This is a genomic window from Sphingomonas sp. 2378, assembly GCF_038084995.1.
Classification (GTDB): domain Bacteria; phylum Pseudomonadota; class Alphaproteobacteria; order Sphingomonadales; family Sphingomonadaceae; genus Sphingomonas.
On sequence record NZ_JAXCMJ010000006.1, the window covers coordinates 54489 to 109955 of the forward strand.

Sequence of the window (55467 nt, forward strand, 5' to 3'; positions counted from 1 at the left end):
CGACTATGGGCTGGTCGACTCCGGCCATGGTCGCAAGCTGGAACGCTATGGCCGGTTCCGCTTCATCCGCCCCGAGCCGCAGGCGATGTGGGCCCCCGCGAGCCAAGACTGGCGCGCGGCGGCGGAGTTCGTGCCGGGCTCGGACGAGGACGGCGGCGGCCGCTGGAATTTCAACGAGCCGGTCCCGCGCGAGGGCTGGCCGCTCAAGTGGAACGAGGTGCGCTTCACCGCGCAGAACACGCCGTTCCGCCATCTGGGCTTCTTCCCGGACATGGCGCCGGTGTGGAGTTGGATGCGCGAGCAGGTCGACGGCCTGGCCGAGCCGGAATGCATGAACCTGTTCGGCTATACCGGCGTCGGCACGCTGGCGATGGCGAGCGCGGGGGCAAAGATGGTCCATGTCGACGCCTCCAAGAAATCGGTCGAGGCGGCGCGCGGCAATGCCATGCTGTCGGGTCTGGGCGATGCACCGGTGCGCTGGATCATCGACGACGCCGCCAAATTCGTCGCGCGCGAGGTGCGGCGCGGGCGGCGCTATGACGGCATATTGCTCGACCCGCCCAAATATGGACGCGGGCCGGAGGGCGAGGTGTGGCGGCTGGAGGAAGACCTGCCCGGCCTGATCGCGAACTGTCGCCAGTTGCTGGATACCGAATCGCGCTTCCTGTTCCTGACGGTGTACGCCGTGCGCATGTCGGCGCTGGCGATCGGCGAGATGATGCGACAGGCGATGGCCGACCTGCCCGGCCAGGTCGAATGCGGCGAACTCGGCGTGCGCGAGGAAGCGCGCGGGCTGGTCCTGCCGACGGCCATCTGGGCGCGGTGGAGCCGGTAAATCCAGACATCCGTTCGTGCTGAGCGAAGTCGAAGCACACGCCCCGCCGCCATCATCTGGCGTGGCCTTCGACTTCGGCGCACAGTGCCGAAGTTTATCCTGAGCGGCTGGCTTGCCAGCCAGCCGAAGGGCTCAGGCTGAACGGGGGTTGGGGATTTCGATCAACGCGACCTCATAGGTCGCCACCGCCCCGCCTGCCTCGAACCGCTTCGCAATCCGCCGCATCGCGCCCGGCGGGATCGGCCGGTGCCCCTCACGCGGCGTTCCCGCCCCGATCGCCCGCAGTGCGCGCATGAAGGCCCCCGCCGAGCCGTGCCGCTCCTCGAACGTCCGCGTCTCGATCCGCCACCCCGTCGCCATCAGCGAACCGACCGACGGATAGGCGGGACTCCCCGCGACATAGCCCTCCGCCCGGTGTGCGTCGTGCCAGGCCGCGAACGTGCCCTCGACCAGCGTCGTCACCAGCATCCGCCCGCCCGGCGCAAGGCAAGCGGCCAGCCGCCGCAAGCCCCCGCCCAGATCGGCGAACCACTGCACCGCCAGGCTGCTGACGATCAGGTCGAAGGGCGCTTCACCGGGCAGGTCGGGATGCTCCCCATCCATCACCCTCCCCCGGACGCCGGGATTCGCCGCCAGCCCGCGCGCCAGCATCGCGGGCGCGATATCGGTCATCAGCCAGTCGGGCAGCTCCAGCCGGGGCAAGACCGCCGCTGTCAGGAAACCCGTGCCGCACCCCACCTCCAGCACGCGCGGGGCGGGCGGCGCGGCGGCGATGACCCGATCGGCCAGCCAATCGGCGACCTGTCGCTGGACCACCGCATGGGCGTCATAGGCCGCCGCCGCGTCGAAGGCCCGCGCGATCCGCGCCGCGTCGGCCATCGTCTCAGTCCCGCACCGAACGAATCGCCGCCGCCGCGATCCAGGGCGCGCCCGCGACCAGCAACAGCGATACGGACGCCAGCAGCTTGAGCGCGCCCATGTCCCCGCTCCCCGCCCCGAAGATCAGCAGCGGCAGGGCCAGCGGCAACAGCAGCAAGCCCGCCAGCCCCCCGGCTCCCCGCAGTCCAGCGGTCAGCGCGCCGGTCGCCACCGCCAGCGCGGCTAGCCCCGGTGTGCCGAGCAGCAACCCCGCCTCGACCCGCCTGACCGCCGCGCCGTCCAACCCGAACAGCCCGCCCGCGACCAAGGCCGCCAGCATCAGCGGCGGCGCAAAGGCGATCCAGTGCGCGACGATCCGCAGGGCCATGACCAGCGGCAGCGACAGGCCGTGCACCCGAATCTGGTCGAACCAGCCCGACTCGACATCGGGCGCGACCAGCCGATCGACGGGCAACAGCGCAGCAAGCAAGGCCGCGACCCAGATCGCCCCCGCCCCAACCCGCGCCAGCACCGCCCGGTCCGGCCCGATGGCAAAGGGGAACAGCACCACCGCCAGCAGGAAAAAACCGCAGACCAGCCCTGCCCCGCCCCCGGCATAGCCGCGCCGTACATCGCGCGCGATCAGGGTCGCGATCAAGGTCGGGGCGACGCTCATGCCGGAACCAGCTCGCCCAGCGCGAGCCACTGCGCCTGGCCCACCTCCAGCGGCTGATGCGTGGTCAGCAGCACCGCTCCGCCATCGGCACGATGCGCGGCGACCATGCGCTCCAGCATCGCAATACCGTCGAGATCCAGCCCGGCGGCGGGCTCGTCCAACAACCAGAGCGGAGCACGCGACGCCACCACCCGCGCCAGTGCGGCGCGGCGACGCTGACCGGTCGACAAGAGGCGCACCGGCACCTCGGCCAGGGGAGCAAGGCCCACCGCCTCCAGCGCCGCCGCCACTCGCCCCCGCGCATCGGGCAGGGGATCGAGCCGCGCCCAGAAGAGCAGCGCCTCGCCCAGACGCCGCTCGGTGTCGAGGGCGATATCCTCGGTCATCAGCGCGATACGCGCGGTCCGCTCCACCCGCCCCTCGAACGGCGCGATCAGGCCGGCGGCCAGGCGAAGCAGGCTGGACTTGCCGATACCGTTGGGACCGGTGACGATCGCCGCCTCGCCCGCCACGAGGCCCAGCGACAACCGGGCGAAGAGCAGCCGCCCGCCCCGCGCGCAGGCGACATCGGACAGGCACAGGATCACGCGACCGCGTGTTCCAGCGCGTGCATGTCCTCATCCGACAGGCCGAAATGATGGCCGATCTCATGAATCGTCACATGCACGACCAAATCGTCCAGCCGCACCCCCGTCTCGATCCATTCGTCCAGGATCGCGCGGCGATAAAGGTGGATGCGGTCGGGCAAGCTCCCCGAATCCATCGAACTTTTCTCACCCAGCGGACGGCCATGATAGAGGCCGGTCAGATCGAGCGGATGTTCGATACCCAGCGCCGCCAGCGTCTCGTCATCGGCATGGTCCTCGACGATCAGCACCACATCACCCAGATGGGCGCGGAACTCCTCTGGCAGGCGCGCGATCGCGGCGCGGGCGATCGCCTCGATCACATCGGCTCCCGGTGCCGCGCCGATCCCGTCTTGCCCGCTCATGCGCGCCGTCTTACCCCTGGGGCAGGCGAAAGAACAAGAGAAGCAAGGGGACGCGCATGGTGGAGCGGCTGAGCGAACTGGACCGGGACGAAGCGCTGGACGGCCTGCCTGAATGGGATTGGGACGAGGCGCGCGACGCGATCAGCCGCCGCTTCGTCTTCACCGATTTCAACGAGGCGTTCGGCTTCATGACCCGCGTGGCGCTGCTCGCGGAAAAGGCGGACCATCATCCCGAATGGTCCAATGTCTGGAACCGGGTGGACATCGTGCTGACCACGCATGATGCGGGCGGCCTGTCGGCGCGCGACATCGACATGGCCGAAGCGATCGACGCGCTGGTGGATTGACCACCCCAATCCTCCCCATCCCCGATGGGGAGGGGGACCGCCGGGCGTCAGCCCGGTGGTGGTGGGGCGATGCCGGACGGCCGCCCCGTCACCGAACTTCGGGAAGCAGGCGAGCCGCCGGACCCCGCCCCTCCACCATCGCTTCGCGACGGTCCCCCTCCCCAAGCAAGCTTGGGGAGGAATGGGTCACTCGACCGTCTGCTCGATCGCGCCGAAGATGGGATGGTGGCGGTCGTCCTCCATCCATATGCGCACCGTGTCGCCCTTTTTCAGGAACGGCGTCTTCGCCTCGCCGCCGCGGATCGTCTCGATCATCCGCACTTCCGCGATGCAGCTATAGCCGACGCCGCCCTCGGCGACCGGCTTGCCGGGGCCGCCGTCCGAATCGCGGTTCGACACGGTGCCCGAACCGATGATCGTCCCCGCCCCCAGCGCGCGGGTCTTCGCCGCATGGGCGATCAGCGTCCCGAAGTCGAAGGTCATGTCCACGCCCGCCTCGGCCCGGCCGAAGGGCTGCCCGTTCAGGTCGACCTTCAGCACCCGGTGCAGCTTGCCGTCCCGCCACCAGTCGCCCAGCGACTCGGGCGTGACGAAGACGGGTGAGAAGGCCGAAGCCGGCTTGGACTGGAAGAAGCCGAACCCCTTGGCCAGTTCACCGGGAATCAGCCCCCGCAGCGACACGTCGTTGGTCAGTCCGACCAGCCGGATCGCCGCCAGCGCTTCCTCGCGGCCCGCGCCCATCGGCACATCGCCGGTAACGACGACGACCTCGCCCTCCAGGTCGCAGCCCCAGCTTTCATCGGCCAGCGGGATCGGATCGCGCGGCCCCAGGAACCCGTCCGACCCGCCCTGATAGATCAACGGATCGTGCCAGAAACTCTCGGGCAGTTCCGCCCCGCGCGCCTGGCGGACCAGCGCGACGTGATTCACATAGGCCGACCCATCCGCCCACTGATAGGCGCGCGGCAGCGGCGAGGCGGCGTCATGCTCGTGGAAACGCGCACGCGGGATCGCGCCGTGATCCAGATCGGTCGCCAGATTGGCGAGTGCGGGCGCGATCACATCCCAATCGTCGAGCGCGGCTTGCAGCGTCGGTGCGATATGCCCCGCATCCGTATACCAGGCGAGGTCGCTCGACACGACGACCAGCTTGCCGTCGCGACCTTCCTTGAGACTGGCGAGTTTCATGCAGGACTCCTCTTGCCTATTTGGTATCAGATGTAACCATCCGTCCGCGATTGTCACGCCATCGCGCCCCGATCCTGCCCGAAACTTGACTTTTCGCAAAGGTGGGCGCACATGGCCATCCGTCGAGGCGTCCACTCGCAGCGTGAACGGACCATCTGGTCCCGGCTCCGCCCCGACCCTGTCTTCAGGCTTCCCTTGTCACGCGGGGTGTCATCAACCCCGGCGCCGCATCTCGCGGCCCTTCCGTGACTCGCGCGCCATGATCGAAAGCAATTCCATGCCATTTTCCGAACTCGGCCTTGCCGAGCCGCTCGTCCGCGCGCTCGAAGCGAAAGGCTATTCCGAACCCACCCCGATCCAGCGCGATTCGATCCCGACACTGCTGGAAGGCCGCGACCTGCTGGGCATCGCGCAGACCGGCACCGGCAAGACCGCGGCCTTCGTCCTCCCCTCGATCCAGCGTCTGGTCGAGGCGAACAAGCGCGTCCTGCCGACCCATTGCCGGATGCTCGTCCTCGCCCCCACGCGCGAACTGGCCAGCCAGATCGCCGAGAATGCGAAAGGCTATGCCAAATTCTCCAAGCTGGCGGTCGCGACCGTCTTCGGCGGGACCAGCCTGAACAAGAACCGGCAGGACCTGTCGCGCGGCGTCGACATCCTCGTCGCGACGCCGGGCCGCCTGATCGATCTGGTCGAGCAGGGCTTCCTGAACCTGTCGATGATCGAAATCCTGGTGCTGGACGAGGCCGACCAGATGCTCGACCTGGGCTTCATCCATGCGCTGCGCCGCATCGTGAAGATGATCCCGCGCAAGCGTCAGACCCTGTTCTTCTCGGCCACCATGCCCGCCGCGATCCGCGATCTGGCCGACAAGTTCCTCGACAACCCTGCGACGGTGTCGGTCACGCCGGTCTCGACCACGGCCGAGCGTGTCGAGCAGTCGGTGACCTTCGTAACGCAGGCCGAGAAGCAGGCGCTGCTGACCATCCTGCTCGCCGATCCCGCGATCGAGCTGGCGCTGGTCTTCACCCGCACCAAGCATGGCGCGGACCGCGTCGTGAAGCTGCTGGCGGGCAATGGCATCGCCGCCAACGCGATCCACGGCAACAAGAGCCAGGGCCAGCGCGAGCGGGCGCTGGGCGAGTTCCGCTCGGGCCAGACCCGCGTGCTGGTGGCGACCGACATCGCCGCGCGCGGCATCGACATTCCGGGCGTCAGCCATGTCTTCAACTTCGAATTGCCCAATGTCGCCGAGCAATATGTCCACCGCATCGGCCGCACGGCGCGCGCGGGCCGCTCGGGTCTGGCCATCGCCTTCTGCGCCGAGGATGAGCGGCCCTATCTGAAGGACATCGAGAAGCTGACGCGGCAGAAGATCAATGTCGTGCCGCTTCCCGCCGACTTCGTGAAGCGTGCCGAGGCGATCAAGTCGCAGCGGGTGAAGGCCATCGGCGCCGACCCCGCGCCGCGCGTCGACCGTCCGCGCGATCCGGCGCGTCCGCGTGCGACCCATCATCCGCGCGCGACCGACGCGCGGGGCCCGCAGGGTCGCCAGCCGCGCCGTCGTAGCGGCGGTGGTGGAGCTGGCGGCGGTCGTGGTCGCGGCGGCCAGGGTCGCCCCGGCGGCGGTGCCGGTCGCGGCGCGCAGGGCTGAATCCTTCTTAGCTCTTCTTAAGCCCCTCCCGCAGGCGGGAGGGGTTTGGGGAGGGCAAGGACTCTCACAGAGACCATCGCCTGTGGCGTACCCTCCCCCATCCCAGTTTCAGGTAAACGATGCCCCGCATCGTTTAGGTCGTGCCGGGGGCATGACCGACCTGAAACTCGCCTGCGGGAGGGGCGTGCTTGCGGCCATCGATTGCATCCCAACGCGATCCTGACGCGTTGAACGCGTAACGACACGCGCATCAGGAGAGGTTGCCATGGATATTGCCCACACCCCCGCCGCCGAACGCATCGCGCGCGTGCTGTGCGGCCAGCGCTTGAGCGCCAATGCCGGGGGCGATTCGGAGTCCGCCGCCAAGCTGGTCGATGCCCATTGGCGCGACCATATGTCCGACGCGCTGGCGGTGCTGCGGACGCTGCGCGAACCCGATCAGGCGATGGCGGACGCGGGCGATCCCGCGATCTGGGAAAAGATGGTGCTGGTCGCGGTCGAGGCCGCCAAGCCGCCCAAGGTCACGCTGTAGCCCCTATCCCTCCCCCGAGCCAAACTTGGGGAGGGAAGGAATAACTCACACCGTCACCTGCTCCCCCAATTCCAGCACCTTGCCCGGCGGAATCCGCAGGAAGTCGGTCGGGTCGCTGGCGTTGCGCTGCAGGAACATGAACAGCCGGTCCTGCCAGGGCGGCATGCCCTTTTCCGCCTCGGGTTTCAGCGTGTTGCGGCCGATGAAATAGCTCGTCTTCATCGGGTCCAGCCCCGACATGCGTGTCTCCACGCCCAGATCGCGGGGCAGGTCGCGCGGGATGTCCGGCGTCTCCATGAAGCCATAGGTCAGCGTCACGGTCGCGAAATTGTCGTCCAGCCGCTCGACATGCGCGCGCTTCTCCGCCGACACGACGGGCCGGTCGGCGGTGCGGATCGTCACGACCAGATTCTGTTCGTGCAGGATCTTGTTGTGCTTCAGATTGTGGAGCAGCGCGCCGGGGGCGGACGCCGGATTGGCGGTCAGGAACACCGCCGTTCCGGGCACCCGCTCCGGGGGACGCTTGGCCAGCGCGGCGGCGAGGTCGGCGAGCGGAATCGCCTGGCGCTTTTCGAAGGCCGCGACGATCCCGCGCCCACGCACCCAGGTGTGGATGATCGTCCCCACCCCCGCGCCAACCAGCAACGGCACCCAGCCGCCCTCGATCACCCGCAGGATGTTCGCCCCGAAAAAGACGAGGTCGAGCGCCAGAAAGGGCAGGATCGCCGCCAGCGCCAGTGCCCGCGACCAGCCCCAGCGATGCCGAACGACCAGATAGGCGAGGCAGGTCGTCACCACCATCGTCCCCGTCACCGCGATGCCATAGGCGGCGGCCATCGCCGAAGAGGTCTTGAACTGGATGACCAGCACCAGCACCCCGAACAGCAGCAGCCAGTTGATCGCGGGCAGATAGATCTGCCCTTGGAAATCGGCCGAGGTCTGGCGGACGCGCAGGCGCGGCAACAGTCCCAGTTGAATCGCCTGCTGGGTCAGCGAGAAGGCGCCGGTGATCACCGCCTGCGCCGCGATGACGGTGGCGAGCCCCGCCAGCACGATCAGCGCGGGGCGGAGCGACTCGGGCGCCATTAGGAAGAACCAGTCCTGATTGGTGAAGGGCTGTCCGTTCGCGGTCGCCCGCTCCAGCGCCGACAGCGCGAACGCTCCCTGCCCCAGATAGTTGAGCGCCAGCGCCGGCAGGACCAGCGAGAACCAGCCGATCCGGATCGGCAGCCGCCCGAAATGCCCCATATCGGCGGTCAGCGCCTCCGCGCCCGTCACCGTCAGGAACACCGCACCCAGCACGAAGAGCCCGACCACCCCATGGCTCGCCAGGAAGCTGACGCCGTAACCCGGCCAGATCACCCGCGCGATCGAGGGTTCGTCGGCGATATGCCACAGGCCCAGCCCGCCGATGACGAGGAACCACAGGATGCAGATCGGCCCGAACAGCTTCGACACCGACGCCGTGCCGCGCGACTGGATGAAGAACAGCGCGACCAGGATGACGATGGTGCACATCCGGATCACGTCTTCGTTGAAGATCGTGGCGGCGGCGGGGATGGTGTGCAGCCCCTCCATCGCCGACAGGACCGACAGCGCGGGCGTGATGATCGCATCGCCATAGAAGAGCGACGCCCCCGCCGCGCCCAGCACCAGCGCCAGCCGCGAGCGGATGCCGACCGAGCGCCGGGCCAGTGCGGCCAGCGCCAGCACCCCGCCCTCGCCCTGATTGTCGGCGCGCATCAGGAAGACGACATATTTGATCGTGACGACCAGGATCAGCGACCAGAGCGCCAGACTGAGCACGCCCAGTACCTCGCTGGGGTCGATGCCATCGCCCGCCGATTGGGACAGCGCCTCGCGAAAGGCGTAGAGCGGGCTGGTGCCGATATCGCCGAACACCACGCCGATCGCCCCGATGGTCAGTGCTGCCAGCGCGGGGTGACGGTGCGCGGTTTCCGCCGCGCCGGTCGCCGCGGTCTGGTCGTCCATAATGTCGGTTGCCGTCCCCGTCATGTCCGCCGGAACCCCCTGAGCCAAAAGGACGGCGCGCTTTACGCTTCTCCGTCCGGGAAGCAAGGGCTTTCCCATGCCCTGTGCAAACGCTTGATATTGCCGAGCGTCAAGCGCATGGACGGCGAATGGTTCCCTTTTCGTTCGGCGGGCAGGCGTTTCAGGCGCTGGCCGATGGCGCGCTGTTCTGGCCCGCGCGGGCCGCGCTGCTGGTCGCGGACCTGCACCTGGAGAAGGCGAGCTGGTATGCGGGCGGCGGACAGATGCTGCCCCCTTACGATTCGCTCGCAACCTTGAGCGAGTTGACCGAAATCGTGGCGCGGACGGGCGCGCGGCAGGTCTGGTGCCTGGGCGACAGCTTTCACGATGCGGAGGGATGCGACCGCCTGCTGCCGGAGGCGCGGGCGATGTTGCTGGCGCTGACCGGCTCGACCGAATGGACCTGGATCACCGGCAATCACGACCCCGTGCTGCGCGACCGATGCGGCGGCGCGGTGGTGGACGAAGCGCTGGTCGATGGGCTGGTCCTGCGGCACGAGGCCGATCCGGCGGAGCCGCGGCCCGAACTGTCGGGGCATTTCCACCCCAAGCTTCGCCTCCGGGTGCGCGGCAAGCTGGTCGAGCGGCGTTGCTTCGTGGGGACGACGAACAAGCTGATCCTGCCCGCCTTCGGGGCGCTGACCGGCGGGCTGGACGTGGATCATCCCGCGCTGATCCAGGCGGTCGGGCGGTCGGCGGAGGCTCTGGTCCCGGTGCGCGACCGCATGCTGCGCTTCCCGGTCGCCGCCTGAGAGGAGGTCCCCATTTCCCTGGCTTCCATCCCTCTCCCCTGTCCAGGGGAGAGGGTTAGCGAAGCTTGCCAGCTTGCTGGTTAGCGTAGCTTGGGTGAGGGGTTGAGCGAGCCAGGGGCTCGCGCTCGCTACCGCGAGCATTCACCCCTCACCCAGCTCCGACTAGGCCTTTGCTTCGCAAAGACCAAGTCTGCGCAACCCTCTCCCCTCGCAGAGGGGCGAGGGAAGAAGTGCTACGCCCTATCCCGCCCGCGCCAGATCCGGGAAACCGGCGCGGAAGCCCGCCACCTTGGGCTGGTCCCAGCGCATGATGTAGGGATGCATCGGGTTGCGGTCGTAGAAATTCTGATGATCCGCCTCGGCGGGGAAGAAGCCGCCCTGCTCGATCCGGGTGGTGATCGGTTTGCCAAAGGCATGGGCCCTGGTCAGCTGCGCGATATAGGCGCGGGCGACCCGTGCCTGTTCGGGCGACTGGGCGAAGATGGCGGAGCGATAGCTCGGTCCGCGATCCGGGCCCTGGCCGCCGACCTGGGTCGGATCATGCGCGATCGCGAAATAGACGCGGAGCAGCGTGGCGTAGGAAACCTGCGCGGGGTCGTAGGTGATCCGAATCGCCTCGGCATGGCCGGTCCGCTCGGTCGAGACGGCGCCGTAATTGGCATCCTCGCGACGACCCCCGGCATAGCCCGCCGTTACGGCGCGGACGCCCTTCACCCGCTCGAACACCGCTTCCATGCCCCAGAAGCAACCGCCCGCCAGCACCGCCGTCTGGCTGCGACCGGCGGCAGGGATGTCCAGTGCGGCCCTGGGCAACGGCACGGCGCGTTCCGCCCGGGCGGGGAGCGAGGACAGGGCGACCGCTCCGAATGCGGTCGCGACCAGAGCGATGCAGAGGGTATAGCGCATCGCCATGATATGGGGTGGGATTTCAGGTTCGGCTAGAGGCGGGCGTTGAAGCGCGGGCTTCGACTTCGCTCAGCCTGAACGGCTGTTTTAGAGGAGTATTCCAAACCTCCGTTCCGCCTGAGCGAAGTCGAAGGCCACGGGAATCACCCCGCCGGGGCCCCTTAGCGAACCGCCTCGACCGGAGCGGACGCATAGCGGCTGGGCGCGTCGGCCGGGTGAAGCATCACGAGACCCAGGGCGCCAAGCGCAAATCCGCCGGCGAACTGCCATACGAAGCTGGACTTGAGGAGGGCACGCATTCGTCTTCACCTGTCTAAACGGTTCGCCTCCGAAATGGGCGGCGATCTTCCGGGTGCCATCTGGTCGATCGGCACCGTTCCGACAATGGCGTTTATAGAAACACAGCATTAACGGCACGTGACCGTGTCGTTCACGCCACAGTTAAGCCATATTGCCGCAGCGCACCCAGCGATAGGAAAAAGCCAGCCAGTCGAGCCATTTGGCCGGACCGACTGGCTTTCGCAGCGCAGCGATGCGAAATTATTGCGCCGCTTATTTCAACGCGGCGCAGGCCGTCTGGATGCGGGTGCACGCTTCCCGAAGCAGCGCATCCGAGGTCGCATAGCTGATGCGCATCGCGGGCGAGAGGCCGAACGCCGCACCCTGCACCGCCGCCACCTTGGCATCGTCGAGCAGATAGCCGACGAACGCCTCGTCGCCATCGATCAACCGGCCCAAGGGCGTGGACTTGCCGATCAGCGGGGCGAAGGACGGATAGACGTAGAAGGCCCCCTCCGGCGTCGGGCAGGTCATGCCCTCGATTGCGTTCAGCATCGACACCACCATGTCGCGCCGCGCCTGGAACGCCTGGTTCCGCTCGGCGAGGAAGCCCTGGTCGCCGGTCAGCGCCGCGGTCGCCGCCGCCTGCGCGATCGAACAGGGGTTGGAGGTCGACTGAGACTGCAACTTGGCGATCGCCTTGATCAACCAGGGCGCGCCGCCCGCATAGCCGATCCGCCAGCCGGTCATGGCATATGCCTTCGAGCAGCCATTCACGGTCAGCGTGCGCTCGTACAGTTCGGGGCAGACCTGCGCGATGGTGGCGAAGCGGAAGCCGTCATAGACGATATGCTCGTACATATCGTCGGCGAAGACCCAGACATGCGGGTGGCGAAGGATCACCTCGCCCAGCGCCTTCAACTCGTCGGCGGTATAGCCCGCGCCGGTCGGATTGGACGGCGAGTTGAGGATCACCCACTTGGTCCGGGGCGTGATCGCGGCGTCGAGCGCCTCGGGGGTCAGCTTATACCCCTGTTCCGGTCCGGCCTTGACGATCACCGGCACGCCGCCCGCGAACTGGACAACGTCCGGATAGCTGACCCAGTAAGGCGCGGGGATCACCACCTCGTCGCCCGCATCGATCGTCGCGACCATCGCGTTGAACAGGGTGTGCTTGCCGCCGACATTCACGCTGATCTGATCGGCCTTGTAGGTCAGGCCGTTGTCGCGCGCGAACTTCTCGACGATCGCAGCCTTCAGCTCGGGCGTGCCGTCGACATTGGTGTATTTGGTCTTGCCGTCGCGGATCGCCCGGATCGCCGCCTCCTTGACGAAATCGGGCGTGTCGAAGTCGGGCTCACCCGCGCCCAGTCCGATCACATCGACACCGGCGCGCTTCAGTTCCAACACGCGGCTGGTGATGGCGAGCGTGGGGGACGGGCTGATACGGCCGAGCGCGGCGGAGGGCTGCATGAAACGGAACCTTTGCGACAGGGATTTGCGGGGGCGCTTTAGACGCCTCCACCCTCAATCCGCAACCATCCGTGCACGAAACAATCCGCGAAGTGCATTGCCAAGCAAGAATCCGTCCCGAAGGTCGGCGCGCGTCAGCCGCCCCTCGACCGCGCGGCCCGTCTGGATCAAATGCGCGCGCAGCACGCCGGGCAGCAGCCCTTGCGCCAGCGGCGGGGTGACCAGCACATCGCCGCGCGTGACGAACAGCGAGGTGTAGCTGCCCTCGGTCAGGCCGCCATCGGGGGCCTCGAACACCACCTCGGCCGTGCCCGCCGCGATCCGCGCCGCGTCGTAAAAGCCGCGCGCGCTGGTCTTGTGCCGCAAGCGCAGATCGTCGGGAGAGACGGGCAGCGGCACGATCCGCACCGGCACCACCCCATCGAAGGGTGCGGGCCGGGGGCCGACCTCCACCACCACCGCGCCACCGCGCGCCAGCAACAGCCGGATCCGCCGTGCCTCGCGCAGGCGGAAGGTCGCCGCCTGAAGTTCGTTGCGCGCGCCATGCCGGTCGAAGGCGAAACCCAGCGCGGCCGCGCTCGCCTTCATCCGGGCGAGATGCGCCTCCAGATGCTGGATACCCTCGACCGGATCGAAGGCCATGGTTTCGATCAGGTCGAAATCGGGCCGCCCCCCGACCAGGAACGCCGCCTTGGCGAGACACTCGTCCCACTCGTCCGCCGCCACCGAATCGGCGACCACCCCGGACCCGATGCCCAGCGTCACCCGTGAGCCGCCCGTCGGCCAGGTCAGGGTGCGGATGGCGACGTTGAACATCGCGTCCCCATCGGCATCCAGCCGCCCGATCGCCCCGGTATAGAGCCCGCGTGCCGAATCCTCGATCCCGGCAATCGCCTGCATCGCGCGGATCTTGGGCGCGCCGGTGATCGATCCGCAGGGAAACAGCGCTGCCAGCACGTCCAAGGCATCGCGCCCCTCGGCCAGGTCGGCCGTGACGGTCGAAACCATCTGGTGCACCGTCGGATAGGGTTCGACCGCGAAGAGTTCGGGCACCGCGACGCTGCCCGCCCGGGCGACGCGCGACAGGTCGTTGCGCATCAGATCGACGATCATCAGATTTTCGGCGCGCTGCTTCGGGTCGTCGCGCAGGGCCGCCGCCGCGCGCGCATCGGCGGCGGGATCGGCCTCGCGCCGCGCGGTGCCCTTCATCGGCCGGGCGGTCAGGCGACCGTCCTCCAGCGCGAAGAACAGCTCGGGCGACAGCGACAGGATCGTCGCCTCCCCCGTCGCCACCACCGCCCCCCAGCCCGCGCGCGACCGGGCGCGAAGCCCCGCATAGAGCGCCAGCGGGTCGCCGATCACCGACGCGGTCGCCCGAAAGGTCTGATTGACCTGATAGAGATCGCCCGCGCGGATCAGCGCCTGGACGGCGGCGAACTGCTCGGCATGGCGGCTGGGGCTGGTCTCGGGCACCAGTTCGCCGATCCAGGCCCCCGCCGGATCGGGCAGCAGCCCCTCGGGCTCGACGATCGCGAACCCCTCGAACAGGCCGAACCACAGAAGCGGGCCGTCGATCGACCGAGCGGGCACACCGGATTCGAACGCCGCCCCCGCCTCATAGGTCAGATAGCCCACCGCATCGAGCCCGCGCGCGCCGGCTCCGCGCAGCCGCTCCAGCGCCGCCGGAACCTCTTCGGGCCGATGCGCGGTGACGATCTCCACCGGGTACGTATAGAGCCGCGCCGCCGCTCCCCCGTCACGGGCGTCGTCGAGCAGGACAAAAGGGGGAATAGGACGCGACATGGGCCGACGATCCATGCACGGCCCTTCCCCGCACATGCAAGTATCGATTGGCCGCGACTGTCCCAGTCTCTATCCCGGACGCCATGACCGATGCTTCCCAGACCACGCCCCCGCTACGCGCCGCGATCGTCCCCGTCACCCCGCTTCAGCAGAATTGCTCGATCGTCTGGTGCACCGCGACGATGAAGGCGGCGGTGGTCGATCCCGGCGGCGACCTGCCCCGTATCCACGACGCCATCGCAAAGACCGGGGTGACGGTCGAGAAGATCCTGCTGACCCATGGCCATATCGACCATGCGGGCGGAGCCAGGGCGCTGTCCGAGTCGCTGGGCGTCCCCGTCGAGGGGCCGCAGGAGGAGGATCGCTTCTGGCTCGCGCGGCTGGACGAGGATGGGCAGGCCTATGGCATCCCCGCCCAGGTGCTGGAGCCGACCCGCTGGCTGTCCGAGGGCGACACGGTGACGATCGGCGACCTGACCCTGGATGTGTACGAGACGCCGGGGCATACGCGCGGGCATGTCATCTTCCACCACGCGCCATCGAAATTCGCGCTGGTCGGCGACGTGCTGTTCCAGGGATCGATCGGGCGGTCGGACATGGCCGGCGGGGATCATGACACGCTGATCCGCTCGATCGTCGAGAAGCTCTGGCCGCTGGGGAACGATACCGCGTTCATTCCGGGGCACGGTCAGCCCAGCACCTTTGGGCATGAGCGGCAGAGCAATGCCTTCGTGGCGGACCGGGTGTTGGGTTTGGGGTGACGTGTGGGGCGCGGGCTTCGACTGCGCTCAGCCTGAACGGCTGGTGGGATAGGGGTTCCCCAAACCCCGTTCAGCCTGAGCCCTTCGGCTGGCTGGCAAGCCAGCCGCTCAGGATAAACCTCGGCGCAAAGCGCCGAGGTCGAAGGCCAAGGGAATCAGCGCCGTTCCGCGGCACTCTCCCCTCGAATCGCCTTGAACTCCGACCCCTCACGCCATTCAGGCCAATCCCGCCCATCGGCCAGATCGCGCCCGATCCGGTAGAACAAACCGACATCCGCCGCCGCCCCGCGCAAGTCCCATTTCGCGTCCCAGGCATCGCAGGTCTGGTGATAGCAGCGCATATAGCCGTCGAGCCATTGCTGCCCCGCCGGACGCCCCCCTTCGACCAGATCGGGCGCGCCGCTGATCGCCATCAGCAGCAAGGTCGGCACGCCGCGCCGCGCGACCGAGAAATGGTCCGCGCGGTAGAACAGTCCGCGTTCGGGCAGCGCCTCGGGCGTCACCACCCGCCCTTGCGCGGCGGCGGCGGCCTTCAGCCGGTCCTCCAGGTCGTTCTGGCCATCACCGACCAGCATCACGTCCTTCGACGGCCCCGCCGTCTGGAGGATGTCGAGCGTCAGGTTGGCGACCGTCTTGGCCAGCGGATAGACCGGCTTTACCGCATAGGTCTCCGACCCCAGCAGCCCGCGCTCCTCGCCGGTCCACAGCGCGAAGACCAGGCTGCGATCTGTCGGCAGGGCCGCCTTGAACGCGCGCGCCAGTTCCAGCACGCCCGCCACGCCCAGTCCGTCGTCGTTCGCACCGGGACGGATCACCCGCCCCTGCGCATCCGCCGCGCCCTTGCCATAGGCGTCCCAATGCGCGCCGAACATGACGACTTCATCGGGGTGGGTCTTGCCGGGCAGCCTGGCCAGCACGTTACGACTCTCCGCACGCACCGTCGTCACGGGCAGGTCGGCGGAGAAGGACTGATCCTTCAGTTCCACCGGGCGAAAATCGGCCCGCCGGGCGGCCTTGCGCTGCTGCGCCAGGTCCAGCCCGGCGGCGGCGAACAGCTTCGTCGCCGAATCGCCGGACAACCAGCCCTGCAACAGCACCCGCGACGTCGGATCGCTGCGCACGATATCGTAATTCTCGCCCGCCGGGGCGGTGACCGTCGCCCAGCCATAGCCCGCGCCCGGCGTGTCATGGACGATCAGCGCCCCCAGCGCGCCCCGCCGCGCGGCTTCCTCATATTTATAGGTCCAGCGGCCATAATAGGTCATGCGGCGGTCGCCGAACTTGCCCTTGGCATCGTCGCCCGCGACCGCCTCGAAATCGGGATCGTTGACCAGGAAGACCGCGACCTTGCCCTTCAGGTCGACGCCCTTGAAATCGTCCCAGCCGCGCTCGGGCGCGTGAACGCCGTAGCCGACAAAGACCATCGGTGCGTTCTGAATGGCGACGCGATCGACGGGACGCACGGTCGAGACATAGATACCCTGGCCCTGCGCCAGCGGCATGGCCCCCGCGCGCATCGTCCCCTCGCCGATCTGGGTACGGATCAACGGCACGGCCTGGGTCCACTGCCCATCCGGGCCGCCTGGTTGCAGCCCCATTGCCTTGAACTGCGCGACCAGCCAGTCGACGGTCTTCGCCTCGCCGGGCGTGCCGGGCGCGCGTCCCTCGAAGCTGTCGGAGGCGAGCGTCTTCACATCGTTCGACAGGCGCGTGGGCGAGATGGGATCGGGGGCGGCGGCGGTCAGCGCGATGGCGGCCATGCCGATGAGGGGAAAACGAATCATCGCTGGTCGATCCTTATGACGGTGGTGGCGCTGACGGGCGCGACATGGCTGGTATAGACGATCCCGATCGCCCAGCCCGCCAACAGCGCCAGGACCGCCCAGGTTCCCATCGCGCCCCCGGCGCGCCCGATATTGGGCGCGGGCCGCATCATGCCCCAGCCATGGCCGATCCGCGCGATGATGAATGCGCCGCCCAGCACCCACAGCCAGAAGGACGATCCCCCCGCCAGCTCGATCAGCGCCATCAGGATCAGCACGAAGGGCGCATATTCGACGAAATTGGCCTGCGCGCGCATACCACTGGCCAGTCGCGAATCGCCGCCATCGCCCAGCAGGACCTTGCCCCGCACCCGCCCGACGACGATTCGCAGGGCGAGCCACAGATTGACCAAGGCGGCCGCCGCCGCGATGCTGAGCGTGACGGGCAAGACCATAAGCGCCGCATTCTCCGTATATTGAACCCGAACACCGCCTGCCATTCCGTGGCAAAGCTTGCAACATCGGCAAAACTCGCTATAGGCGCGGGGCTTCGCGATGCGTCCGGCTGGGTGCTCACGCGGCCGGGTCCTTCGATCCGGGCGCGCAATGGGTGCTGACCGTGGCGTATTCCACCCATTGTTCGAATTGATAAGGTGCCGCAATGGCCGTCCCCAAGAGAAAGACTTCGCCCTCCAAGCGCGGCATGCGCCGTGGCCACGACTCGCTGACGATCGCGGCATTCCAGGAATGCCCGAACTGTGGCGAGCTGAAGCGTCCGCACAATCTGTGCACCGCTTGCGGTCACTATAACGGCCGTGAGGTCGTGTCGGTCGAGGGCTGATCCCTCCATCCGTCAACGGAATGACCGTTAGAGGAACGCATGGCCGATAACGCCTGGATCGCCGTCGATGCGATGGGCGGCGACGACGGGCTGGCCGTGATGCTGGCCGGTGTCGCCAGAGCGCGACGCCGTTTCGAGGGCATGCGCTTCCTGCTGGTCGGGGACGAGGCACAGATTGCGGAGGGGTTGAAGACCCATCCCAATCTGTCCGCCGCGTCCGAAATCGTGCACGCGCCCGAAGTGGTCGGCTCCAGTGAGAAGCCGAGCCAGGCGATCCGGCGCGCCCGCACGACATCGATGGGCATCGCCATCGATCTGGTGAAGCGGGGACGCGCCGCCGCCGCCGTGTCGTCGGGCAATACCGGCGCGCTGATGGCGATGGCCAAGCTGTCGCTGCGTACCCTGCCCGGCATCGACCGGCCCGCGCTCGCCGCGCCGCTCCCCACGCTGGGCGACAATGACGTCGTCATGCTCGACCTGGGCGCCAATACCGAGTGCGATGCGCGCAACCTCGTGCAATTCGCGGTGATGGGCGCGGCCTATGCCCGCATCCTGCTCGAACTCGACAATCCGCGCGTCGCGCTGCTCAACATCGGGTCCGAGGATCAGAAGGGCACCGACGAGATTCGCGACGCCGCCGCCGTGCTGCGCGGACAGAGCCATCTGCCGCTGAACTTCACCGGCTTCATCGAGGGCAATCAGCTCGCCCGCGGCGAGGTCGATGTGATCGTGTGCGACGGCTTTGCGGGCAATATCGCGCTCAAGACCGCCGAGGGCACCGCGCGATTCGTGGGCGACCTGTTGAGGCGCGCCTTCCGCTCCTCGACCCGGTCCAAGATCGGCTTCCTGATCTCGCGCCCCGCTACGGAATTGCTGCGCGATCATCTCGACCCCAACAACCATAATGGCGCGGTTTTCCTGGGCCTGAAGGGCGTGGTGGTGAAGAGCCATGGCGGCGCGACCGAACTGGGCGTCGCCACCGCGATCGGCAACGCGGCCAAGATGGTGCGCGCCGACCTGACCCGGCGTATTGCCGAGGATCTCTTGAATTTCGAGGATGCCGCATGATTCGTTCGATCGTCACGGGTACGGGTTCGGCGCTTCCAACCCGGCGGGTGTCGAACGAGGAACTGGCGCAGGAGGTGGACACGTCCGACGAGTGGATCGTCGAGCGCACCGGCATCCGTTTCCGCCACATTGCGGGCCCCGAGGAAACGACCGCCACGCTGGCCGCCGACGCCGCCAAGGCCGCGATCGCGGCGGCGGGCCTGTCGGCGCAGGATATCGACCTGATCGTGCTGGCGACCGCCACCCCGGACCAGACCTTTCCCGCCACCGCCACCAAGGTCCAGACGATGCTGGGCATCGACGATTGCGTGGCGTTCGACGTCGCGGCGGTCTGCTCGGGCTTTCTCTACGCCGTGCAGGTCGCCGATGCGATGCTTCGCTCGGGCGTGCAGCGGCGCGCGCTGGTCATCGGTGCCGAGACCTTCAGCCGTATCCTCGACTGGGAGGACCGCACCACCTGCGTCCTGTTCGGCGACGGGGCGGGTGCGATGGTGCTGGAGGCCCGCGAGAGCGCGGATGCCGACGGACGCGGAATCCTGACGACCAAGCTCCATGCCGATGGGCGTCACAATGGCCTGCTCTATGTCGATGGCGGCCCCTCGACCACCGGCACGGTCGGCAAGCTCCGCATGAAGGGTCGCGAAGTGTTTCGCCATGCCGTCGTCAATCTGGCGCAGGTGATGGAAGAAGCGCTGCAACTGGCCGGGCTGTCCGCCGCCGATGTCGACTGGGTCGTGCCGCATCAGGCCAATGCCCGCATCCTCGACGCCACCGCGCGCAAGCTGAACCTTCCCGCGGAGAAAGTCATCGTGACGGTCGATCGCCATGCCAATACCTCGGCGGCTTCGGTTCCTTTGGCGCTGGACACGGCGGTTCGGGACGGGCGCATTCGGGAAAATGATCTGATCGTTTTGGAGGCAATGGGCGGCGGCTTCACTTGGGGAGCGGCTGTAATCCGCTTCTAGGCAATCGATTTTCATTAACCAAGATAAATCCCTTTCGGTCCCAATAGTCGATGTGTTAATCGGCCCATTACAGACCATTGGGGGGATGGACATGACCAAAGCTGGAACTTTGACACGCGCTGATCTTGCGGAATCGCTGCATCACGAAGTGGGCCTGTCCCGCTCCGATTCGGCGGACGTGGTCGAACAGATTCTCGTCGAGATGTGTGATGCCCTGGCACGGGGTGAGAACGTCAAGATTTCCGGCTTTGGCACCTTTGTGCTGCGCGACAAGGGGGAGCGGATCGGCCGCAATCCCAAGACCGGGATCGAGGTGCCCATCGCACCCCGCCGCGTCCTGACCTTCCGCGCAAGCCAGATGATGCGCGATCGTATTGTCGCGGCGGGATAGGCCCGAGCGTCCCATCGAAGGCGGCAAGTCCGATGGTGCCCTGCGCACCATCGGCGAGGTTGCGCGGGAAACCGGCGTGGCGCAGCATGTGCTACGCTATTGGGAAAGCCGTTTTCCGCAGCTTCGCCCGGTGCAGCGGGCGGGCAACCGACGCTATTACCGCCCCGAAGACCTGGCCCTGATTCGCCGCATCGATCACCTGCTCAACCAGCAGGCCTATACCGTGCGCGGCGTCCAACAACTGTTGGACAACGAGGCGCGAGCGAAAGACGATCCCGCGACCATGTTGCGCAACATCCGCGATTCGCTGGTCGAGGCGCTGGCCTGGGACGATCGGGCGGAACGGCGATAGGGGGCGCACGCGGCCTTAGACTTCGCTTTGGCTGGACGGCTGGGTGGAGTGGGTCCGGACCTCGAACCCCGTTCAGCCGGAGCGAAGTCGAAGGCGAGGCTGCAATCCCGCCTCAAGCGTGCTGAATCACCCCGCCCTGCGCTCCCAGCAGCAGATCGCGGCAAGCCCGGTTATAGGCATGGGCGCGCCACCAGAACCAACCGCCATTGCCGACACCCCAGGCCGCGACGCCGAGCGCCGCCCAAGGCACCGCGCGTGCCGCCCGACCACCGCGCGCGGCGATCCGACCGGCGGCAAGCCCGCCCTTGCCGATCCGCCGTGCGGTCTTGGCCAGCTTTCCCGCCGCGCGCGCCTGCGACAACAGGCCCGACCCGCCACGCAGATCGCCCAGGATCGCCGCCGGGCCGACAAAACCCTTCAGCTTGGCCGCAATCTCCTGCGCCTCGATGGCCGCACCGGGCTCCAACTGGCGGCGCTGCGCCCCCGTCAGGCCATAGGCATCGGCGATCGCATCGATCGTCTCGGCCAGGCTTTCGGTCCCGATGGTCAGCGCCTTCGCCCCGGCCTTCAGGGCGCGGCGGCGGATCAGCTTCTCATTGGCCTCGAAGGTGGCGTCGATCGCGGTGCGGTCCATGGACAATCCCTGTTCGTTCATGACCGTTGAAGCCCCGAAACGGCCTTCCGGTTCCTTAGCGCTCGCGCGTGGCGAGGAAGCGGACCTTCGGGTAACGATCCGCGACATAGCCGACCTCCCAGGCGCTCTTGGCGAGGAAGACGGGGTTGTCGTCGCGGTCCTTGGCCATGGCGGCACGGTTCAGGTCCATGAACGCCTTGAGGTCGGCGGGATCGTCCGCCGCGATCCAGCGCGCGGTGTCGAACGGCGCGGGCTCCAGCCCGGCGGCGACCTTATACTCGGCGTCCAGCCGCGACAGCAGCACATCGAGCTGCAACTGCCCGACCACGCCGATGATCCAGTTAGACCCGATCTCGGGATAGAAGACCTGGGTCACCCCCTCCTCGGCCATGTCGTCCAGCGCCTTGCGTAGCTGCTTGGTCTTGGTCGGGTCCTTGAGTGCCACGCGGCGAAGGATTTCGGGCGCAAAATTGGGCAGGCCGGTGAAGCGCACATCCGCCCGCTCCGACAGGGTATCGCCGACGCGGAGCGTGCCGTGATTGGGGATGCCGATGATATCGCCCGGAAACGCCTCGTCCGCGACTTCGCGATTCTGCGCGAAGAACAGGATCGGCGAATGCACCGCGATCGGCTTGCCATGGCCCGTCGGCGTCAACTTCATGCCGCGCTTGAAGGTGCCCGAGCAGAGCCGCATGAACGCGATCCGGTCGCGATGCTGCGGGTCCATATTCGCCTGCACCTTGAAGACGAAGCCGGTGACTTCCTTGTTCTCCGGCGACACCGGCGCGGGTTCGGCGGGCTGTGGGCGTGGGCTCGGCGCGTGGCGGCTGAGCGCGTCGATCAGTTCGGCGACGCCGAAGTCCTTCAGCGCGGAGCCGAAATAGACCGGCGTCAGGTCGCCATTGCGATAGGCTTCGCCGTCGAACTGGGCGTAACCCGCCTGCGCCAGTTCCACCTCTTCGGCGACCTCGGGTGGAAGGGGCGGCGCATCGTCCACCTTGCCCAGAAAGGCGCGGCTGTCCCCTTCGGGACGGCTCACCTTGCCGGTGGTCAGGTCGAGCACGCCCTCGAACAACCCACCCATACCGACCGGCCAACTCATCGGCGCGACGTCGAGCGCCAATATGTCGGCGATCTCGTCGAGCAGTTCGAACGCCGGACGGCCTTCGCGATCGACCTTGTTGACGAAGGTGATGATCGGCACGGAGCGCAGGCGGCACACCTCGAACAATTTGCGCGTCTGCGCCTCGATCCCGCGCGCCGCGTCGATCACCATCACGGCCGAGTCGACGGCGGTCAGCGTGCGATAGGTATCCTCCGAGAAATCCTCGTGGCCCGGCGTGTCGAGCAGGTTGAAGGTCACGCCGTCCTTCTCGAACGTCATGACTGAGGACGTAACCGAGATGCCGCGCTGCTGCTCGATCTTCATCCAGTCCGACCGCGCGCGCCGGTTCTGGCCCCGCGCCTTGACCTCGCCCGCCAAGTGGATCGCGCCGCCGAAATAGAGCAGCTTTTCGGTCAGCGTCGTCTTGCCGGCGTCAGGGTGCGAGATGATCGCGAAGGTACGGCGGGGGGAAGTCATGGGCGGCTCTGTCGAATAGGGAAATGGGGCGTCCGGGCGCCCGAGATGCTGCGCCTGTTACAGCAAATTGCGGCACAAGACAGGCCCTGGATTGCGGTAGCCGTCAGTGCCAGCCTTCCTCCATCCGCGCCACCCCGGCGAAGGCCCGGGTCCAGTTGCCAAGGTCGTTGAGATCGGACGTCGACATTCGCTATCGACGTCACAGCCACTGGACCCCGGCCTTCGCCGGGGTGGTGTAGGATATGGGGTGGTGTAGGATATCAGGCGGACGCCCTTACCCCGCCAGCGCCACCGTCATCCGCATGACCTTCTCGCCACCGACCGGCACCACGAACACGCCGGGCTTGTCGGCAAACTCGCCATCATACCCTTCCGGATCGGCGATGCCGTGCCAGGGCTCGACACAGACATAGGCCGCGCCGGGCTTGGTCCAGATGCCCAGCTTGGGCGTATCGGGGAAAGCGATACGCAACTGCGGCGCGCCCTCGGCGGCATAGGTCAGCGCCTGGCTTTCGACCGGATCCCAGACCAGCGCGTCCTCGGTGAACAGGTCATCCGCCAGATGCAGGACGCGGCCGTCTAGCGGGCTGTCACGGCGCTCCTCCGCGATCAGGCCGTCGGGCGCGATCTTGCGGAGCCGGGATGGCTCGTCCTTTTCGAAGACGATGCGGTGCTCGGCCCGCGCCTTGCCGTATGGCAACGGCCAGGCGAAGGCGGGGTGGAAGCCGAAGCTGGCGGGCATCGGCACCTCGCCCCGGTTGAGGAGGCGGATTTCCATGATCAACGTCGCCTCTTCCAGCCGGAACTCCGCCTCCAGCCGAAAGGCGAAGGGATAGGAGGTGCGGGTTTCCTCGCTATCGCCCAGCGAGAAGACCGCGCGGGTCGCCTCGTGCGTCACCAGTTCGAACATCGAGTGGCGGGCGAAACCGTGCTTGGCCATCGGATAATGCTGGCCGTTCAGGCGGATGCCGTCGCGGGTCACGCCGATCACCGGGAAGAGCAAGGGCGCGCGGCCGGTCCAGAAGGCCGGGTCCGCGTTCGTCATCAACTCGCGACCCTCGGCGTCCTTCAGCGAGGACAATTCCGCTCCGAACGGATTGATCGCCGCCGACAGATGGTCGTTGCCGATGCGGACCCAGTTTTCCTCATTAGCCACGGAGTTGCGCTCCCTGCTTGGCGGCCGCCGCGACGATCTTGTCCGCGACGGCTTTCAGTTCCTCGTCGGTGAAGCTTTTCTGTGACGGTTGCAGAAGCACTTCGACCGCGACCGACTTGTGGCCATCGGGCACGCCCTGACCGGCGAACACGTCGAAGACGCGCGCGGCGGTGATCGCGGCCTTATCGGCACCCCGGACCGCGCGGATCAGCATGTCGGCGGCGAGGGCCTCGGGCACCAGAAAGGCGAAGTCGCGCTTCACCGACTGCAAGGCGGGGGGCGTATAGGCTGGGCGCATGAAGCCCGTCGCGCGCTTCGGCGGGATCGCGTCGAGATAAAGCTCGACCGCCGCCACCGCGCCGTCGAGGTCGAACGCCTTCAGGACCGAGGGGTGGACCATGCCGAACGCCGCCAGCACGGTCTTCGGCCCCAGCCGCAGCGTACCCGACTGGCCGGGATGCCAGGCATCGCCCGCCTCGCCCATCACCTGCAAATTGTCCACCGGCGCGCCTCCTTGCGCGAGCAGCGCGATCGCCTCCGCCTTGGCGTCGTACGCATCGTACCCTTGCGCCTTGCCCGAACGCCAGTTGCGAGGCGTCTTGTCGCCCGCCAGCACCACGCCCAAGGTGGGCCGCTCGGCCTCTTCCAGATAGCGGCGACCGATCTCAAACAGGCGCACCGACGTTGCGCCGCGCTTGATGTTGCGCTCGGTCGCGGCGAGCAGGCCGGGGAGGAGCGAGGGCCGCATGACCTTCAGGTCTTCGCTGATCGGGTTGGCGAGCGTGAAGGCCCCACCGCCAAAGGGCGCGGCCTGCGCCTCGCTGATGAAGCTCCAGGTCACCGCTTCGTCCAGACCGCGCGCGGCGGCAGCGCGGCGGGCGCGGCGCTCCAGCTTTTGCTGCGGCGTGGCGGTGGGACGTGCGACGCCGGGGGTGCGGGGGAGCGCGACCGGGGGAACATGGTCGATCCCCTCGATGCGGATCACTTCCTCGACCAGATCGGCGGGGCCGTCCACGTCGCGCCGCCAGCTTGGTGCCGTGACCTGCCAGTCGGCGGTGACGGTGAAGCCCAGCGATTCGAGGATCGCCTTCTGCCGCTCGGGCGCGATGGCGAGGCCGCCCAGCGTCTGGGCAAGGTTCGGGTCATAGACGATGGTCTTGCCGACGACCGGCGGCTGCCCCGCGCGGGTCACGGTGCTGGCCGTACCGCCGCAATATTCGAGGACCAGATAGGTCGCGATGGCGAGGCCGTCGTCGAGGAACGCCGGGTCCACCCCACGCTCGAACCGCTGGCGCGCGTCGGAGGTCAGGGCCAGCTTCTGGCCCGTCCGCGCAATCGCCTCGGGCGCGAAATAGGCGCATTCGATGATGACGTCGGTGGTCGTCTCCGACACGCCCGAATGTGCACCGCCCATGATGCCGCCGATATCGTGCACGCCCGCATCGTCGGCGATGACGGTCATGCCCTCCGACAGGGTATAGGTCTTGCCGTTGAGCGCCTCGACCGTCTCGCCCTCGCGCGCCTTGCGGGCGACCAGACCGCCCGAAAGCCTGGCCTTGTCATAGACGTGCAAGGGTCGACCGAGATCGACCGTCATGTAATTGGTGATGTCGACCAACGCCGAGATCGGCTTCTGCCCGATGGCGGTCAGGCGCTGGCGCATCCATTCCGGTGCCTCGCCATTGGTCAGCCCCGACACGGCTTGCGCGTAGAAGGCCGGGCAGCCCTCCGCGTCCTCGATGCGAACGTCGGGGCCGGGGCCCTCGCCCGGAACCGACGGCACGGTCGGCGCGATCAGCGTGCCCAGCCCGGCGGCGGCCAGGTCGCGCGCGATGCCGTGGACGCCCATGCAGTCCTGCCGGTTGGGCGTGATCGACACGTCGATGACCGGATCGTTCAGCCCCGCATAGTCCGGAAAGGAGGTGCCGACGACCGCATCCTCGGGCAGTTCGATGATGCCGTCATGGCCCTCGCCGATCTGCAACTCGCGCGCCGAGCACATCATGCCGTTCGACTCGACGCCCCGAATGGCGGCAACCTTGAGCGTCACGTCGAGACCGGGGACATAGGCCCCCGGCGCGCCGAACACACCGACAAGGCCCGCGCGGGCATTGGGCGCGCCGCACACGACCTGCATCGGGCCGTCGCCCGCATCGACCGACAGCACCTGCAACTTGTCCGCCTGCGGATGCCGCTCCGCCGACAGGATGCGCGCGACGCGGAACGGGGCCAGCGCCTCGCCCGGATTGTGGACGCCCTCGACCTCCAGGCCGATACGGGTCAGCCCCTCGACGATGGCGTCGAGCGAGGCGTCGGTGTCCAGATGGCTCTTCAGCCAGCCCAGGGTGAACTTCATGCGCCGACTCCTCCCGACAGAGTGGGTACGTCGAGGCTCGCGAACCCGTAATGCTTCAACCAGCGGATATCGCCGTCGAAGAACGCCCGCAGATCGTCCATCCCGTATTTCAGCATGGCGAGGCGATCGATGCCGCAGCCGAAGGCGAAGCCCTGCCACTCATTGGGATCGAGCCCGCAGGCCTCGATGACCTTCGGGTGGACCATGCCGGACCCGAGAACTTCCATCCAGCCGCCGTTCTTGCCCTCTGGGGACCCACCGATGACGCGCTTGCCCTTCTCGATGGTGTAGCCGACATCGACCTCCGCCGACGGTTCGGTGAAGGGGAAATAGCTGGGGCGCAGGCGCAGCACGATATCGTCGCGCTCGAAGAACGCCTTGAGGAACGTCTCCAGCGTCCATTTCAGATGGCCGAGCGTGATGCCCTTGTCGATCACCAGCCCCTCGACCTGATGGAACATCGGCGTGTGGGTCGCGTCCGAGTCGGAGCGATAGGTGCGGCCCGGCGCGATGATACGGATCGGCGGCTTCTGGTCGAGCATGGTGCGGATCTGCACCGGCGAGGTGTGGGTGCGCAGCACGCGGCGGACCGTGCGCTCGTCGCCCCCGGCCTCGACGCCCGCCAGATAGAAGGTGTCGTGCATCGCGCGCGCCGGATGCGTCTCCGGGATGTTGAGCGCGGTGAAATTGTGCCAGTCGGTCTCGACCTCCGGGCCGGTCGCGACCGCAAAGCCCAGATCGGCGAAGATTTCGGCCAGTTCGTCCATGACTTGGGCAACCGGGTGGACGGTGCCGAAGCTGGCGGTTTCGACCGGCAGGGTCATGTCCAGCCGCTCGGACGACAGCCGCGCGTCGAGTGCCGCCTGCTCCAGCGCGGCCTTGCGGGTCGCCAGCGCCTCGGTCACGGCTTCACGCAGCGCGTGGATGCGCGGCCCTTCGACCTGGCGCTCGTCGGGGGCCATCTTGCCCAGGGTCTTGAGCAGTTGCGTGATCCGCCCCTGCTTGCCCAGCGCATCGACGCGGATCGCCTCCAGCGCGTCCAGCGCGGGCGCGGCGGCAATGGCGGCGAGCATGGGCTCACGCATTTGATCGAGTTCGTTGCTCACTCTTCACTCCGTCGGCCGCTGCGGCCGCCCCGATGGGGAAGGCCTCGGCCGGTTTGCGGGATTGCACCCGCCGTAGCGGCTAGGGGCGGCCCGGATCAATCCTTCTGACGGTCGCCCATGCGGCATGACCGGGCTGGTGGCAGCGGAGCCCCGCCCCGCCGCCGTGCCGCGCCTTACACCGCCTTGGCCGATCCCGGCGTGTTGACGCCCATCGACTGGAGGTAACGCTTGATGTTCCGCGCCGCCTGGCGGAGCCGCTGTTCGTTCTCGACCAGCGCGATGCGGACGAAGCCCTCGCCATTCTCGCCGTAACCGACGCCTGGCGCGACCGCGACCTTGGCCTCGGTCAGCAATTGCTTGGAGAATTCGAGGCTGCCGAGATGCGCCAGCGCAGGCGGCAGCGGCGCCCAGGCGAACATCGAGGCCTTGGGGCTGGGAATATCCCAGCCCGCCCGGCCGAAGCTTTCGACCAGCACGTCGCGGCGCTTGTGGTAAAGCTGCCGGTTCCGCTCGACGATGTCCTGCGGTCCGTTGAGCGCGGCGCAGGCCGCCGCCTGGATCGGGGTGAAGGCCCCGTAATCGAGATAGGACTTCACCCGCGTCATCGCCGCGATCAGCTTCTTGTTGCCCACCGCGAAGCCGATCCGCCAGCCCGCCATCGAATAGGTCTTGGACAGCGAGGTGAACTCGACCGCCACGTCCTTGCCGCCCTTGACCTGAAGGATCGAGGGGGTCGGGTTGCCGTCATAATAAAGCTCGGAATAGGCGAGGTCGCTGAGAATCCACAGCTCATGCTCCTTCGCGAACGCCACGAGGCGTTCGTAAAAGGCCAGGTCCACCGTCTCGGCGGTCGGGTTGGACGGATAATTCACCACCAGCACCGAGGGGCGCGGCACGGTGAAGTGCATCGCCCGCTCCAGGCTCTCGAAATAGGCTTCGTCGGGCGTGGTCGGCACCGCGCGGATCGTCGCCCCCGCGATGATGAAGCCGAAGGTGTGGATCGGATAGGACGGATTCGGCGCCAGGATCACGTCGCCCGGCGCGGTGATCGCGGTGGCCAGCGACGCCAGCCCTTCCTTCGAGCCCATGGTGACGACCACCTCGGTCTCGGGGTCCAGATCGACGCCGAAGCGACGGCCATAATAATTGGCCTGGGCGCGGCGCAGGCCCGGAATCCCCTTGGACTGGGAATAGCCATGGGCGTCGGGCTTCTTCGCCACCTCGACCAGCTTGTCGAGGACATGGTCCGGCGGCGGCAGGTCGGGATTGCCCATGCCCAGATCGATGATGTCCTCGCCGCCCGCGCGCGCCGCCGCCCGCATCGCGTTGACTTCGGCGATGACATAGGGCGGCAGGCGCTTGATGCGGTAGAACTCTTCGGACATGGGTCCCTCGTTGAAACAATTGGGACCCGATGCTTAGCGCCTTTCGTTCAACAACGCGACCCGACATGACGGCGCAATATCCTGACGCTAGGATGGATCCAAACGAACGAGAGGATGCGATGACGGCCGCCCCCGCGACAGCCCCCACCCTTCCCACGCTGGAAGAGTTGCAACACTGGACCTGGGTGATGGGCCGGGCGCAGCAGATGATGATGGAGGCCGCGCTGTCGCCCCCGCCGGAGGGCGTGCCGGTGGTGCCGGGCTTCAACGACCCCGCCACGATGGGGCGGGTCCGCGATTTCTGGTCCGATTCGATGGCACTGTGGCAGCGCTTCGTCGATCCCGCCGCCGAACCGAGCCCCCCCCCCAAGCCCGATCGCCGCTTCAGGGCCGAACAGTGGCAGTCGCCGCTCTTCGACTGGATACGGCAGAGCTATCAGGTGATCTCCGACCATATGCTGCGCGGCGTCGATGCGCTGGAGGGGGTGGAGCCCAAGCAGAAGGAGCAGATCCGCTTCGCCGCGCAGGCCTTTGTCGATGCGATGAGCCCGACCAACTTTCCCGCGACCAATCCGGAGGTGCTCGACACGATCGTCGAGACGCGCGGCGAGAATCTGTTGAAGGGTTTGCAGAACATGCTCGCCGATCTGGGGCGCGGGCAACTGACGCACAGCGATTCGCGCGCGTTCGAGGTCGGGCGCAATCTCGCCGCGACGCCTGGCAAAGTCGTCAAGCGGACCGACCTGTACGAACTGATCCACTATACCCCGACCACCGAACAGGTGGCGGCGGTGCCGATCCTGATCTTCCCGCCCTGGATCAATCGCTTCTACATCCTCGACCTTTCCCCTGAGAAGAGCCTGATCAAATGGCTGGTCGATCAGGGGTTCAGCGTCTTCATGGTGTCGTGGAAGTCCGCCGACGCCAGCATGAAGGACGTGATCTGGGACGATTACGTCACCGCGCAGGTCGATGCGGTCGACACGGTGCGCGCGTTGCTGGACGTCGAGTCGGTTCACACCGTCGGTTACTGCGTGGCGGGCACGACGCTGGCCGCGACCCTGGCCTATCTCTCCGCCAAAGGTGAGGCGGCGAAGGTCGCCAGCGCCACCTTCTTCACCGCCCAGGTCGATTTCTCCAAGGCGGGCGAGCTGCTCCACTTCGTCGATGACGAGCAGTTGAAGCTGATCGGTACGCTGTCCCCTGAGGGCTATCTCGACGGGCGCTATCTGGCGATGACCTTCAACCTGTTGCGCGGGCGCGACCTGATCTGGAACTACGTCACCAACAACTATCTGCTGGGGCGCGATTATGTGCCGTTCGACCTGCTCCACTGGAATGGCGACGTCACCAACCTGCCCGCCAAATGGCATCTCAGCTATCTGACCGACCTGTACCGCGACAATCGGCTGATGACCCCCGGCGCGATGGCGGTGGCGGGCGTACCGCTCGACCTGACCAAAGTGGCGACCCCCGCCTATGTCCAGGCGGGGCGCGAGGATCATATCGCTCCAGCCGAAAGCGTGTGGAAGATCACCGAGGCCTTTACCGGCCCACTTCGCTTCGTGCTGGCGGGATCGGGGCATATCGCTGGTGTGGTGAACCCTCCGGCCGCGGGGAAATATCAATATTGGACCAACGACACGCCCGCCGCGACGCTGGCCGACTTCGTCGCGGGGGCGAAGGAGACGAAGGGAAGCTGGTGGCCCGACTGGGCGGACTGGTTGCGAACCCGCGACTCCGCGACCGTGTCGGCGACCGGTGCGCGGATACCGGGCGAAGGTCCGCTCCCCGCGCTCGACGAAGCGCCCGGACGATACGTCAAGCTGCGCTAGACGGGATTTGCTGCACCGCACAATAGACTTGATTTTCATCATGCGAATCGCTATTGTGCACCGCAACAAATCGGGAGAGCGCTCTTGGATTCGAAGAAGCAGACCGTTCCTGCGGCCAAGCCGCGACGGGCGACCAAGCCGGTAGCGGCCAAGACGTTGCCGGGACTCCCCTCCGACCCCATCCCCGCCGCGAAGCCGGTGGTCGCCGCGACCGCCCCGGCTCCGTCGGTCAGCCCGCCCCTGCCGCCGAAGCAGCCCGAGGCCAAGACGGCACCGGTCGCCGAAAAGCCCATCGTGCCGGTGGCGGCCAAGGGGGTGGACGCCGCACCCAAGGTCGAAAAGCCCCAGGCCGTCAGCGCCCCGGCCAAGCCGGTCGCCGCACCGCCTGCGCCCAAGCCCAAGGTAAAAGCCCAGCCCAAGGCCGTCGAAGCGGTCAAGCCCGCTCCGGCCCCCAGGCCCGAAGCGCCCGCGCCCGAGATTTCTTCCCCGACCGCCGCGGTTTCGGCGGACTCAAAGCCCAAGGACATCATCATGGACGCCACGAGCACCATCGAAAACGCGACCGCCAAGACCCAGGCCTTTTTCGGCGACGCCCAGGCGCGCACCCAGGCCGCGATGGAAAAGAGCAGCAAGCTGTTCGAAGACATGGTCGCCTTCAGCAAGGACAATCTGGAAGCGGTCGTCGAATCGTCGAAGATCGCCGCCAAGGGCGCCGAGTCGCTGGGCCAGGGTGCAGCGGACTATGCCAAGCGCTCGTTCGAAACCGCGACCCAGACGCTGCAAACCCTGTCGGCGGTCAAGTCGCCGACCGAGTTCATGAAGCTCCAGTCGGACTTCGCCCGTTCGGCCTTCGACTCGATGGTCACCGAGACCTCGCGCTCGACCGAGACGATGATGAAGCTGGCCGGTGAAATCGCCCAGCCGCTGAGCAACCGCTTCGCGGTCGCGGCCGAGAAGATGAAGACCGTCGCGTAATGCGCTGACGCTTTCCTTCGCGGGAAAAACGGGGCGGTCACTGCGGTGGCCGCCCTTTTTTGTTGAGCGGGTTCGACGGAGGCATCGCTTGCGGCTTGCCCTCCCCCATCCCCTCCCGCCTGCGGGAGGGGAGCGGCAAGATCGGACGGTTCGATCCATCCGCGAGTTCGACCCTTGGCACGCCCCTCCCGCAAGCGGGAGGGGATGGGGGAGGGCATGGTGTCTCACCGAGACCGACGTCCCCACTGGCATCCCACGCCCGCAAGCCCTATCTTCCCCCCATGTCGTTCTTCGGCCGCTTCTCCCCCGTCCGCGCCATCCGCGACCTGCGTTTCTTCCTGGCGCAGCGCCAGCCCTATGAACTCGTCTTCCTGATGATCGCGATGGGGATCACGGGCTTCTTCATCTACGCCTTCGCGCGCAACGACTATGTGCCGGTGCCGTACAAGCCCGACATCGTCTATGTCGAACAATGGCGCGCCGACCGCACCGATGCGGAGATCAAGGCGCAGCAGAAGATCGACTATGTGAAGAAGAAGGAACGGCTGGCCGAGGAGAAGGCCGCCAGGGAACAACGTCAGGCCGAGTTCAAGAAGGTCGATGACACGCTGAGCCGGTGGGGCTTCTGACCGATCATCGCTGGATGGGCGTGGCGCTGGCGCTGGCGGATCGCGGCGTCGGGCGGACCGCGCCCAATCCCAATGTCGGATGCGTGCTGGTCCGGGACAGCCGGGTCGTGGGACGCGGCTGGACGCAGGCAGGCGGCCGCCCCCATGCCGAGGCGATGGCGCTGGCCGAGGCGGGCGAGGCGGCGCGGGGTTCCACCGCCTATGTCACGCTGGAGCCTTGCGCGCATGTCTCGCTGCGCGGTCCCGCCTGCACCGACCTGCTGATCGCCGCTGGAGTCGCGGGCATCGTCGCCGCGATGGGCGATCCCGACCCACGCACCGATGGCACCGGCTTCGCCCGCGCCCGCGCCGCCGGGATCGCGGTGACGACCGGCGTTCGCGAGGCGGAGGCGCGGGCGATGATCGCGGGTTTCCTGACCCGCCGGGCGAAGGGCCGCCCCTTCGTCACGCTGAAGCTCGCCACCTCGCTGGACGGCAAGATCGCCCGGCCCGATGGGACAAGCCGCTGGATCACCGGCCCGGAGGCGCGCGCACATACCCATCTGGAGCGCAGCCGCCATGAGGCGATCCTGGTCGGGCGCGGCACATTGGAGGCGGACGCCCCCAGGCTCGACGTCCGCCTGCCGGGCCTGGAGGGCCGAAGCCCCCGCCGCATCCTGCTGTCCCGCACGCCGGAGGCGGGTTGGGACACCATCCCCTCTCCCCACGCCATCGCCGATCTGGCGGGCGTCGACCGGCTGATGGTCGAGGGGGGGGCGAAGACCGCCTCCGCCTTCCTCGCCGGTGATCTGGTCGACCGGCTGCTCCTCTACCGCGCGCCGATCCTGATCGGGGAAGGCCGCGCGGCGCTGGGCGATATCGGGCTGGAGATGCTGGCCGATGCGCATGGTCGCTGGACGCTCACCGACTCGCGGATGCTTGGCAGCGACCGGTTGGAGGTCTACGAGCGCGACTGATATGTTTACCGGGATCGTCACCGACATCGGCTCCGTCTCCGCCGTGGAAAACCGCGGCGACACGCGAGTCGTCATCGCCACCGCCTATGATACGGCCAGCATCGACCTGGGCGCATCGATCGCCTGTTCGGGCGTCTGCCTGACCGTGGTCGAAAAGGGCCCCGACTGGTTCGCGGTCGATGTCTCCGCCGAGACGATCGGGCGCACCGCCGACCAATGGACGAGCGGCCAGCGCCTGAACCTCGAACGCGCGATGAAGCTGGGCGACGAGCTGGGCGGGCATATCGTCACCGGCCATGTCGATGGCGTCGGCACCGTCGTCTCGGTCGCGGAGGAAGGCGGGTCGCACCGGGTGTTCGTAACCGTACCCGCCGACCTCGCCCCCTTCATGGCGACCAAGGGTTCGGTGACGGTCGACGGCGTCTCGCTGACCGTCAACAGCGTCGAGGACCGCGAGGCCGGCACGGTCATCGGCCTGAACATCATTCCCCACACCGCCGCCGTCACCACCCTGGGCGGCATTGCGGCGGGCCAGCGCGTCAATATCGAGATCGACGTGCTCGCCCGCTATCTGCAACGCATGGAGCATTATCGTGGCCGCTGATCCGAACGCGCTTTCCGGTCTGCGGCGGGGATTCCTCTCCAGCCCCGAAGAGATCATCGACGAGGCGCGCAACGGCCGCATGTTCATCCTGGTCGATGACGAGGATCGCGAAAACGAAGGCGATCTGGTCATCCCCGCACAGATGGCGACGCCGGAGAAGGTCAACTTCATGGCGCGGCACGGGCGCGGCCTGATCTGCCTGGCGATGACGCGCGAGCGGGTCGACACGCTCGGCCTGCCGCTGATGAGCCCCAAGAACGGGACTCGGCACGAAACCGCCTTCACCATCTCGATCGAGGCGCGCGAGGGCGTCACCACCGGCATCTCCGCCGCCGACCGCGCGCGGACCATCGCGGTGGCGATCGACGCAGGCCATGGGGCCGACTCGATCGTGACGCCGGGCCATGTCTTCCCGCTGGTCGCGCGCGATGGCGGCGTGCTGGTGCGGGCGGGCCATACCGAGGCGGCGGTCGATGTCGCGCGGCTGGCGGGCCTGAACCCCTCGGGCGTGATCTGCGAGATCATGAACGAGGACGGCACGATGGCGCGGATGGACGACCTGGTGTCGTTCGCGCAGCTTCACAACCTGAAGATCGGCACGATCCGCGACCTGATCGCCTATCGCCGTCGCTACGACCATCTGGTCGAGTTGCAGTCCGAGGCGACCTTCGAGAGCGAATGGGGCGGCACCTGGACCGCGCGCGCCTATCGCAACAAGGCGACCGGCACCGAGCAGGTGGCGTTGGTCAAGGGCAGGCTCGACACCGACCAGCCGGTACTGGTGCGGATGCACGCGCTGTCGCCCTTTGCCGATGTGTTCGGCGAGGCGGGATCGCGCGGGGCCTTGCTCGCCAAGTCGATGCGGATGATCGCCGAGGAAGGCTCGGGCGTGATCGTCGTCATCAACCGCCCGCGCTCCGACGCCTTCACCACCGCCGTTCGCCTGAAAGCCGGCGAGGAGGTGCAGATCGATATGGAGGAACTGCGCGATTACGGCGTCGGCGCGATGATCCTGGCCGAACTGGGCGTGCAGGACATGGTGCTCTTGACCAACACCCATCACACGCTGATCGGGCTCGACGGCTATGGCCTGTCGATCGTCGGCGAACGTCGCATCGAAAATTTTGAGGGAGACGCCTGATGGCGCATGTGTTGATCGTCGAGGCGCGCTTCTACGAGCATCTGAACGACCTGCTCCTGTCGGGCGCGCGCGCCGCGATCGAGGAAGCGGGCCACAGCCATGAGACGATCACCGTCCCCGGCGCGCTGGAGATTCCGGGCGCGGTGGCGATGGCGGCCGACACGGGGCGCTACGACGCCTTCGTCGCGATCGGCGTGGTGATCCGCGGCGAGACCTATCATTTCGAGATCGTCTCCAACGAGAGCGCGCGCGGCCTGATGGCGCTGACCATGGACGGTCTGCCCATCGGCAACGGCATCATCACCACCGAGAACGAGGCGCAGGCGCTGACCCGCGCCCGCCCGGACGAGAAGAACAAGGGCGGCGAGGCGGCCAAGGCGGCGCTCGCCATGCTGGCGCTGAAAGGCCGGTTCGGGTGACATCGCCCGTCCTCCAGACCGAGCGGCTGATCCTCCGGGTGCCATCGGCGGAGGATTTCGAGGCCTGGGCGACCTTTCACGCCGAGGAGGATACGATGCGTTTCCTCGGCGGGGTGCAGGCGCGCGGGGCGGCGTGGCGGTCCTTATGCACCATGGTCGGCGCGTGGAGCGTGCGCGGTTTCGCCATGTTCTCGGTGATCGAGCGCGACACCGGCCGCTGGGTCGGACGGATCGGCCCGTGGCAGCCGGAGGGCTGGCCGGGACGCGAAGTCGCCTGGGGCGTGGCGCGGGAGTTCGCCGGGCGCGGCTATGCCTATGAAGCGGCGCGCGCGGCGATGGACTACGCGATCGATGTGCTCGGCTGGGACCATGTGATCCACACCATCGACCCGGACAATACGGGCTCGATCCGGCTGGCACAGCGGCTGGGGTCGGCGAACGAAGGGTCGGTGAGCCTGCCCGCCCCGCTGGAGGGTTTCCGCGTCGACGCCTGGGGCCAGAGTGCCGACCAGTGGCGCACGCGGCGAGGAGCACGCGCGCAATGACCGACATGCCGCCCACCCGCTTTCGCGTCGTCGAGCGGGGTCGGCGGCTGGAGGTGATCGACACCCAGGCGAGCAAGGCGGCGCCTGCGCGTCGGACGGAGGCGCCGCGTCTGGCCGCCGGGAAGGTGCCCTGTTTCAAGCTGCCCGAAAAGGTCCGCTTCGATGGCGGCGGGTCCTGGACGACCGATGGCTTCTACGATGCGAAGGGGCCGCGTACCGTGACGCTGGACGCGGGCGCGATGCGGAGGCTGCGCTATGCCGGGGCGGCGGCGCTGGCACTGGTGATGGTGTGGGCGGCGCTGGGTTTTGCGATTCCGATCGTGTGGGGCGCGCCGATGCTGCTGCTCAACCCCAAGGTTCGCGAAACGGTGCGGGGGCAGGTGACGACGTTGATCGACGGGCTGGATAGCGGCGGATAACGCCCCGCCCTCCGTTCACGCTGAGCGAAGTCGAAGCGCACGTTCCGCGTTCGCCGCGAGGGTTTCCCTTGGCCTTCGACTTCGCTCAGGCTGAACGGAGGTAGGGGGAAAGAAATGCGCTCCCAACGGACGTCACCCCGGCGGAGGCCGGGGTCCAGGTGCCGCCAAGTCTGTTGTTTAACCCGGCCAGCCCCTTCGCCACCGCATCGCAACTGGACCCCGGCCTTCGCCGGTGTGGTTGGGGGGCGAGGGGAAACCCCCGCCCCTCACCTCACGCAGCGCGCGCGGCTTCGGCGAGCGTGGGGTAGTCGATATACCCCTCCGGTCCTTGGCTGTACCAGGTCTTCATGTCGCTCTCATTCAGCGGCGCATCGGTGCGCAGCCGCTCAGGGAGGTCGGGATTGGCCAGGAAGGTACGCCCGAACGCGATCCCGTCCGCCACGCCCGAATCGATCGCTTCTTGCGCCTTGGCCCGGCTGTCGAAGTCGCTGTTGAGGATCAACGGCCCCCGGAAGACCTCACGGATCTGCGGCGACAGCTTGGGCACGTCGGTCGCGCCGTAAGTGCCGTCCGGCCCGATCTCACGCAGTTCGAGGAAGGCGATGCCGAGGTCCGACAGCATCTTCGCGGCGGGCACGAAGACCGAAGCCGGATCGCTGTCGTCCACACCCTGGCTGTCGCCATTGGGCGAGAGGCGGACGGCGACTCGATCCTTGCCCGCGACCGCGATCACCCGCTCGGTGATCTCGCGGAGCAGGCGGATGCGGTTTTCCGGCGAGCCGCCATATTCGTCTTCGCGGTGATTGGCCCCGTCGCGCAGGAATTCGTCGATCAGATAGCCGTTGGCGGCGTGAATCTGCACCCCGTCGAACCCGGCGCGCATCGCGTTACGCGTCGCCAGTTCATAATCGTCGAGCAGGCGCGGGATTTCGGAGAGTTCGAGCGGACGGGCCGTCTCGAAATCCTGCTTGCCCTCGAAGGTATGCGCCTGCCCCTCGGTCCGCGTCGCCGAGGACGATACAGGCTGCATCCCCGTCACCGAACTGTGCACCTGGCGACCCATATGCCAGAGTTGCGCGACGATCCGGCCGCCCGCCTTGTGCACGGCGGCGGTCACCGGCTTCCAGGCCTCGACCTGCTCGTCGGTCCACAGGCCGGGTGCATAGGGCCAGCCCAGCCCTTCACGGCTGATGCCCGTGGCTTCCGAGATGATCAGGCCCGCACTCGCGCGCTGGGCATAATATTGTGCCATGATCGGCGTCGGCACCGCCTCGCGCGTGGCGCGCGCGCGGGTCAGCGGGGCCATCAGGATACGGTTGGGGGCGTGAATGGCGCCCAGATCGATGGGATCGAACAGCGTTGGCATCAAAATGCAATCCTTCTGCGGCCTTTCTGGCCTGACGCAACGCAGATAGGAGGTTAAGGGAGCCCATGCCCGTGTTCCGCGCCCCAAGAAAAAGTGAACGGCCTGAAAGGGATGGTCTTTCCGACCGGAACGGGCCGATCACGACGCCGCCCCTGGCCTTCGCGGCGGTCATTTTCGCCAATGTCGCGCTCGCCTTCGGGCCGCTGCTGGTGCGGATGGCCGATACCGGGCCGGTCGCCTCCGCCTTCTGGCGGATCGCGCTGGCCGCGCCGGTGCTGGCGTTGGTCGCATTGCTCGGCCCCGCTCGCCCCCGCATTCCGGGCCAGGGGCAGGTGGGGCTCTGGGGCCTGCTGCTGATCGGCGGGGTCGCCTTTGCGGGTGATCTGGGCACCTGGCATATCGGTATCCAGCAGACGACGATGGCCAACGCCACGCTGTTCGGCAATTCGGCGACCTTCATCTTCCCGCTCTATGGCTTCCTCGTCGCGCGCGCCTGGCCCTCACGGGCGCAAGGGGTGGCGCTGATCCTCGCGGCGGTCGGCGCGGGGTTGTTGATGGGCCGCAGCTATCAGGTCGATCCGCGCCATCTGGTCGGCGATCTCCTCTGCTTGCTCGCCGGGCTGCTCTATGCGGTCTATTTCATCCTGATGTCGCGGGTGCGCGTCGCGATGCCGCCGGTCCCGGCGCTCGCCTGGTCGACCGTGGCCAGCATCGTGCCACTGCTCATCTTCGCCCTGATGCTGGGCGAGCGGATATGGCCCGGCCATTGGGGACCGCTCATCCTGCTGGCGGTGGGGAGCCAGATCGTCGGCCAGGGGTTGATGATCTATGCGCTGGGGCTGCTCAGCCCGCTGGTGATCGGGCTGGCCCTGCTGGTCCAACCGATGGTGGCGACGGCGATCGGCTGGATCGTCTATGGCGAGACGCTGGCGCTGCCCGATCTGGTGGGCGTCGCGATGGTGGCGGTCGCGCTGGTGCTGGTGCGGCGCGGATCGACGAGGAGGGTTGCCAAGACCGGCGATAGGAACGACGAGTGATGCATATGACCGAGGCTGCCATGACCGATGTTCAGGACCTGACGCTCGACGAGGTACGCGCGCTGCTGGCGCAGGGGATCGCGTCCAACGCGGCCTTTGACGGCTGGGGGGACGCCGCCCGCGACATGGCGGCGGATGCGGCCGGGGTCGACCGCGACATCGCGCGACTCGCCTTCAAGGATGGGCCGGTCGCGATGATCGACGCGTGGTTTTCGGCAATCGATGCGGCGATGGTCCAGGCGGTCCCCGTCGAACAAGCCGCCGCGATGAAGATCCGCCAGCGCATCACCGCGCTGGTCGAAGCCCGGCTGGCGGCGGTCGCGCCCAATCGCGAGGCGCTCCGCCGCGCGCTGACCATCCTGGCGATGCCGCAGAACGCCGCCACCGGCGCGCGACTCGGCTGGCGGACGGTCGATACGATCTGGGCACAGGCGGGCGATACCGCGACCGATTACAATCACTATACCAAGCGGGCGACGCTGTTCGCGGTCTATGCCGCGACGATCGCCACCTTCCTGAACGACGATAGCGAGGATCACGCCGACACCCGCGCCTTCCTCGCGCGGCGGATCGAGGGGATCATGCGGTTCGAGAAGTGGAAGGCCGGGGTCGTCAAGCGCGGCGAGAACAGGCCGAGCCTGTCACGGTTTATCGGGCGGTTGCGTTATCCGGCGGTGTGAGGGGAGTGGAGGTGACGGATTCCCTTGGCCTTCGACTTCGCTCAGGCTGAACGGGGCGAGGAATGGCTGAACGGGGCGAGATGCCCGGCATGTATACCAATCTCCGTTCAGGCTGAGCGAAGTCGAAGCCCACGCCCCAAACCTCACATCCATTTCACGAACAGGTAATTGATAATCAGTCGCACCGGGGTTATGTGTCGGTCATGGCGATGTTGAGCAGTCTCGAAACCCTTCCCCGCCGGCAACCGGCGACCGTGGCCGCGATCGACTGGGCGCAACTGGCCGTGCCGGAGGCGCGTCGCCTGCGCGAACTGGGCTTCGACGAAGGCGTGGGGGTCGAGGTGCTGCACCGCGCGACATTGGGCGGTGGCCCGATCGCCTGCCGGATCGGACGCATGACGGTGGCGCTGCGCCGCAGGGTCGCGGCTTCGATCCGCGTCGCCACGGGCGCTTGAGGCCCAGCCGGATATAATGAACGCCGCACCGCTGGTTGCGCTCGTCGGCAATCCCAATGCCGGCAAAAGCGCCCTGTTCAACGCGCTCACCGGCGCGCGGCAGAAGGTCGGCAATTATCCCGGCGTCACCGTCGAGCGCCATTCGGGCCGCCTCGTGCTGGAGGATGGCCGTCCGGTCGAGCTGGTCGACCTGCCCGGTGCCTATAGCCTCGATCCCGGCAGCCTGGACGAACAGGTCACGCGCAACGTCGTCATGGGATCGCAGGCGGGCGAGCGCCGACCCGACGCGCTGGTCGTGGTGGTCGATGCCGCCAATCTCGACAATCATCTGCGCTTCACGCTCCAGTTGATCGCGCTCGGGCTGCCGGTCGTGGTCGCGCTCAACATGGTCGATCTGGCCGAGCGTGACGGGCTGACGCTCGACGCCGATATCCTGGCGCGCGAACTGGGGGTGAAGGTCATTCCCACCGTGGCGGTGCGCCGTCGCGGGCTGGACGCGCTGAAGGGTGAGATCGATCGGCTGGTATCCGAGGAGCGGGCGCATCCGGTCGCGGCTGCCGACAAGATCGACGATATCGTTACCCTGCAACGCCGCGCGCGCCAGATCGCGGCGACCGCGACCGTGGCCGAGACGCCGACGCGCCGCTGGACGCACATGCTTGACTCGGTCGCGCTGCATCCCATTTTCGGGCCGATCCTTCTGGTCGGACTGCTCTTCATCATGTTCCAGGCGGTCTTCGCCTGGTCCGAAGCCCCCATAAGCTGGATCGAACAGGGCTTCGTCTGGCTGGAGGCGCAGGTGGGTGCGGCCCTGCCCGAGGGCTGGTTCCGCAGCCTCATCACCGACGGCCTGATCGCCGGTGTCGGCGCGGTCATCGTCTTCCTGCCGCAAATCCTGATCCTGTTCCTGTTCATCCTGGTGCTGGAGGCGACCGGCTATATGGTCCGCGCGGCCTTCCTGATGGACCGGCTGATGGCGCAGGTGGGGCTGTCGGGACGTGCCTTCATCCCCCTCCTCTCCTCCTTCGCCTGCGCGGTGCCGGGCATCATGGCGACGCGCACGATCGATGACGAGAAGGACCGGTTGACCACGATCCTGATCGCGCCGCTGATGACCTGTTCGGCGCGGCTGCCCGTCTATACTATCATCATCGGCGCCTTCATCCCCGACCGTCAGGTGCTGCCGTTCGTCGGCTTGCAGGGGCTGGTGCTGCTCGGCCTCTATCTGATGGGCATCATCGGCGCGTTCGTCGCCGCCCTGCTGCTGCGCCGCACCGTCACCAAGGGCGCGTCGTCAGGCTTCATGATGGAGATGCCCAAATATCAGTGGCCGCATGTCCGCGACGTGTTGCTCGGCCTGTGGAGCCGCGCGCTGATCTTCCTGAAGCGCGCGGGCACCACCATCGCGCTGACCACCGTCATCCTTTGGGCGCTGCTGTCCTTCCCCAAGCCGCCCGAGGGGTCGGGAATCTCGCCGGTCGACTATTCGATCGCGGGCCGCATCGCGAGCGGGATCGAGGTCGTGGTCCGCCCGATCGGCTTCAACCGCGACATCGCGCTGGCGCTGGTGCCCGCCATGGCCGCGCGCGAGGTGGCGGTGGCGGCGATCGGCACCGTCTATGCCATCGACGATACCGAGCATGAGGGCGGGCAGAAGGCGATGACCGACAAGCTGAAGCGCAACTGGTCGCTGCCCACCGCGCTCGCCTTCCTGATGTGGTTCGTCTTCGCGCCGCAATGCATCTCCACCATCGCGGTGACCCGGCGCGAAACCAACGGGTGGAAATGGCCCGCCTTCATGGTGGCGTACTTGTTCATCACCGCCTATGTCATGGCGGGCATCACATATTGGCTGGCCGTTTTCGCCGGCCTCTAGAACAAGCACAGGACTGATACATGGCGGGCAGCGTCAACAAGGTGATTCTCGTCGGCAATCTGGGACGCGATCCCGAGAGCCGCTCCTTCCAGAATGGCGGCAAGGTGGTCGAACTGCGCATCGCCACGTCCGAATCGTGGAAGGACCGCAACAGCGGCGAGCGCAAGGAAAAGACCGAGTGGCACACGGTCAAGATCTTCAACGAAGGTCTGGCCAATGTCGCCGAGCGATTCCTGCGCAAGGGATCCAAGGTCTATATCGAAGGCGCGCTGACCACCCGCAAATGGCAGGACCAGCAGGGTAACGACCGTTACTCGACCGAGGTGACGCTCCAGGGCTTCAACTCGGTGCTGACGATGCTCGACGGCCCCGGCGGCGGCCAGGGCGGGGGCGGTCGTGGCGGCGGCGATTTCGGCGGTGGTGACGATTTCGGCGGCGGCAACGACTTCGGTGGCGGGTCGAGCGGATTCGGCGGCGGCAATCGTGGCGGCGGCTCGACCAATCAGAGCGGCGGTGGGAACGGCGGCAACCGTGGCGGGTTCGGACAGGGCGGCGGTTTCGCCGACGATCTGGACGACGACGTGCCCTTCTGATCGGGCACATCCCATCAGGTTACGGGCATGCAGGATACGGGGTTTCAACAGGATGGGGTCTCGGATGATGATGGGGGGACGGACATGCTCGACCCCCTGACCATTTCCGAGGAGCAGCGCGCGGCGGTGATCCGCGCCTATGACCTGTCGGGCTATCGCGACAGCGGTTGCCTGGACGATCTGGCGGCCTTCGCCGCCGAGTTGTGCGGCACGTCCGTCGCGCTGGTCAGCCTAGTCGAGGAAGAGACCCAGCAATTCCTGGCGGCGATCGGTTTCGAGGAGCGCCAGACGCCGCGCGAAACCTCCTTCTGTGCACATGCCATGGTCGCGGGCGACCCGGTGATGGTCGTCCCCGACGCCAGGACCGATCCCCGCTTCGCCGACTTCCCCCTCGTCGCGGGACCACCCTATATCCGTTTCTATGCGGGTGCCCGGCTCCTATCGCATGAGGGCGTGCCCCTGGGCGCGATCTGCGTCATCTCGCCCGAGCCGCGTCCCCAGGGGCTGACCGATTTCCAGTATCGGGGCATGGAAATCCTGGCGACCGCCGTCATGGGCCGGTTGCAGGACCGCCGCGCCCAGTTAGAGCATATGCGGACGGTCGAGGTATCGGAGGCGCGCGTCGCCGACAGCGAGCAGCGCTTCCGCACGCTGGCCGACACCATGCCGCAAATGGTCTGGTCGACGCTGCCCGACGGCTATCATGATTATTACAATGCCCGCTGGTACGAGTTCACGGGAACGCCCCAGGGCTCGACCGATGGCGAAGGGTGGAACGGCGTTTTCCACAAGGACGATCAGGAACGGGCCTGGGCCCGGTGGCGGCACAGCCTGGCGACCGGTGAGCCCTATCAGATCGAATATCGGCTGCGGCATCGTGACGGCACCTATCGCTGGGTTCTGGGCCGCGCGCTGCCGATCCGCGATGCCGAGGGGCGGATCACCCGCTGGTTCGGCACGTGCACCGATATCCACGAGCAGAAGCTGGCGCTGGAGGAGCGCGAGATCGTCAGCCAGGAATTGAGCCACCGGATCAAGAACATATTCGCGGTGATCTCCGGCCTGATCGCCTTCGCGGCACGCAGCAATCCCGGCTTCGCCACGATCGCCCGCGATCTGCGCGACCGGATCACCGCGCTGGGCCGGGCGCATGACTTCGTGCGTCCGCACAGCCCCCAGTCGCAGCCCAAGGCACGGCAGGACTCGCTCCAAGGCCTGCTGACTGATCTGTTCGAGCCCTATCGCGCCGAGGACCAGCCCCGCATCCGCCTGTCGGGTGACGATATCCCGGTCGACGATCGTTCGGCGACCCCGCTGGCGCTGCTGTTCCACGAATTGGCGACCAACGCCGCCAAATATGGCGCGCTGTCGGTGATGACCGGCACGATCGAACTGGCGATCCGGCATCAGGGCGAGATGGTGCGGCTATGCTGGCGTGAGGAAGGCGGCCCCCCTTTGAAGGCCCCGCCCGACCATGCCGGGTTTGGATCGCAACTGGTCGAATTGTCGGCGGTGCGGCAATTGGGCGGTCAGGTCGCCCGCGACTGGAAGCCCGAGGGACTGGTCGTCACGATCGACGTGCCCCTGGCGTCCTTCTGTCGCGCGCCCGGCACCGGCCCCTGCCGTTGATTCGAAAAGGCCGCCGGGGTTCCGGCGCGCCATCGTTCAGTTCGCGACGCCCAGCGGGATGACGTCGTCGCGCGCATCGCCTTCGACGCCGGTGGCGAGCGCCGCCGCCGCCAGGATCGCACGCTCGCTGAACGGCTTGCGGATATAGCCCAGCGCCTCGATGTCGGTGGCGATCTGCGCCGGATTGGCGGTGACGAAGACGATCTTGACCCCATAATCCGCCGCGATCCGGCGCGCGATCTCCGGCCCCGTCGCCCCGTCGCGCAGGTTCACATCGACAAAGGCAAAGGCACAACCCGGCGCGGTTTCGATCGCGGTGCGGCTATCCGCCGCTATGCCCGCCACGGTGTAGCCGGCATCGATCAGAATGCGCTCCAGATCGAGGGCCACGAATATCTCGTCTTCCACGATCAGGGCGGTTTGGCTCATGTCAAATTCCCGTCACTTTTCCGGTCAACCGTCTTGATCCAGATAAAGTTCCATATCTGTTGTCGTTTCACCGACGTAATAGAAAAACCGCATGCTCGGCGCGAAAATTCGCCGCCGCCGCGCTGGTCGGGCGGCCGCGCGACAGGAACCAGCTTCCCTCCACCGTGATATGCCGCTGGCGCACAAAGGCGCGGAAGTCGTCGATCGTCACATGGTGGATGTTGGGCGTGTCATACCATTGTTCGGGCAACAGCCCCGTCACCGGCATCCGCCCACCCCAGAGCAGCGACAGCCGCACCCGCCAATGCGCGAAATTGGGAAAGGAGACGAAGGCCCGCTGGCCGATACGCAACAGATGGTCGAGCACCTGGTCGGGCGCGCGCGCCGTCTGCAAGGTCTGGCTGAGGATCGCATAGTCGAACCCCTTGTCGGGATAGCCCGCCAGATCGACATCCGCGTCGCCCTGCACCACGGCCAGCCCGCGCGCGACCGCCGAGGCGACATTGGCGGGATCGATCTCCAGTCCGCGGGCATCGACGCCCGTCCGGTCGCGCAGCGCCGCCATCAACTGCCCGTCGCCGCATCCGACATCGAGCACGCGGGCCCCCGGCGCGACATGGTCGGCGATGATCGCCAGATCGGGGCGCAGCACCTCGCTCATGGTTCGGCCCTGAGGAAACCGTCGATCACCCGGTTCATCTCCGGCGCTTCGAGCAGGAAGGCGTCATGGCCGTAAGGGCTGGACAGTTCCACGAAACTCGCCGCCGCCCCCGCCGCGTTGAGCGCCTGCACCACGGCACGCGACTCGGACGTGGGATAAAGCCAGTCGGTGTCGAAGCTGACCAGACAGAAGCGCGTGCGCGTGCCCCGGAAGGCATTGGCGAGCAGCCCGCCATGCTCCTCGGCCAAGTCGAAATAATCGAGCGCGCGGGTGATGTAGAGATAGGAGTTCGCGTCGAACCGGTCGACGAAGCTCAGTCCCTGATGGCGAAGATAGCTTTCGACCTGGAAATCCGCATCGAAGCCGAAACTCTTGGCCCCGTCCGGCCGGTCGGGTCGCGCCTGGAGGCGACGGCCGAATTTCTCGGTCAGGCCCGCTTCCGACAGATAGGTGATATGCGCCGCCATCCGCGCGACCGCCAGACCGGCGGCGGGCGGGTCGTTGGCCTCGTAATAGGCCCCGCCGCGCCATTTCGGGTCGGCCATGATCGCCTGTCGCCCGACTTCGTGAAAGGCGATGTTCTGCGCCGAGTGCCGCGCGGTGGAGGCGACCATGACGCAGGCGCGCACCCGCTCGGGGAATGTCGCCGCCCAGCTTAGCGCCTGCATCCCCCCCATCGAGCCGCCGACCACCGCCTTCAACCGGCCGACGCCCAGATGGTCGAGCAGCATCGCCTGCGCACGCACCATGTCGCGGATGGTGATGACCGGGAAACGCATCCCCCAGGGCTCGCCCGTGGAGGGGTCGGTGGTCGCGGGGCCGGACGAGCCCATGCAACTGCCGATGACGTTGGAGCAGATGATGAAATGCCGCGCCGGATCGATCGGCTTGCCCTCGCCCACCAGGCGGGTCCACCAGCCGGGCTTGCCGGTGCGCGGATGGGGCGAGGCGACATGCTGGTCGCCGGTCAGCGCGTGGCAGATCAGGATGGCGTTGGAGCCGTCCGCGTTCAGCGCGCCATAGGTCTCGTACCCGATCTCGACCGGCGACAGCAGGCCACCGCCGTCCAGCCGGAGCGGCCCGGGCAGGACGACATGCCGGGACAGACCGAAACGCTGGTCGTCGCCAAGGGATTGCGCGGAAACGGAAGCGGCCATGGAGCGATATCCGCTAGGCCGCGATGCTTGGCAACGCAAGGGCGAGGCCGCTATGGCGGGTCGCATGACCGATCTTACCGCCCCCGAACCGATTTCCTGGGTCAAGGCCATCGCGCCCTATGTCCCCGGCCGCGCGACGACCGATGACGGGCGCATGGTCGCCAAACTCTCGTCCAACGAGAATCCGCTGGGGACGAGCGAGAAGGCGCGCGCCGCCTTCGCCGCCGCCGCCGCCAAGCTGGAGCGTTACCCGGACGCGGGCGCGACCGCGCTCCGCGAGGCGATCGGCGAAGTGCATGGGCTGGACCCGGCGCGGATCATCTATGGCACCGGTTCGGACGAGATCCTGCACCTGGCGGCGGGCGCGTTCGCGGGGCCGGGGGATGAGATCATCCATGTCCGCTACGGCTTTGCGGTCTATGAGATCGCCACCCGCCGCGTCGGTGCGGAGCCGGTGGTGGTCGCCGATCACGACTATGCCACCGATGTCGATGCTATCCTGGCGGCGGTGACGGAGAAGACCAAAGTCGTCTTCGTGGCCAATCCCAACAATCCCACCGGCACCTATGCGGGCGCGGGCGAGATCGCGCGGCTGCACGCCGGTTTGCCGCCGCATGTCCTGCTGGTACTGGACCAGGCCTATGCCGAATATCTGGCGGAAGGCGAGGATGACGGCGGGCTGACGCTGGCCGAGCGCGCGTCCAACGTGCTGGTGTCGCGTACCTTCTCCAAGATTCATGGCCTCGCCGCCGAGCGGATCGGCTGGGGCTATGCCGCTGCCCCGATCATCGACGCGCTGCACCGCATCCGCGCGCCGTTCAACGTCACCATCGCAGGCCAGAATGCGGCGATCGAGGCGATCCACGACCGCGCCTTTGTCGAGGCGTCGCGCGCGCATAATGCCAAGTGGCTCGGCTGGTTCGAGGAACAGATCGCGTCGCTGGGCAATGCGGGCCTGCGCTGCGTACCGTCCAAGGCGAATTTCTCGCTGGTGCTGTTCGAAGGCGAACTGACCGCCGAGCGGGCCTATCATGGGCTGATGGACGCAGGCTATATCGTCCGCTGGCTGCCCAGCCAGGGGCTGGGCCATGCCTTACGCATCACCATCGGCACCGAGGATGAGGTGAAGGGCGTCATCGCCGCGCTTCGTGCCATGGTCGAGTCTGAGGCGAAGGGGGCCTGATGCTGCCCTTCGCGCGGATCACCATCATCGGGCTGGGGCTGATCGGTTCCTCGGTCGCGCGGGCGACGCGCAAGGCGATGCCGACCGCGCGGATCACCGCTTACGACGCCGACCCGGCGGTGCGCGAGACGGTGCGTGCGCTCGACCTCGCCGACGATGTCGCGGACACGGCGGGCGCGAGCGTGATCGACGCCGACTTCGTCATCCTGTGCGTGCCGGTCGGCGCGATGGGCGCGGTCGCGGCCGAGTTCGCCGACGACCTGCCCGACGAAGCGATCGTCTCCGACGTGGGAAGCAGCAAGACGGCCGTCCTCGCCGCGCTGACCGAAGCCCTGCCCGGCGCGACGATCATCCCGGCGCACCCCGTGGCGGGCACCGAGCGCAGCGGGCCGGAGGCGGGCTTTGCCACGCTGTTCCAGAAGCGCTGGTGCATCGTCACCCCGCCCGAGGGTGCGGACGAACTGGCGGTCGAGCGGGTCGCGGAGTTCTGGCGACGGCTGGGCGCGGATGTCGAGTTGATGGCCCCCGACCATCACGACCGGGTGCTGGCGGTGACGAGCCATTTGCCGCACCTGATCGCCTACACCATCGTCGGCACCGCCAGCGACCTGGAGGAAGTGACCCAGTCGGAGGTCATCAAATATTCCGCCGGTGGCTTTCGTGACTTCACCCGCATCGCCGCCTCCGACCCGACCATGTGGCGCGACGTGTTCCTGACCAATCGCGAGGCGGTGCTGGAGATGCTCCAGCGCTTTTCCGAGGATTTGAGCCAGCTTCAACGCGCGATCCGCTGGGGCAAGGGCGACGAGTTGTTCGACCTGTTCAGCCGCACCCGCGCCATCCGCCGCTCGATCATCGACCAAGGCCAGGACGATGCGAGAGAGGATTTCGGGCGGAATCACGCAGAGTAAATCCTCCCCAAGCTATGCTTGGGGAGGGGGACCGCCCGGCGTAGCCGGGTGGTGGAGGGGCATGGCCACACAGGACGTCCCTCGTGGCACGCCCCCTCCACCACGCCCTATGGGCGCGGTCCCCGTCCCCGTACCGGGGAGGATTCCAGCGCATTCATCGCCGCATGCACCCTGGCCTCGGCCTCCGCGCGCGGGAGACCCGGCGGGATCACCTCGCCGAAGCGCAGTGTCACCACCCCCGGTCGCTTCAACCCTTTGCGCGGCCAGACCAGCCCCGAATCGGTCGCCACCGGCACCACCGGCAGGTTGAGCATCCGGTAAAGCCCCGCGAAACCGGGCTTGAGCGGCGGCATCTCGCCCGGCTTCACGCGCGTGCCCTCGGGAAAGATCATGATCGCCCGCCCCTCATCCACCGCCACCCGCGCATCGCGCATCATCCCGCGCATCGCCTTGGCCGAGGCCGAACGATCGACGACGATCGCGCCGTACTTCCGCACCGCCCAGCCCCATAGGGGGATGTTGGCCAGTTCGCGCTTCAGCACCATGGCGGGCGCGCCCAGGATGCGTTGCAGTTCCATGGTCTCGAACATCGCCTGATGCTTGGCGGGATAGAGCGCGGGCGTCGTCGGGCGCGTCCCCTCCACCTTCACCCGAATGCCCAGCAGCCAGCGCGTGCACAGGCGATGGAAGCGCGTCCATGTCGTCGCCCAGTGGATCACCGCGCGCCGACCGCCGACCGCGATCAGTGGCGACAGCAGCGCCATCACCGCCGACACCGGATAGAAGATCGCCACGAAGACGATGTTGCGAAACAGGATCACGCCCCCACTCCCGTCCAAAGCGCGATTCGGCGCAGGATCAGCTTGTTATATTCGTTGATCAGGGTGCCCAGCCGCGGCTGGGACGGCACCCCGTCGCCCATCACCAGCACGTCGCGCCCCAGCGCCGCCGTCAATTCCATCTTCGCGCGCGGCAAATGCCAGTCGGAGGTGACGAGCCGGACCGTGCGATAGCGATGCTGGCGCACCCAGCCCGCCGTCTCCTCGGCATTGGAGCGGGTGTCGACCGCCTCTCCGCCCAGGTCGATGCAGCAGGAAAACAGCGCGGGCGAGGTGCGATAGGTGCGCGCCAGGTCGATCGGGCGCACGCCGGGCGCGACTCCGGTCACCAGCATCCGCTTGGCCTGATGCGCCTGGAGCAGCGCGATGCCGCGATCGATCCGCCCCGGCCCGCCGGTCGGCACCACGATCGCGTCGGTGGTGTTGTGCTCCAGCGGGTGCGGCAGGGTCAGCATGAAGGCCGCGAACCCCAGGCACCAGGCAAGCGCCGCCAATCCGATCAACCGCAGCATCAGAGCATCCGCCGCATCTGGGCCAGCACCGCCAGCCGCGCCGCGATCACCGCCAGCGCCACGAAGACCAGGGGCAAGGCGACCAGCATCGCCACATCCCCGACGCCGAGCCGCATTCCGCCCAGCAATTCGGACTCCAGCGCCCCGATCTGGCGTGCGACGAGCAGGATGGCACCACCCGCGACCATGCCGCCCACCACCGCGCCGATCCCGGCATCCAGCGCGATCCGCCGTTGGAACAGTCGGGCGACCTGCCGGTCGGTCGCGCCCAGCATATGGATGACCTCGATCGTCGCGCGATGCGCCTCCAGCCCGGCCCGCGCCGCCAGCATGACCACCGCCGTGGTCGCGCCCAGCATCAACAGGATGATCGCCCCCGCCAGCCAGGCGGCGGTGTCGAGCAATCGCCCGACTGGGCCCAGCCAGGTCGCATGGGCATCGACCTGCGCCGCCGGGCTGGCGCGCATCACCGCCGCGCCGACGCGCGTAATGGCGGTCCCCGCATCGCTGGTCAGGTCGACATCGATCAGCGCGGGCACCGGCAGTCCGGCAGCCTCCGCATCCTTACCCAGCCAGGGTTGCAGCATCCGCGCCAGATCGGCCTGCGGCACCGGGGTCGCGCGGGCGACATCGGGCAGGCCGCGCAGCACCGCCAGCACCCGCGCCGCCGCCGCATCGCGCCGCTGCGTCTCACCCTCGACGATCTGGACGGTCAGCCGCCCCGCCATCTGCCGGTCGAGCGCGCCCGCCGCCCGCGCCGTCCCCAGCCCCGCCGCCCCGGCCAGCAGGGTGAGGAACAGCATGATCGCGATGACCCAGCTCATCACATGCGCGCCGCCGACATCGTCCAGAGCCCGCGCCTCCGCGCCCGTCGCCCGTGGCTTGCCGCCGCGCGTCACAGGCCGCTCCGCACGATCGTCGAGGGGGGCGGCGGTGCCGGGGAGTCGGCTTCGGGCGGTTCGGGATCGACCAGCCGCCCCCCCTCCAGGTGCAGATGATGCGCCCCCGGCACCCGATCGATCAGATGCCAGTCATGCGTCGCCATCACCACCGTCGTCCCCAGCCGGTGGAGCGAGTTGAACAGGTGGATCAGCCGCTCCGCCATGACCGGGTCGACATTGCCCGTCGGCTCGTCGGCGACCAGCAGTTCAGGGCGCGCGATCACGGCGCGGGCGATCGCCACCCGCTGCTGCTCCCCGCCCGACAGCGTCGCGGGGCGCGCACCCGCGCGTTCGGACAGGCCGATCCAGGCCAGCATCTCGCGCACCGCGCGCGCGATCTCCGATTCGGCCATGCCTGCGACCCGCAGGGGCAGCGCGATATTGTCCGCCGCCGACAGATGCGGGATCAGGCGGAAATCCTGGAACACCACGCCGATCCGCCGCCGGAATCCGGGCAGCCGGTCGCGCGGCAGGATCACCGCATCCTCGCCGAACAGCCGGATGATTCCCCGACTGGGACGCTGCGACAGATATAAGAGCCGCAACAGCGAGGTCTTGCCCGCGCCGCTGGCCCCGGTCAGGAAGTAAAACTGCCCCGACCGCAACGTGAAACTGACGTCGCACAGGGTTTCCTCGCCCGCGCCATAGCGAAGGCCGACATTCTCGAACTGGACGATGTTCGCCATGCTGTCATGGCCTTGGCATGGCCCGCCCCGCGCTTCAAGCTTGCCACGCATATGGGCGGCGTGCTTACTGGCCTTTCGGGGGGCCTGATCAGGATGGCCTGTCCGTCTGTCGATCCGTCCTGTCCGTTGAAGTGCCCGCCCGCATGATCCTCGAATGTCCCGAGTGCCGCACCCGCTATCTGGTGCCCGACAGCGCGATCGGGCTGGAGGGGCGGACCGTGCGCTGCGCCAATTGCCGGCACAGCTGGTTCCAGTCACCGCCCGAGCCCGAACTGCCCCCTTCGCCGGTCGCGACGCCTGCACAGGAAGACCTGTTTCCGGAGAGCGTGTCCGAAACGCCGCCGCCGCCCCCTCCATCGGTCGTCGTGCCGCCCCCGGCCCCGCCGATCCTGTCGCAGGACGAAGCCGGGTTCGACGCCTTCGCACATCGCCCGCCCTTCCGCGCGCGGCGCAACCCGGTGCGGCGCTGGACCATCGGCGCGATCGCGGCGGGCCTGTTGATGCTGATCGCGACGGCGGCGATCCTGTGGACCGGCATGCCGGGCATCGGCGGCTGGCTGGGCCTGGGCAGCACGGAGTCGGCGCTGGAACTCCGCTCCAACCCGATCGAGCGGCGCGAATTGGAAAACGGTTCGGAACTGTTCGCCATCTCGGGTCAGATCATCAACCCGTCATCGACGCAGCAGCGGGTGCCCGACCTGCGCGCCGAGCTGAAGGACGCGCAGGGCCGCGTCGTCTTTTCCTGGGCCATCGCGCCGCAGCAGCGGACCCTGGGGCCGGGTGCATCGATGGACTTCAACTCGGCCAAGCTCGACGTGCCGCCCAGCTCCAAGCGGCTGGACCTGAGCTTCGCGGGGGAGGGCAGCGGGAACTGACAGGCGGGCGTAGCGTGGGCCTTCGACTTCGCTCAGGCGGAACGGAGCGAGGGTTACTTGGCGCTATTTCCCCACCCCCGTACAGCCTGAGCGAAGTCGAAGGTCACGCTACTCACGCAATCGCCGCGCGATGATCGCGAACCGCGCACCGTGGAGCAGCGCGGCGATCAGCATGCCCACACCCGAGGCGATGGCCAGGCCCTGCGCGCCCCAGCCATGCGCGACCAGCCACCATCCCGCGCCGCCGGTGACGATGAAATAGGCGATGATGCTGTTGATCCCCGCCGCCACCTGATCCCCCAGCGAGCGTAGCGCATAGACCAGCACCACCTGCACCCCGTCGAACAGGATGAACGGGGCCCAGATCAGCAGCATCGCAGCCGCCACGCCATGCGCATCGGCCTGGGCGGGGAACAGGCCGACCAGCGGCCCCGCCCCGGCCAGCAGCGCCACGCCGCACGCCCCCATGGCCAGTGCGGCGAGCGTGACCGCCATCAGGGTGCGCGGGACCGCCGCCGACGCCGTGCCTTCGCCCACCGCATTGCCCGCGCGCACCCCCGCCGCCGATCCCAGGCCGAGCGCCAGCGCGAAGGTGACGTTATGGATCGAGAAAACGATCTGGAACGCGTGTGCGGTCGCATCCCCCAGCCGCGTCGACAGCGCGATCAGGATGGCGAACCCGGCCAGTTCCAATCCCGAGGCGATGGCGGGGACGAAGCCGAACCGCGCCAGCTCCACCGCGCCCGTCAGGGTTGGGGTCCAGGCGGCGCGATCCATCCGCCGCACGCCCCGCAAGGCGCCGCGCGGCAAAGTCATGGCGCTCGCCACCATCGCCACCGCGCCCAGCGCCGAGGCGATCACCGTCGCCAGCGCCGCCCCGACCGCGCCGAGTGCCGGAAAGCCCAGTTCCCCGCCCGCCAGCGCCCAAGCCAGCACCGCATTGATCGGCAGGATCGACAGATTCACCACCGTCACCCGGCGCGGGCGGCTGATCCCCTCCAGAAAGAAGCTCGCCGCGACCAGCACCAATTGGAACGGATAGCCCAGCGCCATCACCGCCACGACCCGTGCGCCCGGCTCGACCAGCGCGGGGGCCACCCCGATCCCGCGCAACAGGCTTGCCCCGCCCAGCCCCAGGATCAGCATCGCGGCCACACCCAAAATCGATCCGAGCACCAGCCCGTCGCGCAGCGCCTGCCCCGTCGCGGGCAGGTCGCCCGCGCCATCGGCGCGCGAGGCGCGGACCAGCACGCCCGACAGCCAGGCCAGACCGGTGACGATCGCGACATAGGTCAGCGACCGGCTGGCCGAGAGCGCGGCGACCTCATGCTCGCCGACGCGGCCGACCACCACGACATCGGTGACGTGCAGGATGGTCCAGTTCAGGCTGGTCAGCATCACCGGCCAGGCCAGCCCGAGCAGACGGCGCGCCTCGGCACGATCGGGGCGGAGGATAGTCGTCATCCGTCCTCCCTATGCGCGATGCGGGTCCGGCGAAAGTCATCGAATATCGCCGACGCCATGCGCTCGCACGAAAGCCATTGCGCTACCCGTATCGCTTTGCTAGGGGCACCCGCCTACCAGCCCTCCGGCTTGCCGGTGGTGACTATCGAGTGCGGTCGTGGCGGAATTGGTAGACGCGCAACGTTGAGGTCGTTGTGGCCGAAAGGCCGTGGAAGTTCGAGTCTTCTCGACCGCACCAGATTTTTTCCCGAACATCGTGAAATGGGCCGATGGCCCGTTATGTCATGCCCGCGAAAGCCAGGGTAGACCGACATATCATGGCATTTCCTCCCCTCGCCCCTCTCCGAGGGGAGGGGGTTGCGCAGACTTGGCCTTTGCGAAGCAAAGGCTTGGTCGGAGCTGGGTGAGGGGTGAGCGCTCGATGAGCGCGCAAGCCTTTGGGCTCGCTCGACCCCTCACCCAAGCTACGCTCACCGCGCCGCGACGATCGCCGCCAGCGTGTCGATGGGCAGGGGCGAGACGAAGCGGAAGCCGAAGCGGCCGTCCTTCACCCAGCAGATCGTACCGAACAGCGCCGTCCCCATCGGGCGGATGACGATATGCCCCGCCAGTCCGGGCTGAACCGGATCGTCGGCGACCAGCTTGGCGCCACCGGCGGAGACGTCGATCAGTTCGCTGGCGAATTTCCGGTCGCCCAGCCGAACCTCGGCGGCCAGCGTCACCGGGAAGCGCGGCGGGCGGGGGATCGTCCCGTCCTCATTCTCCGACGAGAAGATGTTCTGATAGGGCTGGGGCGCATCGAACTGCACGCCCGCCTTCTTGCCCCGCACCCAGCGGACCGTGCCGGAGACGGGCGGCAGGCCGCGCACCTCGATACGGATCGCCTCGCCCACGACCGGCACGTCGACGAATCGCGCCATCAGTCCATTGGCCGAAATATTATGGACCAGGCAGACGCCGGGCACGTCGCCGCACACCTTGCCCAGCAGAAGGACGGCCGAATGCCGCTGGCCCGACCGACGTTCAGCCGACATGCTCTGCTGCTGTTCGATCTGTTCCATGCCCATCCTTTCCGCCAATTACGCCCCCCTGACGGAATTCGGCTTGGTTTGTCTATTAGCGTATCACGGACAAAAAATTAACAGCTTTGCGGGACCACGCCGATCTTTGGTTCATCACGCCGCAATATCGGGTCGGGCATCCCGCTTGTGGTCATGTCCAAAGCCCTGTAATTCGCGAGCCGTCCCATGCCTCGCGCGTCGTCTTCCCGGTCACCCCGGCCCCGCTCCTCCAAGCCCCGCTCTCCCTGGCGGCGCCGGATCGTCGTAACCTTGCAGATCCTGATCGGCCTGGCCGTGCTGGCGGTCGGCGCGCTGGCGATCGCGGTCTTCGTCGCCAAGTCGCAATTGCCCAGTTTCGAGGAGCTTAAGTCCTCGCCCAACGGCCAGATGATCCGCGTCCATGCCGCCGACGGCACGGTGATCGTCTCGCTCGGGCCGAGTTATGGCGAATGGCTGCCCTATGATCGCATCCCCACTGTCATGCGCGACGCGACGATCGCGGTCGAGGACCGCCGGTTCCGCCAGCATCCCGGCGTCGATCCGATCGGCATCGCCCGCTCGGTCGAGGTGCGGGTGGAAAAGGGCCGCTGGAAACAGGGCGGCTCGACCATTACCCAGCAGATCACGCGCACCATCTTCCTGAACAACCAGAAGAAGTTCGGGCGCAAGATTCGCGAGGCGATCCTGGCGCTGGCGATGGAGCTGAAATTCTCAAAGAACCAGATTCTCGAACTCTATCTGAACAAGGTCTATTATGGCGGCGGAGCTTACGGCATCGATGCCGCGAGCCGCAAATTCTTCGGCCATGGCGCGGATCATCTGAGCCTGTCGGAGGCCGCCGTGATCGCGGGGTTGGTCAAGGCCCCGTCCAACTATTCCCCGA

The 55467-nt window shown here is 67.7% G+C and carries 57 protein-coding genes and 1 tRNA gene (2 of these 58 running past the window's edge); 31 read left to right on the top strand and 27 right to left on the bottom strand.

The window, feature by feature from the left end; genetic code table 11:
* Positions 1 to 835, top strand: partial view of a class I SAM-dependent methyltransferase gene (locus SM191_RS05020; RefSeq protein WP_306996929.1) — the 3' portion only. It extends 35 nt beyond the left edge of the window; only the last 835 of its 870 coding nucleotides appear in the window; its start codon lies beyond the left edge, outside the window; its stop codon occupies positions 833 to 835.
* 132 nt (positions 836 to 967) lie between these two features.
* Here the strand turns inward: SM191_RS05020 and SM191_RS05025 are convergent, their stop codons facing one another.
* From SM191_RS05025 to SM191_RS05040, 4 genes are read right to left on the bottom strand one after another with little or no spacing between them, the layout of a single operon-like run.
* Positions 968 to 1714, bottom strand: a complete 747-nt coding sequence (locus SM191_RS05025) for a methyltransferase (protein ID WP_341505239.1) — start codon at positions 1712 to 1714, stop codon at positions 968 to 970.
* 4 nt (positions 1715 to 1718) lie between these two features.
* The gene (locus SM191_RS05030; protein ID WP_341505240.1) at positions 1719 to 2369 is read right to left on the bottom strand and encodes a heme exporter protein CcmB; all 651 of its coding nucleotides are present in this window, start codon (positions 2367 to 2369) and stop codon (positions 1719 to 1721) included.
* Entirely contained in the window at positions 2366 to 2956 is a 591-nt protein-coding gene (gene ccmA, locus SM191_RS05035) for a heme ABC exporter ATP-binding protein CcmA (protein WP_341505241.1), read from the bottom strand. Before ccmA ends, SM191_RS05030 begins: the two co-directional genes overlap by 4 nt.
* Complete coding sequence (locus SM191_RS05040; RefSeq protein ID WP_341505242.1) at positions 2953 to 3360, bottom strand: metallopeptidase family protein; 408 nt, start codon at positions 3358 to 3360, stop codon at positions 2953 to 2955. The genes ccmA and SM191_RS05040 overlap by 4 nt, the downstream gene beginning before the upstream one ends.
* On the opposite strand from SM191_RS05040, the gene SM191_RS05045 reads away from it, so the two are divergent.
* Positions 3330 to 3707, top strand: coding sequence for a 4a-hydroxytetrahydrobiopterin dehydratase (locus tag SM191_RS05045; protein WP_341505243.1), 378 nt, complete (start codon positions 3330 to 3332; stop codon positions 3705 to 3707). The two genes, SM191_RS05040 and SM191_RS05045, sit on opposite strands and share 31 nt — an antisense overlap.
* A gap of 186 nt (positions 3708 to 3893) precedes the next feature.
* Here the strand turns inward: SM191_RS05045 and SM191_RS05050 are convergent, their stop codons facing one another.
* Positions 3894 to 4895, bottom strand: coding sequence for a fumarylacetoacetate hydrolase family protein (locus SM191_RS05050; RefSeq protein ID WP_341505244.1), 1002 nt, complete (start codon positions 4893 to 4895; stop codon positions 3894 to 3896).
* Between the two features lie 277 nt (positions 4896 to 5172).
* Between SM191_RS05050 and SM191_RS05055 the strand changes: the two genes are divergently transcribed.
* Together SM191_RS05055 and SM191_RS05060 are read left to right on the top strand one after the other, a co-directional pair.
* Positions 5173 to 6549: a DEAD/DEAH box helicase gene (locus SM191_RS05055; protein WP_341505245.1), complete on the top strand. Its 1377-nt coding sequence runs from the start codon at positions 5173 to 5175 to the stop codon at positions 6547 to 6549.
* A 265-nt stretch (positions 6550 to 6814) separates the two neighbouring features.
* Positions 6815 to 7081 carry a hypothetical protein gene (locus SM191_RS05060; protein ID WP_341505246.1) on the top strand — a complete coding sequence of 89 codons (267 nt, stop codon included), beginning with the start codon at positions 6815 to 6817 and terminating at the stop codon, positions 7079 to 7081.
* A gap of 45 nt (positions 7082 to 7126) precedes the next feature.
* On the opposite strand, the gene SM191_RS05065 is transcribed toward SM191_RS05060, so the two are convergent.
* The gene (locus SM191_RS05065; protein ID WP_445949811.1) at positions 7127 to 9097 is read right to left on the bottom strand and encodes a potassium transporter Kup; all 1971 of its coding nucleotides are present in this window, start codon (positions 9095 to 9097) and stop codon (positions 7127 to 7129) included.
* Between the two features lie 125 nt (positions 9098 to 9222).
* On the opposite strand from SM191_RS05065, the gene pdeM reads away from it, so the two are divergent.
* On the top strand, positions 9223 to 9885 hold the full coding sequence (gene pdeM, locus SM191_RS05070; protein WP_341505247.1) for a ligase-associated DNA damage response endonuclease PdeM: 663 nt from the start codon (positions 9223 to 9225) through the stop codon (positions 9883 to 9885).
* Between the two features lie 240 nt (positions 9886 to 10125).
* Here pdeM and msrA read toward each other — a convergent pair whose 3' ends face one another.
* The 3 genes from msrA to pabB form a co-directional block, all read right to left on the bottom strand.
* Positions 10126 to 10797 carry a peptide-methionine (S)-S-oxide reductase MsrA gene (gene msrA / locus SM191_RS05075; protein ID WP_341505248.1) on the bottom strand — a complete coding sequence of 224 codons (672 nt, stop codon included), beginning with the start codon at positions 10795 to 10797 and terminating at the stop codon, positions 10126 to 10128.
* A 546-nt stretch (positions 10798 to 11343) separates the two neighbouring features.
* On the bottom strand, positions 11344 to 12543 hold the full coding sequence (locus tag SM191_RS05080; protein ID WP_341505249.1) for a pyridoxal phosphate-dependent aminotransferase: 1200 nt from the start codon (positions 12541 to 12543) through the stop codon (positions 11344 to 11346).
* 54 nt (positions 12544 to 12597) lie between these two features.
* A complete protein-coding gene (gene pabB / locus SM191_RS05085; protein WP_341505250.1) occupies positions 12598 to 14361 on the bottom strand; it encodes an aminodeoxychorismate synthase component I in 1764 nt (587 codons plus the stop codon).
* A gap of 68 nt (positions 14362 to 14429) precedes the next feature.
* On the opposite strand from pabB, the gene SM191_RS05090 reads away from it, so the two are divergent.
* Positions 14430 to 15107, top strand: coding sequence for an MBL fold metallo-hydrolase (locus tag SM191_RS05090; RefSeq protein WP_341505251.1), 678 nt, complete (start codon positions 14430 to 14432; stop codon positions 15105 to 15107).
* Between the two features lie 155 nt (positions 15108 to 15262).
* Here SM191_RS05090 and SM191_RS05095 read toward each other — a convergent pair whose 3' ends face one another.
* Entirely contained in the window at positions 15263 to 16891 is a 1629-nt protein-coding gene (locus SM191_RS05095) for a M28 family metallopeptidase (RefSeq protein WP_341505252.1), read from the bottom strand.
* The gene (locus tag SM191_RS05100) at positions 16888 to 17325 is read right to left on the bottom strand and encodes an MAPEG family protein (RefSeq protein ID WP_306996962.1); all 438 of its coding nucleotides are present in this window, start codon (positions 17323 to 17325) and stop codon (positions 16888 to 16890) included. Before SM191_RS05100 ends, SM191_RS05095 begins: the two co-directional genes overlap by 4 nt.
* A gap of 206 nt (positions 17326 to 17531) precedes the next feature.
* Between SM191_RS05100 and rpmF the strand changes: the two genes are divergently transcribed.
* The 5 genes from rpmF (at position 17532) to SM191_RS05125 (ending at position 20487) form a co-directional block, all read left to right on the top strand.
* Entirely contained in the window at positions 17532 to 17711 is a 180-nt protein-coding gene (gene rpmF, locus SM191_RS05105) for a 50S ribosomal protein L32 (RefSeq protein WP_037568791.1), read from the top strand.
* 39 nt (positions 17712 to 17750) lie between these two features.
* Positions 17751 to 18779 (top strand): phosphate acyltransferase PlsX, encoded by a 1029-nt coding sequence (gene plsX, locus SM191_RS05110; RefSeq protein ID WP_306996964.1) that lies wholly within the window; start codon positions 17751 to 17753, stop codon positions 18777 to 18779.
* Positions 18776 to 19744 (top strand): beta-ketoacyl-ACP synthase III, encoded by a 969-nt coding sequence (locus tag SM191_RS05115; protein WP_306996966.1) that lies wholly within the window; start codon positions 18776 to 18778, stop codon positions 19742 to 19744. Before plsX ends, SM191_RS05115 begins: the two co-directional genes overlap by 4 nt.
* 91 nt (positions 19745 to 19835) lie before the next feature.
* On the top strand, positions 19836 to 20135 hold the full coding sequence (locus SM191_RS05120; protein ID WP_306996968.1) for an integration host factor subunit alpha: 300 nt from the start codon (positions 19836 to 19838) through the stop codon (positions 20133 to 20135).
* A complete protein-coding gene (locus SM191_RS05125; protein WP_306996970.1) occupies positions 20119 to 20487 on the top strand; it encodes a MerR family transcriptional regulator in 369 nt (122 codons plus the stop codon). The genes SM191_RS05120 and SM191_RS05125 overlap by 17 nt, the downstream gene beginning before the upstream one ends.
* Before the next feature lie 112 nt (positions 20488 to 20599).
* Here the strand turns inward: SM191_RS05125 and SM191_RS05130 are convergent, their stop codons facing one another.
* The 6 genes from SM191_RS05130 to SM191_RS05155 all read right to left on the bottom strand — a co-directional run bounded on the left by SM191_RS05130 (position 20600) and on the right by SM191_RS05155 (position 28706).
* Positions 20600 to 21121, bottom strand: a complete 522-nt coding sequence (locus SM191_RS05130; protein WP_306996972.1) for a hypothetical protein — start codon at positions 21119 to 21121, stop codon at positions 20600 to 20602.
* Between the two features lie 55 nt (positions 21122 to 21176).
* On the bottom strand, positions 21177 to 22703 hold the full coding sequence (locus SM191_RS05135) for a peptide chain release factor 3 (protein WP_341505253.1): 1527 nt from the start codon (positions 22701 to 22703) through the stop codon (positions 21177 to 21179).
* Positions 22704 to 22977: 274 nt separating this feature from the next.
* A complete protein-coding gene (locus SM191_RS05140) occupies positions 22978 to 23859 on the bottom strand; it encodes an aldose 1-epimerase family protein (RefSeq protein ID WP_341505254.1) in 882 nt (293 codons plus the stop codon).
* On the bottom strand, positions 23852 to 26215 hold the full coding sequence (gene pheT, locus SM191_RS05145) for a phenylalanine--tRNA ligase subunit beta (protein WP_341505255.1): 2364 nt from the start codon (positions 26213 to 26215) through the stop codon (positions 23852 to 23854). The genes SM191_RS05140 and pheT overlap by 8 nt, the downstream gene beginning before the upstream one ends.
* Positions 26212 to 27300 carry a phenylalanine--tRNA ligase subunit alpha gene (gene pheS / locus SM191_RS05150; RefSeq protein ID WP_341505256.1) on the bottom strand — a complete coding sequence of 363 codons (1089 nt, stop codon included), beginning with the start codon at positions 27298 to 27300 and terminating at the stop codon, positions 26212 to 26214. The genes pheT and pheS overlap by 4 nt, the downstream gene beginning before the upstream one ends.
* Before the next feature lie 194 nt (positions 27301 to 27494).
* Positions 27495 to 28706 carry an LL-diaminopimelate aminotransferase gene (locus SM191_RS05155; protein WP_341505257.1) on the bottom strand — a complete coding sequence of 404 codons (1212 nt, stop codon included), beginning with the start codon at positions 28704 to 28706 and terminating at the stop codon, positions 27495 to 27497.
* Between the two features lie 119 nt (positions 28707 to 28825).
* Here SM191_RS05155 and SM191_RS05160 point away from each other — a divergent pair, with 119 nt between their 5' ends.
* The 9 genes from SM191_RS05160 to SM191_RS05200 all read left to right on the top strand — a co-directional run bounded on the left by SM191_RS05160 (position 28826) and on the right by SM191_RS05200 (position 36229).
* Positions 28826 to 30541, top strand: coding sequence for a PHA/PHB synthase family protein (locus tag SM191_RS05160; protein WP_341505258.1), 1716 nt, complete (start codon positions 28826 to 28828; stop codon positions 30539 to 30541).
* 84 nt (positions 30542 to 30625) lie between these two features.
* A complete protein-coding gene (gene phaP / locus SM191_RS05165) occupies positions 30626 to 31516 on the top strand; it encodes a phasin family protein (protein WP_341505259.1) in 891 nt (296 codons plus the stop codon).
* 281 nt (positions 31517 to 31797) lie between these two features.
* Entirely contained in the window at positions 31798 to 32145 is a 348-nt protein-coding gene (locus tag SM191_RS05170) for a hypothetical protein (RefSeq protein ID WP_306996986.1), read from the top strand.
* A gap of 14 nt (positions 32146 to 32159) precedes the next feature.
* Complete coding sequence (gene ribD / locus SM191_RS05175; protein WP_341505316.1) at positions 32160 to 33101, top strand: bifunctional diaminohydroxyphosphoribosylaminopyrimidine deaminase/5-amino-6-(5-phosphoribosylamino)uracil reductase RibD; 942 nt, start codon at positions 32160 to 32162, stop codon at positions 33099 to 33101.
* 1 nt (position 33102) lies between these two features.
* Positions 33103 to 33705 carry a riboflavin synthase gene (locus SM191_RS05180; protein ID WP_341505260.1) on the top strand — a complete coding sequence of 201 codons (603 nt, stop codon included), beginning with the start codon at positions 33103 to 33105 and terminating at the stop codon, positions 33703 to 33705.
* On the top strand, positions 33695 to 34846 hold the full coding sequence (ribB, locus tag SM191_RS05185; protein WP_306996990.1) for a 3,4-dihydroxy-2-butanone-4-phosphate synthase: 1152 nt from the start codon (positions 33695 to 33697) through the stop codon (positions 34844 to 34846). The genes SM191_RS05180 and ribB overlap by 11 nt, the downstream gene beginning before the upstream one ends.
* Positions 34846 to 35265 carry a 6,7-dimethyl-8-ribityllumazine synthase gene (gene ribH, locus SM191_RS05190; RefSeq protein ID WP_056436225.1) on the top strand — a complete coding sequence of 140 codons (420 nt, stop codon included), beginning with the start codon at positions 34846 to 34848 and terminating at the stop codon, positions 35263 to 35265. The genes ribB and ribH overlap by 1 nt, the downstream gene beginning before the upstream one ends.
* Positions 35262 to 35810, top strand: a complete 549-nt coding sequence (locus SM191_RS05195; protein ID WP_341505261.1) for a GNAT family N-acetyltransferase — start codon at positions 35262 to 35264, stop codon at positions 35808 to 35810. Before ribH ends, SM191_RS05195 begins: the two co-directional genes overlap by 4 nt.
* Positions 35807 to 36229, top strand: a complete 423-nt coding sequence (locus tag SM191_RS05200; protein WP_341505262.1) for a hypothetical protein — start codon at positions 35807 to 35809, stop codon at positions 36227 to 36229. Before SM191_RS05195 ends, SM191_RS05200 begins: the two co-directional genes overlap by 4 nt.
* A 271-nt stretch (positions 36230 to 36500) precedes the next feature.
* On the opposite strand, the gene SM191_RS05205 is transcribed toward SM191_RS05200, so the two are convergent.
* Positions 36501 to 37595, bottom strand: a complete 1095-nt coding sequence (locus SM191_RS05205; RefSeq protein WP_341505263.1) for an alkene reductase — start codon at positions 37593 to 37595, stop codon at positions 36501 to 36503.
* 65 nt (positions 37596 to 37660) lie between these two features.
* Here SM191_RS05205 and SM191_RS05210 point away from each other — a divergent pair, with 65 nt between their 5' ends.
* The 6 genes from SM191_RS05210 to SM191_RS05235 all read left to right on the top strand — a co-directional run bounded on the left by SM191_RS05210 (position 37661) and on the right by SM191_RS05235 (position 43865).
* A complete protein-coding gene (locus SM191_RS05210; RefSeq protein WP_341505264.1) occupies positions 37661 to 38632 on the top strand; it encodes a DMT family transporter in 972 nt (323 codons plus the stop codon).
* Positions 38633 to 38637: 5 nt separating this feature from the next.
* A complete protein-coding gene (locus SM191_RS05215; RefSeq protein WP_341505265.1) occupies positions 38638 to 39312 on the top strand; it encodes a COQ9 family protein in 675 nt (224 codons plus the stop codon).
* A 203-nt stretch (positions 39313 to 39515) separates the two neighbouring features.
* Positions 39516 to 39767, top strand: coding sequence for a FeoA family protein (locus SM191_RS05220; RefSeq protein ID WP_373461701.1), 252 nt, complete (start codon positions 39516 to 39518; stop codon positions 39765 to 39767).
* Between the two features lie 16 nt (positions 39768 to 39783).
* Positions 39784 to 41643: a ferrous iron transporter B gene (gene feoB / locus SM191_RS05225; protein ID WP_341505266.1), complete on the top strand. Its 1860-nt coding sequence runs from the start codon at positions 39784 to 39786 to the stop codon at positions 41641 to 41643.
* Positions 41644 to 41663: 20 nt separating this feature from the next.
* The gene (gene ssb / locus SM191_RS05230) at positions 41664 to 42236 is read left to right on the top strand and encodes a single-stranded DNA-binding protein (RefSeq protein ID WP_341505267.1); all 573 of its coding nucleotides are present in this window, start codon (positions 41664 to 41666) and stop codon (positions 42234 to 42236) included.
* Between the two features lie 84 nt (positions 42237 to 42320).
* On the top strand, positions 42321 to 43865 hold the full coding sequence (locus SM191_RS05235) for a PAS domain-containing protein (protein WP_341505268.1): 1545 nt from the start codon (positions 42321 to 42323) through the stop codon (positions 43863 to 43865).
* A 36-nt stretch (positions 43866 to 43901) separates the two neighbouring features.
* On the opposite strand, the gene SM191_RS05240 is transcribed toward SM191_RS05235, so the two are convergent.
* The 3 genes from SM191_RS05240 to metX form a co-directional block, all read right to left on the bottom strand.
* Complete coding sequence (locus tag SM191_RS05240) at positions 43902 to 44294, bottom strand: response regulator (RefSeq protein WP_341505269.1); 393 nt, start codon at positions 44292 to 44294, stop codon at positions 43902 to 43904.
* Between the two features lie 67 nt (positions 44295 to 44361).
* Positions 44362 to 44955: a methionine biosynthesis protein MetW gene (metW, locus tag SM191_RS05245; protein WP_341505270.1), complete on the bottom strand. Its 594-nt coding sequence runs from the start codon at positions 44953 to 44955 to the stop codon at positions 44362 to 44364.
* The gene (gene metX, locus SM191_RS05250; protein ID WP_341505271.1) at positions 44952 to 46112 is read right to left on the bottom strand and encodes a homoserine O-acetyltransferase MetX; all 1161 of its coding nucleotides are present in this window, start codon (positions 46110 to 46112) and stop codon (positions 44952 to 44954) included. Before metX ends, metW begins: the two co-directional genes overlap by 4 nt.
* 64 nt (positions 46113 to 46176) lie before the next feature.
* Between metX and hisC the strand changes: the two genes are divergently transcribed.
* Positions 46177 to 47295, top strand: a complete 1119-nt coding sequence (gene hisC / locus SM191_RS05255) for a histidinol-phosphate transaminase (protein ID WP_341505272.1) — start codon at positions 46177 to 46179, stop codon at positions 47293 to 47295.
* Positions 47295 to 48206: a prephenate/arogenate dehydrogenase family protein gene (locus tag SM191_RS05260; RefSeq protein WP_341505273.1), complete on the top strand. Its 912-nt coding sequence runs from the start codon at positions 47295 to 47297 to the stop codon at positions 48204 to 48206. The genes hisC and SM191_RS05260 overlap by 1 nt, the downstream gene beginning before the upstream one ends.
* Positions 48207 to 48313: 107 nt before the next feature.
* On the opposite strand, the gene SM191_RS05265 is transcribed toward SM191_RS05260, so the two are convergent.
* The 4 genes from SM191_RS05265 to ftsE are packed head-to-tail and all read right to left on the bottom strand — an operon-like array spanning position 48314 to position 51184.
* The gene (locus tag SM191_RS05265) at positions 48314 to 49027 is read right to left on the bottom strand and encodes a lysophospholipid acyltransferase family protein (RefSeq protein WP_341505274.1); all 714 of its coding nucleotides are present in this window, start codon (positions 49025 to 49027) and stop codon (positions 48314 to 48316) included.
* The gene (locus tag SM191_RS05270; protein WP_445949812.1) at positions 49024 to 49557 is read right to left on the bottom strand and encodes a YdcF family protein; all 534 of its coding nucleotides are present in this window, start codon (positions 49555 to 49557) and stop codon (positions 49024 to 49026) included. Before SM191_RS05270 ends, SM191_RS05265 begins: the two co-directional genes overlap by 4 nt.
* Positions 49557 to 50456: a cell division protein FtsX gene (locus tag SM191_RS05275; RefSeq protein WP_341505275.1), complete on the bottom strand. Its 900-nt coding sequence runs from the start codon at positions 50454 to 50456 to the stop codon at positions 49557 to 49559. The genes SM191_RS05270 and SM191_RS05275 overlap by 1 nt, the downstream gene beginning before the upstream one ends.
* Positions 50453 to 51184, bottom strand: a complete 732-nt coding sequence (gene ftsE, locus SM191_RS05280; RefSeq protein ID WP_341505276.1) for a cell division ATP-binding protein FtsE — start codon at positions 51182 to 51184, stop codon at positions 50453 to 50455. The genes SM191_RS05275 and ftsE overlap by 4 nt, the downstream gene beginning before the upstream one ends.
* Positions 51185 to 51327: 143 nt before the next feature.
* Here ftsE and SM191_RS05285 point away from each other — a divergent pair, with 143 nt between their 5' ends.
* Entirely contained in the window at positions 51328 to 52059 is a 732-nt protein-coding gene (locus SM191_RS05285; RefSeq protein WP_341505277.1) for a zinc-ribbon domain-containing protein, read from the top strand.
* 108 nt (positions 52060 to 52167) lie between these two features.
* Here SM191_RS05285 and SM191_RS05290 read toward each other — a convergent pair whose 3' ends face one another.
* A complete protein-coding gene (locus SM191_RS05290; protein WP_341505278.1) occupies positions 52168 to 53523 on the bottom strand; it encodes an MATE family efflux transporter in 1356 nt (451 codons plus the stop codon).
* A gap of 151 nt (positions 53524 to 53674) precedes the next feature.
* On the opposite strand from SM191_RS05290, the gene SM191_RS05295 reads away from it, so the two are divergent.
* Positions 53675 to 53761: transfer RNA gene (locus SM191_RS05295), tRNA-Leu, on the top strand.
* Positions 53762 to 53993: 232 nt separating this feature from the next.
* Here the strand turns inward: SM191_RS05295 and SM191_RS05300 are convergent.
* On the bottom strand, positions 53994 to 54584 hold the full coding sequence (locus SM191_RS05300; protein WP_306997029.1) for a PilZ domain-containing protein: 591 nt from the start codon (positions 54582 to 54584) through the stop codon (positions 53994 to 53996).
* 186 nt (positions 54585 to 54770) lie between these two features.
* Between SM191_RS05300 and SM191_RS05305 the strand changes: the two genes are divergently transcribed.
* A protein-coding gene (locus SM191_RS05305) for a transglycosylase domain-containing protein (protein ID WP_341505279.1) crosses the window boundary here: on the top strand, positions 54771 to 55467 show its 5' portion. The gene runs 1520 nt beyond the window's last position; the window shows 697 of its 2217 coding nt (coding positions 1-697); the start codon lies at positions 54771 to 54773; its stop codon lies beyond the right edge, outside the window.

Bases quoted from the DNA above. Each gene is read 5' to 3' on its own strand.
- SM191_RS05025 (WP_341505239.1), bottom strand. From the start codon at position 1,714: ATGGCCGACGCGGCGCGGATCGCGCGGGCCTTCGACGCGGCGGCGGCC.
- SM191_RS05030 (WP_341505240.1), bottom strand. From the start codon at position 2,369: ATGAGCGTCGCCCCGACCTTGATCGCGACCCTGATCGCGCGCGATGTA.
- SM191_RS05040 (WP_341505242.1), bottom strand. From the start codon at position 3,360: ATGAGCGGGCAAGACGGGATCGGCGCGGCACCGGGAGCCGATGTGATC.
- SM191_RS05050 (WP_341505244.1), bottom strand. From the start codon at position 4,895: ATGAAACTCGCCAGTCTCAAGGAAGGTCGCGACGGCAAGCTGGTCGTC.
- SM191_RS05055 (WP_341505245.1), top strand. From the start codon at position 5,173: ATGCCATTTTCCGAACTCGGCCTTGCCGAGCCGCTCGTCCGCGCGCTC.
- SM191_RS05060 (WP_341505246.1), top strand. From the start codon at position 6,815: ATGGATATTGCCCACACCCCCGCCGCCGAACGCATCGCGCGCGTGCTG.
- SM191_RS05065 (WP_445949811.1), bottom strand. From the start codon at position 9,097: ATGACGGGGACGGCAACCGACATTATGGACGACCAGACCGCGGCGACC.
- pdeM (WP_341505247.1), top strand. From the start codon at position 9,223: ATGGTTCCCTTTTCGTTCGGCGGGCAGGCGTTTCAGGCGCTGGCCGAT.
- msrA (WP_341505248.1), bottom strand. From the start codon at position 10,797: ATGGCGATGCGCTATACCCTCTGCATCGCTCTGGTCGCGACCGCATTC.
- SM191_RS05080 (WP_341505249.1), bottom strand. From the start codon at position 12,543: ATGCAGCCCTCCGCCGCGCTCGGCCGTATCAGCCCGTCCCCCACGCTC.
- pabB (WP_341505250.1), bottom strand. From the start codon at position 14,361: ATGGATCGTCGGCCCATGTCGCGTCCTATTCCCCCTTTTGTCCTGCTC.
- SM191_RS05090 (WP_341505251.1), top strand. From the start codon at position 14,430: ATGACCGATGCTTCCCAGACCACGCCCCCGCTACGCGCCGCGATCGTC.
- SM191_RS05095 (WP_341505252.1), bottom strand. From the start codon at position 16,891: ATGATTCGTTTTCCCCTCATCGGCATGGCCGCCATCGCGCTGACCGCC.
- SM191_RS05100 (WP_306996962.1), bottom strand. From the start codon at position 17,325: ATGGTCTTGCCCGTCACGCTCAGCATCGCGGCGGCGGCCGCCTTGGTC.
- rpmF (WP_037568791.1), top strand. From the start codon at position 17,532: ATGGCCGTCCCCAAGAGAAAGACTTCGCCCTCCAAGCGCGGCATGCGC.
- plsX (WP_306996964.1), top strand. From the start codon at position 17,751: ATGGCCGATAACGCCTGGATCGCCGTCGATGCGATGGGCGGCGACGAC.
- SM191_RS05115 (WP_306996966.1), top strand. From the start codon at position 18,776: ATGATTCGTTCGATCGTCACGGGTACGGGTTCGGCGCTTCCAACCCGG.
- SM191_RS05120 (WP_306996968.1), top strand. From the start codon at position 19,836: ATGACCAAAGCTGGAACTTTGACACGCGCTGATCTTGCGGAATCGCTG.
- SM191_RS05130 (WP_306996972.1), bottom strand. From the start codon at position 21,121: ATGGACCGCACCGCGATCGACGCCACCTTCGAGGCCAATGAGAAGCTG.
- SM191_RS05135 (WP_341505253.1), bottom strand. From the start codon at position 22,703: ATGACTTCCCCCCGCCGTACCTTCGCGATCATCTCGCACCCTGACGCC.
- pheT (WP_341505255.1), bottom strand. From the start codon at position 26,215: ATGAAGTTCACCCTGGGCTGGCTGAAGAGCCATCTGGACACCGACGCC.
- pheS (WP_341505256.1), bottom strand. From the start codon at position 27,300: ATGCGTGAGCCCATGCTCGCCGCCATTGCCGCCGCGCCCGCGCTGGAC.
- SM191_RS05155 (WP_341505257.1), bottom strand. From the start codon at position 28,706: ATGTCCGAAGAGTTCTACCGCATCAAGCGCCTGCCGCCCTATGTCATC.
- SM191_RS05160 (WP_341505258.1), top strand. From the start codon at position 28,826: ATGACGGCCGCCCCCGCGACAGCCCCCACCCTTCCCACGCTGGAAGAG.
- SM191_RS05170 (WP_306996986.1), top strand. From the start codon at position 31,798: ATGTCGTTCTTCGGCCGCTTCTCCCCCGTCCGCGCCATCCGCGACCTG.
- ribD (WP_341505316.1), top strand. From the start codon at position 32,160: ATGGGCGTGGCGCTGGCGCTGGCGGATCGCGGCGTCGGGCGGACCGCG.
- SM191_RS05180 (WP_341505260.1), top strand. From the start codon at position 33,103: ATGTTTACCGGGATCGTCACCGACATCGGCTCCGTCTCCGCCGTGGAA.
- ribH (WP_056436225.1), top strand. From the start codon at position 34,846: ATGGCGCATGTGTTGATCGTCGAGGCGCGCTTCTACGAGCATCTGAAC.
- SM191_RS05200 (WP_341505262.1), top strand. From the start codon at position 35,807: ATGACCGACATGCCGCCCACCCGCTTTCGCGTCGTCGAGCGGGGTCGG.
- SM191_RS05205 (WP_341505263.1), bottom strand. From the start codon at position 37,595: ATGCCAACGCTGTTCGATCCCATCGATCTGGGCGCCATTCACGCCCCC.
- SM191_RS05210 (WP_341505264.1), top strand. From the start codon at position 37,661: ATGCCCGTGTTCCGCGCCCCAAGAAAAAGTGAACGGCCTGAAAGGGAT.
- SM191_RS05215 (WP_341505265.1), top strand. From the start codon at position 38,638: ATGACCGAGGCTGCCATGACCGATGTTCAGGACCTGACGCTCGACGAG.
- SM191_RS05220 (WP_373461701.1), top strand. From the start codon at position 39,516: ATGGCGATGTTGAGCAGTCTCGAAACCCTTCCCCGCCGGCAACCGGCG.
- feoB (WP_341505266.1), top strand. From the start codon at position 39,784: ATGAACGCCGCACCGCTGGTTGCGCTCGTCGGCAATCCCAATGCCGGC.
- ssb (WP_341505267.1), top strand. From the start codon at position 41,664: ATGGCGGGCAGCGTCAACAAGGTGATTCTCGTCGGCAATCTGGGACGC.
- SM191_RS05235 (WP_341505268.1), top strand. From the start codon at position 42,321: ATGCTCGACCCCCTGACCATTTCCGAGGAGCAGCGCGCGGCGGTGATC.
- SM191_RS05240 (WP_341505269.1), bottom strand. From the start codon at position 44,294: ATGAGCCAAACCGCCCTGATCGTGGAAGACGAGATATTCGTGGCCCTC.
- metW (WP_341505270.1), bottom strand. From the start codon at position 44,955: ATGAGCGAGGTGCTGCGCCCCGATCTGGCGATCATCGCCGACCATGTC.
- metX (WP_341505271.1), bottom strand. From the start codon at position 46,112: ATGGCCGCTTCCGTTTCCGCGCAATCCCTTGGCGACGACCAGCGTTTC.
- hisC (WP_341505272.1), top strand. From the start codon at position 46,177: ATGACCGATCTTACCGCCCCCGAACCGATTTCCTGGGTCAAGGCCATC.
- SM191_RS05260 (WP_341505273.1), top strand. From the start codon at position 47,295: ATGCTGCCCTTCGCGCGGATCACCATCATCGGGCTGGGGCTGATCGGT.
- SM191_RS05270 (WP_445949812.1), bottom strand. From the start codon at position 49,557: ATGCTGCGGTTGATCGGATTGGCGGCGCTTGCCTGGTGCCTGGGGTTC.
- ftsE (WP_341505276.1), bottom strand. From the start codon at position 51,184: ATGGCGAACATCGTCCAGTTCGAGAATGTCGGCCTTCGCTATGGCGCG.
- SM191_RS05285 (WP_341505277.1), top strand. From the start codon at position 51,328: ATGATCCTCGAATGTCCCGAGTGCCGCACCCGCTATCTGGTGCCCGAC.
- SM191_RS05290 (WP_341505278.1), bottom strand. From the start codon at position 53,523: ATGACGACTATCCTCCGCCCCGATCGTGCCGAGGCGCGCCGTCTGCTC.
- SM191_RS05300 (WP_306997029.1), bottom strand. From the start codon at position 54,584: ATGGAACAGATCGAACAGCAGCAGAGCATGTCGGCTGAACGTCGGTCG.